Raw genomic sequence first — 57,671 nt, 5'->3', positions numbered from 1 at the left:
TAAATGACTCTCAATATTATAATAAATTCATTAAAAAATGTCATTTTGTCTCTAAACTAAGCACTAAACAGCCATTTTGTCGCTCAACTATTTTATGTTACGAATGGAACACTAATTGCATCTGCTCTAATAAAAAAAGAAAGATGAATCTAAATAATTATACAATAAAATCGCAGGAAGCAGTGCAACAAGCTCAGCAAATTGCACAAGGCTTAGGACATCAACAAATAGAGAATGCACATATCTTAAAAGGTATTTTTGAGGTTGATGAGAATGTAATACCATTTTTGCTTAATAAATTAGGCGTAAATGTTGATATTTTTAAACAAACATTAGATAATATAATCGCTAGTTTCCCTAAAGTTTCTGGAGGCGAATTAATGCTTTCAAGAGTTGCGGGAACAATGCTTTCTGATGCCGCAAATATTGCGAAGAAAATGTCAGATGAGTATATCTCTATTGAACATATTTTATTAGCCATATTAAAGTCTAAGGGTGATACTGCTCAATTATTTAAAGATAACGGAGTAACTGAAAAGGATTTAAAAGCAGCTATTGCCGAACTTCGTAAAGGTAGTAAAGTAACTAGTCAAGGAGCTGAAGATACTTATAACTCGCTAAGTAAATATGGTAAAAACCTAAATCAATTGGCTAGTGATGGTAAGTTAGACCCTGTAATTGGTCGTGATGAAGAAATTCGTAGAATTCTACAAATCTTATCACGTAGAACAAAGAATAATCCCATATTAATTGGTGAACCAGGTGTGGGTAAAACTGCTATTGCAGAAGGTTTAGCTCATAGAATTGTAAAAGGTGATGTACCTGAAAATTTAGCAGATAAAATTATTTATTCCTTAGATATGGGTGCCCTTATAGCGGGTGCAAAATATAAAGGTGAATTTGAAGAACGATTAAAATCAGTTGTTAAAGAAGTGATTGGTGCTGATGGACAAATTGTATTGTTCATAGATGAAATTCATACCCTAGTTGGTGCTGGTGGTGGACAAGGAGCAATGGATGCTGCTAACATTTTAAAACCTGCATTGGCAAGAGGTGAGTTACGTGCCATTGGAGCAACCACTTTAGATGAATACCAAAAACATTTTGAAAAAGACAAAGCATTAGAACGTCGTTTCCAAAAAGTAGTGGTTAATGAACCTGATACTGAAAGTGCCATTTCAATTTTGCGTGGTATTAAAGATAAATATGAAACGCATCATAAAGTACAAATTAAAGATGATGCTATTATTGCTGCAGTAGAACTTTCACAACGGTATATCACAGATCGATTTTTACCAGATAAAGCGATTGATTTAATGGATGAAGCTGCTGCTAAATTACGTATGGAAATCAATTCTAAACCTGAAGAGTTAGATGCATTAGATCGAAAAATAATGCAATTAGAAATTGAAATTGAAGCCATAAAGCGTGAAAAAGATGAGAAAAAACTGAAAAGCTTAAAAGAAGAAGTCGCTAATTTAAAAGAAGATCGTGAAGGTATCTATGCAAAATGGAAAAGCGAAAAAGAAGTTGTAGATCAAATTCAGGCTGCTAAAAAAGCAATTGATGATTACAAAACTGAAGCTGATAAAGCAGAGCGTAATGGAGACTATGGTAAAGTAGCAGAAATTCGTTATGGTAAAATAAAAGAAGAAGAAGAAAAGTTAGCGGAACTGCAAAAAGATGTATTGAGCAATCAAGACAACGCTTTAATAAAAGAGGAAGTAACGGCCGAAGATATTGCAGAAGTTGTTGCAAAATGGACAGGTATTCCAGTTCAGAAAATGCTGCAAAGCGAACGTGAAAAATTGCTACACTTAGAAGATGAATTACACCACCGTGTAATTGGTCAAAATGAGGCTATTGAAGCGGTAGCCGATGCGGTAAGACGTTCAAAAGCAGGATTACAAGATAGTAAAAGACCTGTGGGTAGTTTCTTATTTTTAGGAACTACAGGAGTTGGTAAAACGGAATTGGCAAAAGCGTTGGCAGAATATTTATTTAACGATGAAAGTGCCATGACTAGAATAGATATGAGTGAATATCAAGAGCGTCATGCCGTAAGCCGATTAGTTGGAGCACCTCCGGGATATGTTGGATATGAAGAAGGTGGACAATTGACTGAAGCTGTTAGACGTAAACCATATTCAGTTATTCTGTTGGATGAAATTGAAAAAGCACACCCTGACACTTTTAACATCCTGTTGCAGGTATTAGATGAAGGAAGACTTACAGATAATAAAGGTCGTGTAGCTGATTTTAAAAACTCTATAATAATTATGACCTCAAACATGGGTTCTGACATTATACAAGAGAATTTTAAAGAGTTCGACATGAATAAACGTGAACAGGTTACCGAAGCCACAAAAGTAGATGTATTAGGTCTTTTACGTAAAACAATTCGACCTGAATTTATCAATAGAATTGATGAAATAGTGATGTTTACGCCTTTAAACAAAGCAGAAGTTACTCAAATTGTAAAACTACAATTGAATGGTTTGATTAAAATGTTAGCTGATAAGGGAATTGCATTAAGCACTACAGATGAAGCTGTTGAAAGTCTTTCACGTCAAGGGTTTGACCCACAATTTGGAGCAAGACCTATAAAAAGAGTGATACAACGTAAAGTGTTGAACGAATTATCGAAAGAAATTCTAGCGGGTAAAGTTGTTGATAATAGCTCTATACTTCTCGATGCTTTTGATGACGAATTGGTTTTTAGAAATAAGTAATTTCGAAAAACTTTAAACCTTAATCTTAAAAAATCAGGTCATAACTGACCTGATTTTTTATATTCAATAACTAACAACCCCACAATGAACTGGATTTTAGCTACACTTTTCATACTAATTGTTATCTATTTGGTAAGTAATTACAACAGAAAAAAAAGATTAGCTAAACTCAAAAAATATTTTATTGACAATTGGGGCAAACCAAAATCAACGCGATTTCACTTTCGATCTATTGGTCAATATTACTATAATAATTTTCACAAAAAAGATGCCTATCATTTAATATCAGACCGGGTTAAATCAGATTTAGACATTGATGCTGTTTTTCAATTTATTGACCGTACCTCTTCAAAAATTGGTCAACAATATTTATACTACAAATTAAGAACCATTGGAACTCTTGAAAAGCTAAAAAAGTTTAGTGCTTTTAGTCAAGTTTTTAGTAATGATGATGATTTAAGACTCAAATGTCAATTACTGCTATCGAACTTAAATTCTAACGCATCTTATGAGTTAGAAAAATTAATAAATGATAAAACGATAGAAAAACCTAAAAATATAAAATGGATTTATGCCTTAACCATAACTGCTGTTGCATCAATTTTCTTGGTATTTGTTCATCCGTTATTTTTATTACTTTTAATTCCCATTTTTGCAATAAACACCGTTTCTCATTATAAAAATAAAGAAAATATCACCTATTATTTAGATGGTGTAACACAGCTGAATAAAGGATTGACAATAAGTAAAGAACTGATTAAGATTGAAAAAGTAAAATCACATTTTAAGAATGTTGATTTTTTTAAAAAGTTAGATTCCATCCGCTATAAAACCAAGTTTATAGGATTTGAGAAACATATAGGAGGAGAATTTGCTGCCTTTTTCTGGTTAGTGACAGAACTAGTAAAAATTCAATTTAATATAGAACAGATTGTATTTTTTAGCTTTATTGACACTATCTCTAAAGAGCAAAAAAGTATTGAACAACTCTACTTATTTATTGGAGAAATTGATGCCGCCATTTCCATTGCTTCCTTAAAGGCCGGGAAAGAACAAACATGTACTCCTAACTTTACGGATAAAAAACAAATTGAAACTCAGGAAATTTACCACCCTTTAATTGAAAAGTGTGTTGTAAATGATTTAAATTTAATTGATAAAAGCATGTTGTTGACTGGTTCGAATATGTCTGGTAAAACAACATTTATTAGAACCATTGCTGTCAATAGTATTTTAGCACAAACATTAAATTTGTGTTTTGCAAAAACCTTTACCGCACCATTTTTAAAAGTACACAGTTCCATTAGAATTACAGACGATTTACAGGAAAACACAAGCTATTATCTGCAAGAAGTACTCACTATAAAAGCATTATTAAAGGCTTCACAAGCTGAAGAACCTTGCCTTTTTGTTTTAGATGAGATTTTTAAAGGTACCAATACCGTTGAACGAATTTCGGGTGGAAAAGCCATTTTAGCCTATCTCAACAAAAAAAATCATATTGTTTTAGTTTCTACACACGATATTGAACTAACTGAATTATTGAAAAAAGAAAATTACGAATTGTTTCATTTTAGTGAGCAAATTGAAAATGAAGAACTCCTGTTTGACCATAAATTGAAAAGTGGAAAATTAAAAACGAGAAACGCCATTAAGGTTTTAGAACTATATGATTATCCTCCAGAAATAATTGCTGATGCTAGAAAAACGGAGACAGAAAGTTTTAATTAGTTTTTTATTTACGAATCAATAATAGCACATCTCTCAATAAAAGGTAATGTTAACACATCCTTAGTTTTATCAAAATATCAATAATAGTAGATTTACATCGAATTTAAAATCTAACCAATTATGAAGAAAGTAAATATTTTGATTGTGATAACTCACGTTACATTGACCACAACTGGACAAGAAAAACGATATTGATGATAAAAAAAAGATGCTGGTGAATTAGGAAGTAATCATAGTGTTACAGCTTTATATGAAATTATCCCGAAAGGCAAAACTAGTAAGTTTTTAAAAGAAATTGGCGATTTAAAATATTCAGATAACACTTCTAAAGATAAGTTTAAAGATGAATTGGTCACTATCAAATTTAGATACAAAAAACCAAAAGGTACCAAAAGTATTGAAATGGTGCATGTAGTAAAAGATAATACTATTGAGTTTGATAACGCAAGTAATGATTTAAGGTTTGCATCTGCAGTTGCCCTGTTTGGTTTGAAACTAAGAGCATCACAAATAGCGAAAAAAATAAGTCTCGAAGAAATTATCACTATTGCAGAAAATGCTAAAGGAAAAGACAAATTGGGTTATCGTTTAGAATTTGTTCGATTAGTGGATATGGTAGATCTTGAATAATCAAGATTAAGTAAAACAGTGGGTATTCTCTAAAAATAAATAGTAACAATAAAAATAATTTCACATGGCACATATGTAAAACTATAGTATTCCAAAGATAAAATCTTGTTTCTTTTGGTATTTACATCACCTTTAATTAGTTGATAAAGTACATCTTATAAGTTGTGATATAAACGCCATTAATAACTAGAAAATTAAAACTTATCTTTGGAATCAAATCAATTTTATTGTTATCATGAGAATTTTAAATAAATTACTTTTATTAATCTGTTTGTTTTCAGGTTTATCTGGTATTAGTCAAGTAAAAAACGAATCAACATTATCTTTAGATCAAATAATGAAAGGTGATGCTTTTGTTGGACACTTACCTGAACGCATCAGTTGGTCAGACGATAGTAAGTCAATTTATTTTAGCTGGAATCCTGAAGCTGACACCATCTCATCTCGGTTCAAAGTAGCTATTCATACGAAGGCTATTAAAAAATTAAGCACAGAAGAATTACATACCCAAACTAGTAATGGTATTTATACTCATGATAACCTTTGGAAAGTCTATGAAAAAAATGGAGACATTTATTTACTAAACACTAAAAATTTCGCGGTTACACAGGTTACGAATACCTTAGCATATGAAACCAACCCCCTATTTTCTGGCGATGAAAAAGATATTATTTTCCAAAGTAATGCTAACCTTTTTAAATGGAATATTTCAAAAGGAACCACAACTCAATTAACCAATTTTAATACTGGTAAAAAACCAAATGAAGATAAAAAGCTTTCCGAACAGGATCAATGGTTGAAAGACCAGCAATTACAAAATTTTCAAGTTTTAGGAGAGAGAGAAAACGTGCAAAAAGCCTCAAAATACAGAAGGGAATTAACTAAAGTTAAAAAGCCTAGATCAATTTATTTAGAAGGCAAAAGATTGAGAGGTTTAAAGATATCACCCAATTTAAATTATGTAGTATATAATTTATTTTCACCAGTAAAAAATAAAAACACGGTAGTCCCAAATTTTGTGACAGCATCTGGTTACACTACAGATATTACTACGAGATCTAAAGTTGGAGGAAAACAAGCAACTTCAGAAACTTGGATTTACAACATCCATAAAGACACTATTTATCAAGTAAAAACAGATAAAATTGAAGGTGTTTTTGACAAACCTGAATATTTAAAAGATTATGTTGTTAAAGACTCTGTTTTTAATCCTAAATTTAAAAACCCTCGTTATGTTACTATCAGTTCACCCATTTTTTCAGATGATAATAAAGCTATAGTCAACATTACATCGCAAGACTATAAGGATAGATGGATAATGAGCTTAGATGTTTCTACAGGAGACTTAAAACTAATTGACAGACAACATGACGACGCTTGGATTGGCGGTCCTGAAGTAGGATGGTTTTCAAGAGGAACTATAGAATGGCTAGACAATAATAGGATATGGTTTAAATCTGAAAAAACGGGATATGCTCATATTTATATTGCTAATGTAAACACTGGTAAAATTAGCCCAGTAACCTCTGGTAGTTACGAAGTTTTAGAAACCACATTAAGCAAAGACAAAAAATCATTTTATTTAGTGACTAACAAAGTAAGTCCGTTTGAACAGCATTTTTACCACTTATCAATTAAAACGAGAAAAATGACCCAAATTACATCGCTAAAAGGTGGTCATGAGGTAACCATCTCTCCAGATGAAAAACAATTGGCTATTCGTTATTCTAACAGTACAACACCTTGGGAGCTTTATGTAATGCCAAATAAAATGAATGGTAAAATTACACAATTAACAAATTCTGTGACTCAGGAATTTAAAGACTACAATTGGAAACAACCAGAAATTATACGTTTTAAAGGTAACGATGGTGCTGATGTACCCGCTACTCTATTAAAACCAACTGCCGAAAAAAATAATGGTGCAGCCGTAATATTTGTTCATGGTGCGGGTTACTTACAAAATGTACACCATTGGTGGTCTTCTTATTTTAGAGAATATATGTTTCATAATATGCTCGTAGATAATGGTTATACTGTACTAGCAATTGATTTTAGAGCAAGTTCAGGCTATGGTAGCGATTGGCGTACCGGTATTTACAGGCATATGGGTGGTAAAGATTTAGATGATCAAATTGATGGAGCCAAATACCTTATAGAAAACCAAGGTGTAAACAAAGATAAAATAGGTATTTATGGTGGGTCATACGGTGGTTTTATTACCTTAATGGCAATGTTTAAATACCCTGATACATTTAAAAGTGGAGCTGCAATACGTTCGGTAGCAGATTGGTCTAATTATAATCATGGTTATACCGCCCCTATTTTAAATACACCTGTAGAAGATCGTATCGCTTACAACAGAAGTTCGCCTATTAAATTTGCGGAAGGATTAAAAGGAAATTTACTTATTTTACATGGAATGGTAGATACAAACGTTCATTTTCAGGATGTTGTACAATTATCACAACGACTTATTGAACTTAAAAAAGAAAATTGGGAAATGGCGATATTTCCAGTTGAAAGTCATGGATTTGTAGAAGCTTCAAGCTGGAGAGATGAATACCGTAGAATTTTCAAACTATTTCAAGAAACATTAAATGATTAAAATAAAGCTGATCTAAAAAAAAGTACTATCCACAAGAAATGCTAATTACATAAAACACGAAATATTAATTTTCTTATTTCAATAATAAAAAAACTGTAAAAAAGTCATAAACACCTAGCAGTCAGAAGACAAAATGTCATTTTGTTTATTTTTTTGATGACAAAATATCATAAATTATCAATTGGTATTTAATTTGCTTTACACCTAACAAATAAAAAAAGTTTAACTTAAAAATGAATTATTATGTTAGTAAAAAGCAATGGTGTTCCTGTAATACCTACAGTATTTGACAATTTGTTTAGAGATTGGTCTTCAACTAATTTTTCAGAAACCAATACAAGTTTACCTGCGGTAAATATCAAAGAAGATGAAGATGGATTTACAGTAAATTTAGCAGCTCCAGGAATGGACAAAAAAGATTTCAATATTGATTTAAATAATGATGTATTGACGATTTCTTCAGAAAAAAATGAAGAAAACAAAGAGGAAAAAGATAATTATACACGAAGAGAGTACAGTTATCAATCTTTTAAAAGAAGTTTTAATTTACCAAAAAACATTGTAGATAATGATAAAATTAAAGCAACCTACACTAATGGAGAATTGAGTATTGTAATTCCTAAACGTGAAGAAGCAAAACCAAAACCAGCTCGATTGATTGAGGTAAAATAATGATTGATATGGGCGGATAGTATTCGCCCATTTTTTTATTATTAAATTACAATTATCCCTTTTATTTAATTTAAATTATATAAAAATGAAAAACTTAATAATAGCTACATTGTTGTTAACTTTTTCGTTAACAAGTTGTACCGGTCAAAAACAGACTGATAAAACAGAAACTCAGTTAGATAGTATTGAACCAATTGTAAACAGCAGTGTTCATAAAGAATATGATGAAGATGGAAATTTAATTAGTGTTGATTCTACATACTCCTATTTCTATTCAAATATAAAAGATGATTCTATTTTAGAACAAAATTTTTTCAACAAATTTAAAATAGGATTTGATGATAATTTTAATCATTTAGATAGTATAATGGCTAATGATTTCTTTAATGAAGATATGTTTAAAATGCACGATTTTTACAATCAAGATTTCTTTAGTAAACGATTTAGAATCAATGATAATAATGTAGATGAAATCTTCAAAAAAATGGATTCTATTAAGAATAGGTTCTATTTAAAAAAAGAAGATGATTTGAAAAAAGAAATCTAAAGAATATAAGCTGCCTACTTTGGCAGTTTTTTTTTGGTTATAAAATAGATCTTTAGAATTCGTTTTAGCTTCATTACTAATTATTACTTAATATATAAGAAAACTGTTATTAATACGTTTATGCTATAGCTAACCAACTTATATCTAACAATTAAGATCTAATTAACCAACCTAATGAAAAAGTATCTCATCGCCATTTTGCTGTTTTCAATAACAGTTACAGCATTTTCACAAAAAGAAAAAACTACCTATTATCTTATACGTCATGCTGAAAAAGTTAAGACGGATGCTACTGATAAAAATCCAGAGCTCAACAAAATAGGAAAAGAAAGAGCTAAATCATGGAAAAATATTTTTGATGAATTAAAAATTGATGCCATATATTCTACAGACTATAATCGCACGCTTCAAACGGTAGCTCCAATTGCTAAATCTAAAAAACTAACCGTTCAGAAATACCATCCTAATAATTTGGATGTTGAGCAGTTTTTAAAAGACACGAAAGGCAAAGCTATTCTAATTGTAGGCCACAGTAATACAATACCAGGCTTTGCTAATAAACTGATTGGTGACGGTGAATATTTAAATATAGATGAAACCGATAATGATAATTTATATTTGGTAACTATTGAAGGAGATACCATTGAGCATGTTATGGTTGATGTGGAGTAATAATTCAATTCGATACAAACTATTTAATTACTGAGAATTTATTAGTTTAAAACTTAGTCCGATAATCTCAAAGTATGTTTTATTAGCGTTACACGCAATAGTTATTATCTAGCAATAACCATTAATCGTCAATTGTTCTTATAAATATTAAAATTTAAATCTTTTTAATCTTCCAATTTTAGTTAATTTTGTAGTAATGCAACCAAAGATTAACATAAGGAACAAAAAGGCTCGTTTTGAGTATGAAATTTTAGACACGTATGTGGCTGGAATTCAACTTACGGGTACTGAAATAAAATCAATTAGAGCTAGTAAAGCTCGAATTACAGAGAGCTTTTGTGAGTTTAATGACAAAGGTGAACTTTTCGCCATTAATATGTTTATAGAAGAATATATTAATGGAAATATATACAATCATAAACCCAAAAGTGAACGCCGCTTACTCCTTAATAAGCGTGAATTAAAAAAACTTCAAAAAGAAGTACAGAATGTTGGACTTACCATCATTCCACTTAAATTATTTTTAACGGATAAAGGTTGGGCTAAGTTGGAAATAGGCTTAGCAAAGGGTAAAAAGCTCTATGACAAAAGAGAAACGTTAAAGGATAGAGACAGTAAAAGAAATTTAGATAGGATAAAAAAAATCTATAAATGACATTGAGCTCTTTTTTTCAACTTGTTCGGTGGAAGAACTTGGTAATGATAGCTCTTATTCAAATTCTATTTAAGTATGTTTATTTCCCTTCCTTTTCAGTTGATACAGCATTATCTAATTTTACTTTTGCAATATTAGTTTTTACTACGCTTATCATTGCAGCTGCAGGTTATATTATGAATGATATTTATGATGTTGAAGCCGACAAAATAAATAAACCGACCAAAGTTTTAGTAAGCCGAAAAATAAGTAAAAAACAAGCGAACTTTCTCTATAACATATTTAATAGCATAGGACTGCTTTGTGGATTATATGTTGCTCACACTGTTGACAAACTTTCTTTTGTAGCCATTTTTGTAATTACCATATTATTGTTAAAAGTATATAACTCAGACTTAAAAAAAAGACCTATAATTGGTAATGTAATTGTATCATTATTAGTTTCCATGAGTATTTTAATTGTTGGTGTTTTTGACATCATCCCTATGGTTACTGAAGAAAACGATATTAATCAATATTACGCTTTTAGAGTACTGATAGATTATGCTGTTTTTGCCTTTATATTTATGCTGTTACGTGAAATGGTAAAAGATGCAGAAGATGTAAATGGTGACAAATATATGAACATGAAAACACTACCTATTATTTTAGGTAGAAAAAGAGCCAATACTGTCATTTTTGCTCTCAGTTTTTTTCCTTTAATAATAATTACCTTCTATAGCTTTAATAGCTTTTCTAATGTACCATTTGTTTTGGCCTATATGCTAATTGTAGTACTTATGCCCCTACTCTATTTTATGACAAAAATATTATATGCTAAGTCTAAAAAAGACTATATTAGAGCAAGTAGACTATTAAAATTAATCATGCTATTAGGAATTTTTTCTATAGTAATACTCTCCTTAACCATTTATTATGCTGACCGATAAATTAAAAAATTACAATATCTTATTAGGATCTCAATCCTCGAGAAGAAAACAATTTCTTAGAGATTTAAGAATTCCTTTTACCACCGTTTCTATTGATGTTGATGAAGATTATCCTAAATATTTACATGGAAATGAAATTACCAGTTATTTGGCTGAATTAAAAGCCGATGCCTACGAAGCCACGTTGGAAGATAATGATATCCTTATAACAGCAGATACCTTAGTAAGAGTGTCGGGTAGAGTGTTAGGGAAGCCTAAGAATACAGAAGAGGCTAGAGAAATGTTGAATTTATTATCTGAAAAACAACATGAAGCGATCAGCTCTATTTGTTTAAAAACAAAAAGTAAAAAAACAATTATTAGTGATACTACAATTGTTCATTTTAAAAAATTGACTGATGAGGAAATTGATTTTTATATTGATAATTACAAACCCTTTGATAAGGCTGGAGGATATGGCATACAAGAGTGGATGGGATATATAGCAGTAGAAAAAATTGAAGGTAGCTTTTATAATGTAATGGGCTTTCCTGTTCATAAGTTTTACATAGAAATGATGAAATTATAATCCTAAAAAGCTGTAATTCGGATTCATATAGTTAATTATTTTATTTTATTTGAACGTTTAGAAACGCGTTACTCCCTTTTTTTATAGGGAATTTTAGGATTGTACAATAATTTTAACATTTAGGAGTTATCAACATTCTGCATATTGGCTCGAATTTTGCGTTTTAGTAGAAATACATTTAACTAAAATTAATTATTATGAGAAAATTAGTATTAACACTACTAACCCTTACCTTAACCTCAAGTTTAGTATTTGCACAGAAAATTGATTTCGGATTAAAAGGCGGACTCAATTACAACTTTGGTGGCGATCTCTCTGAAGTCGTTTCTGAAGTCGGTAGTAATGCCGAAAATTTAATTTCAGGAGCTGATAACAAAGCAGGATTCCATCTTGGCTTATGGTCACGCATTCATTTTTTAGGATTGTATTTACGTCCAGAGATTAATTATACACAGTTAAATAACTCGTATAGCAATCCCGATGAAAATGTGAATACCGATTTTAAAACCAAAAAAATAGACATTCCTATTTTATTGGGTACTAAAATTATTGGTCCTGTACACGTTTTTGCAGGTCCATCAATTCAGTATATTACAAAATCTGACTTTAGTCAAAGTGAATTTGAAAATATTACAACCGATGATTTCAGTATTGGATTACAAATTGGAACAGGATTGGAATTAGGCAGGTTTGGACTAGATGTTAGATGGGAAAAAGGATTTTCTAATGATTTAAAAGGTGATCTAGATAATGGTGTTTTAAACACTGGTATTGAAGTAGACAATAGACCTAATCAAATCATATTTGGACTTTCTTATCGATTTAATGATAATAGAAGGTAATTTACAGTAGCGGTAACACGCTTCAGTAAATCAATAATATGTAAAAAAAGCACCAAATTCAATGAATTTGGTGCTTTTTTGTTGTTGTCTTAATTGAATACGAACTTTAAAATACTGCCGACTATTACTGCCAACGGAATACTAATTTCTAACTATCAGAATCTAAATAATCTGGTATATTATCTCCATCCTCATCATTTGCATCTTCTGGGTTACCATCTCCATTAGGATCGGCATTCTCATCACTAGTTAATATACCATCACCATCGTCATCTGTGTCTCCATAATTAGGTATAGCATCTTCGTCTGTATCATCATCGTTATAATCCTTATTTCCATCAAGATCTTCATATAAATCATAAATACCATCACCATCAGTATCTGCTCTTTGCACCAATGCCAACTCTATATGAAACAATAAAGGTGCACTTGTTCCAATTGAACCAGATCCATATTCACCATAACCTAAGCCTGAAGGAAAGAAGATGACTCCTTTGCCCGTATTTTCAAATGCTAAAGGCTCACCATCCTCAGAAGTATTAATACCTCCTTTAAAAAATGGCAATCCATATCCCCATCCAGTAACAGTGTTAGTTAAATCAAACCAACTAAAATTGGTTGACTTGTCAAAATTTGTACTATCCAACTCAAAACCATTGTATTTTACTAACACACGATCTGTTTTACTAGGATACACTCCAGCCACTCCATCTTGACTGATAAGATAATATAACTTAAAATTAATATCATTATACGTTATATTTTCTGTTTGTACCATTGAAAATAAAGATGCTTCTCCATTAAGGATTGTATCTATAACACCAAAAGATTCATCTGCTGTAGGTGGAATATAATAATGCGTCTGTAAATAATCTACTAATTCCTCATCGTCCAATAAAGCCTGTGCTTCATTATCAAAAGGTTCTGCATCATCATCGTCCTTTTTACAAGAAACCAGTACTAATCCTAATATAAAAATGTAAAATATAGCGTTAAATTTCAATTTCATCTGTTATTTTTTTTTGAGCCTGCAATTTACATCTATTTTCTAAAATACATATAAGTAAACTACATTTAACAAAAAATTATAAAGCATGCTTATGAATGTGCTGTTAATATTAGAAAGTATAGCATTCTTACTTTAAATACTAATTGTTATTCCCTTGTCTTCCTGCTCCCATTCTCCCCCCTTGTTGTTCATCAAAATGAGCATCAAACCAAACTGGTTTTTCAATATCATTTTCATAAATATAAGTTGCTATTTTTTTTAAGTCCTCTTCTTTATAATTAAGATTTGTCATTACCCTAAATTGTTGTACTGCTCCAAACATTAATGCTTTTTGCTCAGTAGGCTCTTTAGAAAAATTAACTATTGCGTTAACGAAATCTTCTTTTTGAGGATTAGCCATTAAGTATCTTTTCTTTACGGCTATCATTGGTGGTGCAATAATCTCATCATGAGATTTACTGGTAATACTATGGCAGGCATAACACGTATTTTTAAACAACGTATAGGCTTCTTCTTGTTGTTCTGCGGTCTTCGTATTAGAAAGTGTAGCTTGTGTTGATGGTTTTTTATCATTATTACAGCTTACCAACGCAAATAATAATAAAGAGCATAAAATTAGATTTTTCATATTTTAAGAGTTTATCAAAACTAACTTTTCTCTAATCTTAAAAAAATGATATTCATCATATATTGGAAACTATTTACTGAATAAAATCCTTTTCAGAACATTCCATAATAGGTGACCAAAAAATTTAAAGGGTCTTATTAGAATGGTGTAAAACAAAAAAAAGTATTGCTTTTGTCATGAACATTCACAACAAAAACAATACTTAATTATACATGAGTAACCTTACGGTTAACATTGTTTTATCTATAATATAGAAATTACGCTTTAAAAGTAATCTTACGCATACGTAAGCTCTTTGGAGTAATTTCTAAATACTCATCATCTTTAATATACTCCATACATTCTTCTAAAGAAAAATCTACTTTCGGGAAAATTTTCATGGCCTCATCAGTACCTGATTTACGCATATTTGTCAATTGCTTTCCTTTTACCAAGTTTACAGCCATGTCTTCTGTTTTACTATTTTCTCCTATGACTTGACCCACATAGATCTCATCGTTAGGATCAATGAAAAACCTTCCTCTATCTTGTAAACGGTCTAAAGCATAAGCAGTAGCTTTACCTGCGGCAGCTGAAACAATAGCTCCTTTTGGCTCATCAGAAAATTCACCTTTAAAAGGTTCATATGAACTAAATCTGTGATTTACAATTGCTTGACCAGCAGTTGCTGTTAATATTTTATTACGTAATCCAATCAACCCTCTTGAAGGAATGTTGAATTCTAAATGTTGTAAATCTCCTTTAGGCTCCATTACCAACAAGTCCCCTTTTCTCAATGAAACTAAATGTACAGCTCTTGAAGAAACTTCTTCTGGTACATCAATTACTAATGTTTCAAAAGGCTCACATTTCTTACCGTCAATCTCTTTTAAAATTACTTGAGGACGACCTACTTGTAACTCGTAACCTTCACGACGCATAGTTTCTATCAAAACTGATAAATGCAATACACCACGTCCAAATACGATAAACTTATCTTCAGAATCAGTAGTTTCAACTTTAAGAGCTAAATTTTTCTCTAATTCTTTGAATAATCTATCACGTAAATGACGAGAAGTAACAAATTTACCTTCTTTACCAAAGAATGGAGAGTTGTTAATTGTAAACAACATACTCATTGTTGGTTGATCAATTTCTGTTCTTGGCAATGCTTCTGGATTTTCTAAATCTGCAATTGTATCACCAATTTCAAATCCGTCAAGACCAGTTATTGCACAAATATCTCCACAACGTACTTTTTCTACTTGGGCTTTACCCATTCCTTCAAACACGTGTAATTCTTTAATTCTAACTTTTTTAGTAGAGCCATCAGCTTTACATAACATGTAATCTTTAGCCACTTCTAAATCTCCACGAAAAATTCGTCCAATTGCAATTCTTCCAGTAAATGCAGAAAAATCTAACGAAGTAATTTGCATTTGAGGAGTTCCTTCATTATAAGGAGACTCAGGAATAGATTCCAAAACAGCATCTAATAAATCTACAATATCGGTCGTTGGTTTTTGCCAATCTGTACTCATCCAACCATTTTTAGCTGAACCATATATCGTTGTAAAATCTAATTGTTCTTCAGTTGCGTCTAAAGCAAACATAAGATCAAAAACTTTTTCATGTACAATATCAGGTGTACAATTTTCTTTATCTACTTTGTTTACGACTACAATTGGAGTTAAACCCAATTCCAACGCTTTACCTAATACAAAACGAGTCTGAGGCATAGGACCTTCAAATGCATCTACTAGTAATAAAACACCATCAGCCATTTTTAATACACGCTCTACCTCTCCACCAAAATCGGCGTGACCAGGGGTATCAATTACATTTATCTTTACTCCTTTATAAACGACAGATACGTTTTTGGACAAGATCGTAATACCACGTTCACGTTCTAAATCATTGTTGTCTAACAACAAGTCAGTACGCTCTTTACGTTCATCCAAGATATGGGCTTGGTCAATAATTTTATCAACTAGGGTAGTTTTACCGTGATCGACGTGAGCTATAATAGCTATGTTTCTAATAGATTGCATATATTTTTTTTTCGAGGTGCAAAAGTAGTGTTTAATTTGATTAATAATGATTTAAGAATGTATTTTTTCCATTTAGGTTTCATAAAAAAGCTAAATTGTCACAAATATTAGAGAATACAAGTTCCATTATTTGAAATAAAAACAATAATTGACAAAAGACGTTCCTTTTAATAGTACGATAATTATTATAAAAAAATAAAACTTATCTTTATCAATCTATAAACCAACCCTTTGATAAAATGTCAGTACCCGTAAAAGTTTTTATAGTAGAGGATGAAATGATTATTGCTGCCAATATTTCTCTTCAATTACAAAAATTAGGTTATGAGGTTGTAGGTATGGTACCTAGAGGTGAAGATGCTTTAGAACAAATAGAAGCAAATATACCCGACATTATATTAATGGATATTCAACTGAAAGGTAAACTAAGCGGAATTGATACGGCGAAACTTATTCAGGTTAAATATAAAATACCAATAATTTACCTAACGGCAAACACAGACGATTCCTATTTTAACGAGGCAAAAACCACAAAACCAGCTGCATTTATATCAAAACCTTTTAAGAATTTGGACTTACAACGTGCTATAGAATTGTCTATTGACACCATTACACTAGAAGCAGAAAAAATAGAGCAGAAAAACCCTTATGTATTAGAAGATTGCATTTTTGTGAGAGATCATGATAAAATGGTAAAAATTTCTATTAAAAACATTTATTATATTGAAGCTGATCGTAATTACTGTCGTATTTTTTGCAAAGACAAAGCGTTTTTAATTGTAAACACCTTAAAAGATATTAATGAAAAACTGCCCAAGGCACATTTTTTAAGAGTACATCGATCTTATATTGTAAATCTCTCTAAAATTGATGAAGTAGCTGGGAGCCATTTAATAGTATCTAAAAAAGTGGTTCCTATGAGTAAATCATTTAAAATTGATTTAATGAAAAGATTGCATACCATCTAAGCAATTTTGTCAAAACAGAACTGAATAGAAATGGAAGCACCATTTTCATTATGTTTTTCAATAAAACCTCCCAATTGACTTACCAATAGATTAATTAACTGAGTACCAAATCCTGTCCCCTTAGAAACTTCAGTACCAACAAACCCAATACCATTATCCTTAAAATTTAGGGTATATTCATTGTTGTTACTTTTTGATAAATTTATAGAGATTTCACCTACCTTATTATTTGGAAAGGCATATTTCATGGCGTTAGTTAATAATTCATTAGTGATTAAACCTAACGGAATAGCCATATCTATATCAACTTCTAGAGCTTCCATATCTACTTTTAATGAAATACGATTGTCATTTCCAAATGAGTCCAAAACATGTTGACTAAGATTTATAAAATAATCTTTCATTTCAACCTTTGACAAATTATTACGTTGATATAACTTTTGATGAATCAAACTCATTGTATGCACTCTATTCTGGCAATGTAACATAACATCTACCGTTTTTTTATCGGTAATTTGAGCAGATTGTAAGGCCAATAAACTTGAAACGATCTCCAAATTATTCTTAACACGATGATGAATTTCTTTTAATAAGAACTCTTTTTCTTTATTTTGTTGCTGCAGTAAAATCCTTTTCTTCCTAATGTTTTGATAGGCATAATAGATAAGCGTTAGCACTATAAAAAGCATTACTGAAATAACAATAATTAATGTTTCTCTTAACTTTTGTTTTTTTATCTCTGTTTCTTGTAACTTAATTGTATTCTCTTTTTGAGCAACTTCAAATTCCGTTTGTAATTGTGAAATTCTTTCATCAGCTTCAGCTGTAAACACTTTACTCTGCAATAGATCGTATTGTGCAAAGGCTGCATAGGCTTCTTGATAATCATGATTTCCTGCATGTGCCCTACCCAAACTATTATAAGCCTGGCTTAAATAATAATTATCACCAAAATCAACCGTTGCAATTCGTATCGAATTTTGCAGACTTTTTATAGCACTAAGATATTTACCTTCCAAATTCTGAGCATTACCCAAAGAAAGCCAAGATCGCATCAGCATAAAATTATTATCCAATAAATTGGCATATTTAATTGCATTCTCACCTGCCAATGCTGCTTGTTCAAATTTATTTAAATAAGCATTTAAATCAGTCAACGAAATATAAATATCACTTAAATTGTTATAAAAACCATAGCGTTCGCCAATTGCAATAGCATGATTATAATACTTAAGAGCTTCTTCCTGCCGCTTTAATGCTAAATAATTATTACCAACCAAATATAATGTAAAGTCATAATCTAAATCATTCATACCAACTTCTTCAAAAAGAGCAACCGATCTTAAACCGTACTCCAACCCTTTGTCAAATTTTGATTGTTTCCAGAATAAATTACTTAAATCACTATACGCCATAGCAATTGCACGTTTATCCTGTAGGTCTTCTCCCAATTTGAGTGCTTCTAAAGCATAGTCTGCAGCTTTGCCAATTAATCCTCTTCGTTCAAAAACATAACCTAATTCTGTATATAACTTGGGTAAATCTTGCTTTCTAACTTTCCTTTTAGCCTCTTGCAACACAAAAAAAGCACTGTCTAGCTTTTCCATACGAAGCAAAATTGCTCCTTGAGTTATCTGAAACTTTCCATGCCAAAGTGTATCTTTTTTTTGTTTGGTTATTTTTAAACCCCGAATTGCAAAACTCAAAGCTTTATTTAAATTTCGTGTATGCCAATAATAGGCCAAATCATTTAACACGGAAAATTTAATGGAATCTGTTTTTAATTTGGGTAAAGCAACTTCTAAAATGTCTAAGTAGGAATCTCCAAAATTATCAGTATCAATAAAAACCTTGTTATATGGATTCTCTTTATTCGAATCAAAAATTTGAGCACCACAAATACTACTATAAAAAATAGTAAAAAAGCCAAATAAAAATAGTTTCCGTAAATACCTTCTCATTAAATGCATTAAAAGCGGTAGTAATTCCGTTTTCGCTAATTTACCAATTTATAATTTGCAATAAAAAACTGTAGAAAAATAAAATTTATTCTTCGGACACTAAAAGTATCCATTCGTCCTAGTCCACTTGTTTTTCAACTTTAGAAATGTCTATTTAGATGTTGCATACTAAGAGAAATTATGAAATTTAGGATTGTAATATATATGTTTATTGGCTCCATCTTACTCTCGTGTAATCCAACGCAACAATCTAGTGGAGCTTTATCGAACACTACTATAAGAGCTACAATTTCAAATTATTTAATTAGCCAGAATAGTATTGGCAGGAATAAAGCGGATACGTTACTTACAGAAAATTTTATCAGAAATATGAATGGGATTGAAATGGTATCTAATATAAATGAACATAAGGCTAATATGCACATTTTTCATACCGGTTTTCCTGATATGAACTTTACTTTTCCAAGCCAGTTCATAAAAGATAATGAAGCCTTTATAGTATGGATATTTACAGGTACACATACTGGAATTTTTGGTGAAATTAATGCTACTGGCATGAAAATAAAAGTTAACGGAATTTCACATCTTTATTTAGATAAAGAAGGTAAAATTTATAGAGAAGATGTGTTTTATAATGAACTGGATTTGTTGCAACAATTGGGATTTACTCTAAATCCACCTATTACGGAATAAATAAAATTAACAATCACAATAAACCTTAAAACTAACGATTATGAAAAATTTTAAAAGAATGATGGTCTTAGCAATTGTGCTTATTCTAAATCCAATCGTCACAAATGCACAAGAAACAACCATAGAATTTGAAAATGCAGATTCGGCTGAAAATCTCGTACGGACTTATGTTAACGCATTACAAGCTGCAGATATAGCCAAAATGAGTGCTACATTAGATTCAGGTGCCATGATTTATGGGTTAGACGGTGGATTAGATTCTCTCACTGTTGCTGAACATACCATTTATTATAAAAAAAGTACTGATTCCTATAAACATGTAATCAGCGGTGACCTTTATTTACCTGTTAAAGTTACTGATAATTGGAATGAAGGTGAATGGGTACTAGCATGGGGTACAAACACAATTACAAATAAAGAGACTGAAAATACAATAGTTATACCATTTCATATTGCAAGTTTAGTTGCTAATGGTAAAATAATAATGATGCGTTATTTTTATGATACAGCAAACATTATGAAAAACACAGGATGGACATTAACACCTCCCAAAAAGTAACAATTAAATAATTAATATTAATCGCTAAGTAGTGTAAAATACTTAGTGATTACTATTTCATTAAAAAATTATTATACCTGAAAAAAGTGGGAATTATTGGTGGGTCTGATTTTATTGGTAGCTATGACACCAAAGCGTTTTTAAATCAAATATTTTAAGTGAATTAAACTATCAATTATGAAAAATAAAGAACCCAATTGGACCAAAAACGAATTGAAAATTTATATTCTGTTGCTATGTGCCAATGCAGATTCCAAAATAAAGAAAAAAGAATTGAAACTCATAAAATCGAGTGCAGATGAAGCAACCTTTAAACCAATATATAAGGAGTTTAAAAAGGATGATGAAGATACTCAATTTGATAAGATAGAATATGTTATTGGAAAACATGAATATACACATGAAGAACTCAATGATCTGAAAAGAGACGTCTTTAAAATTTTCAATTCAGATGATAAATTCGTAACCAACGAACGCTATCTAGAAAAAGTCCTTGATAATATTTTGTATTAAAAACCAATGAAATGAAAACAAAAAAATTAACAACATTGGTAATCGCACTAGTAGTTGCAATGTCATTTATAAGCTGCAACGAAAAAACCAATACTGACACAACCGGACACACTGAAACTAATAAGCACAAAGATGCTAAGGCTGAACATGAGACACCAGAATACTTCCTGTTACGTCCGGAAGTAGAAAAAGCCTATGGTTATTCCCATGCTGTAAAAATAGGTAATTCAATAAAAATCTCTGGAGCGGTTAGCATGGATGATGAAGGGAATCCGACAGCAGTTGGGGATTTTGAACAGCAAATGAAAAATTGCTATGCCGATTTAGAAAAAATATTAAAACACTATGGCTGTACGTTCGATGATGTTGTAAAAGAAGATGTCTTCACTACAGATATGGCAAAGTTTTTAGAGTTTGCTAGTTACAGAACTGAAATTTATAAAAAGCACTTTCCAACAGGTTCTTGGCTCGGTGTCAAAGAACTGGCGGTTCCTGAATTTATGATTGAAATAGAATTGGAAGTGCATAAACCAAAAAATAAATAATAAACCCTGAAAAATAAAAACCATGAAGGTAATATCAAAAATTCTTATTCTATCACTTCTAATATCATACACTGCAATTAGCCAAACACTACCCCAAGCCATTTCTAAAATCAACACAGAAGGCTTTCAGAAATCGGAAGTGATGAGCCTCATTACTGATTTGTCTGATGTTTACGCCCCTCGGCTTACAGGTACAAATCAATATTTTACGGCTGCAGAATGGGCAAAGAAAACCATGGAAAATTGGGATGTTGACAAGGTGTATTTCGAAAATTACTGTGATGATTGTATGGGTTGGGAAGTCAACTCATTTAATGTAGAAATGACTGAACCTGCTTATATGAAAATACAGGCCTATCCATATGCGTGGACAGAAAGTTCAAATGGCGTACAGATAGGCGATTTAGTTTCAATTGAAAATCACACCGATTTAGAAGCTATAAAAAAACAGTGGAGCGGAAAATTAAAAGGAAAAACCATATTAATGGGTTCGGCACCTGAGCAAAATATGCTATTTGATGCACTTTCAAAACGGTTTACAGACGATCAAATTGAGGAAGCTAAAAAATCGATTGTACCCGTACCAAGTAGTCCATTAGGGTCATCTGCTGGAGATATGGATCTAATTGAAGATTTAGAGGTTATTTTCGAAAGTTTTATGAGAAAGGATGATGCCTTTTTTGCATTCTTAAAAGCAGAAGGTGCTTTAAGTATTTTAGGTACTACACCTTTTTTTCCAGGTATTATTCATCCAAGCGGTACTTATAATTTTAAGAAAAGTCATGTAAAATCAATCCCCTATTTTGCTATTTCGCCAGAAAATTTCGGAAAATTAAAACGCTTAATAACTAGAGAAATCAATCCGAAAATCAAATTCCATTTAGATTCTGAACTCTATTTAAAACCAGAAAATAACGTGAATATTATTGCAGAAATCACAGGGTCCGATCCAAAATTAAAAGACGAAGTGGTGATGATTGGTGCCCATTTTGATTCTTGGCATTCGGCATCTGGAGCCACAGATAATGGAGCAGGTTCAGCAGTGATGATGGAAGTGATGCGAATAATTAAGTCGTCTGGACTAAAACCAAAACGAACGATTAGAATGGTACTATGGGGAGGAGAAGAACAAGGATATTTAGGTTCTATGGCCTATGCCGAAAAGCATTACGGAAAAGTAAAAGAAACTACCAGAAAAAAAGAGGTTGAAAAGATTTCTGCTTATATCAATATGGATAATGGTGCAGGACAAATGCGAGGAATTTATTTACAGGGAAACGAAGCGGTCAGACCCATTTTTGAAGATATGTTAGCTCCTTACACCTATTTAGATGTAAATAATCTAACCATTCAAAATACAAATTTTACAGATCATGATGTTTTTGACTATTACAAAATACCAGGATTTCAAATCATTCAAGATCCGTTAAACTACAGTACAGTAACGCATCACACTAATTTAGATGCTTTGGAATATGTTCCTGAACGTGACATGAAGATAAATGCCACAGTCATTGCAGCACTTGTGTATCAAATTTCAGAAAGAGATTCACGCTTACCAAGAGAAGAGTAATCTAAAATGAAATACGATTAACCATTAACAGAAAAATAGAAACTAAAATCAAAAATTATGAAAGAAAATCAAAACATGCAGGTCATTGACAAACTATATAAGGGATTTGCAACCGGTGCTATGCATACAGTTCTCGGCTGTATGGACGCTCAAATTGAATGGAACGAAGCGGAAAGTAATTCCTTGGCGGACGGCAATCCATATTTTGGTCCGGAGGCTATTTTAAATGGTGTTTTTGCTCGTCTTGGAGCAGATCATGAATATTTTAAGCTATCTGATATTGAACTTCATGAAATGAGTAACAACAAAGTGTTGGCTACTTTACGATATGATGTTAAAAACAAAGAAACAGGAAAATCTTATAATGCTCAAGTGGCACATTTCTGGTCTTTAAAAGACAATAAAATTGTCAAGTTTCAACAGTATGCTGATACCAAAAAATTGGCGGATGCTGAGGAAATATAATTCGACTAAATTGGGGTTATTCATTATACTGATTATATATCAATCCTAAGTGACATGTCGCCTTCTGTTTTAGAACATCAGGTTAGAACTTAGATTGAAAAAAAGAGTAAATAGCAAAAGCCTAATAACATTAATTGATTCATCGCAGAAGTATAATTTTAAAATAAAACAACATGAAAAAAATCATCAAAAAGAATGTATTTTTTTTGCTAAGCCTAGCTTTCTTTCTTATAACTACTATGAATGGATATGCCCAAGAAGCAAATCTACCTGATGGCACTATTATCGAAAAACTCGCCTACATAAAAGACATCAAAAATTTCAGTAGTGAAAGTGAACGGATAAAGGTGCTTTTTGAAGTCTATACCGAAAGTCAATTAGAAGCATCGCCCGGAATGGCTACTTTTTTTGGAAAACCTAATTTCAATCATTTATGGGATGACGTTTCACCAGAAGGGACAAAAAAAAACTTAGCGGTATTAAAGATTTTCAACGCATCAAAAGACTGGTTTAACCTAGATAAGTTAACGGAAGATGATAAGATTAATTTCAGCATTTTTAATCGCTCTGTTGGTGACCAATATGCTATGAATAGTCAGTTTCCAGAACAGTATTTAATTATAGACCAAATTCAGGGAGTTCATACGTATATCCCTGCAATAATTCAAATGATGCCAACCAATTCTTCAAAAGCATTAGAAAACATTATAGCTAGACTTAAGGGTATACCACAACTTCTACAAAATATTGAAATAACCTTATCTGAAGGTATTGAAAAGGGAATTGTGATGCCACGAAATACTGTGGTACAGGTACCCGAGCAATTAAAAAGCATGATTGCTAAAACTCCAATAAAAAGCCTTTTTTATACACCATTTGCAAACCTAGAAGGAAATGATCTTTTAAAAGAGAAGGTGAAAACGATTATTTCCAAAAGCGTAAACCCAGCTTTAGAAAGGTTCAGGAGTTTTATGACGGATACTTATTTGCCTAATACAAGAGAAAGTTACGGTTTAAGTGAATTACCAAATGGAACGGCTTGGTACAATCAGCAAATAAAGTTTCATACCACCACAAATAAGACGGCTCAGGAAATCCACGACCTAGGACTATCAGAAGTAGCGAGAATATTAGTCGAAATGGAAAAGGTGAAATCTGATATAGGCTTCAACGGAGATTTAAATGCATTTAATACCTTCCTCAAAGAAGACCCTCAGTTTTATTTTAACACGCCCGAAGAATTACTTTCGGCTTATCGTGACATTTGCAAAAAAATAGATCCTGTTTTACCTCAGCTTTTTGGTAAACTACCAAGGCTACCTTATGGTGTAAAAAAAGTTCCTGCCTATTCAGAGCAAGCTACCACAACTGCCTATTATAATCCAGGTTCTTTGCAGACAGGTGTGGCAGGTTATTTCTTTGCGAATACCTATAACTTAAAAACGAGACCAAAATGGGAGATGGAAGCGTTGACTATTCATGAAGCTGTGCCTGGCCATCACTTACAAATTTCACTTGCACAAGAGTTAGAGAACGTTCCAGAGTTTAGAACGATGCTTAATTTCACTGCATTTGTTGAAGGTTGGGGACTCTATTCTGAAAGTTTAGGTCCAGAACTTGGAATGTACAAAGATGCCTATTCTCAATACGGACAATTGACGTATGAAATGTGGCGTGCTATTCGTTTGGTGGTTGATACTGGTATTCATGCTTTTGGATGGACCAGACAAGAAGCCATTGACTATTTCGTAAAGAATTCAGGAAAAAATGAAAATGATATTACGGTTGAAATCGATAGGTATATCGCTTGGCCTGGACAAGCCTTAGCTTACAAAATTGGAGAGCTAAAAATAAAAGAGCTTAGAAAGAAATCTGAAGAAACCCTTAAAGATCAATTTGATATTAGGTTATTTCATGATGTAGTTCTCGGTAGTGGTTCAATTCCATTAGATGTGTTAGAAGATAATGTAAACCAATGGATAACCAATCAAAAAGGCAATTGATTGGTGGCATGCACGATACCATGGATCCAAAATTTATGGAATAGATAAGTACGGAAGTATAAACCGGAAGAAGCTTAACACAAATGCAGGGCATATTACACAGTATGATGAACTGGAAGTCATTCATGAAAAGTAATACGCCCAAAAGAGTTGTTTATTTTAAATTAAAAACCCAACCTAAAACCCATGAAACCAAAATCAACCCGAATTGAATCTATCGACATACTTAGAGGGATTATCATGGTAATTATGGCTCTAGATCATGTACGTGCATACTTTCATTATGGTTCCTTTTTTTCAGATCCAACCAACCTAGAAACGACAACACCCATACTTTTTTTTACTCGTTTTATTACACATTTCTGTGCACCTATATTTGTTTTTTTGGCTGGAAACTCCGCTTTTTTGTATGGTAGTAAAAAAACAAAACATGAACTTTTTAAATTTTTATTTTCAAGAGGAATTTGGTTAATTATTCTAGAGTTTACCATCAATAATTTAATTTGGACTTTTGATTTTAACTATAGTTTTATCATCGTCCAGGTAATATGGACTATTGGTATTTGTATGGTTTTTCTTTCGTTTTTAATATACTTACCAAAAAAAGTGATCTTTGCTATTGGTATTATTCTAGTTGCTGGTCATAATGCTTTAGATGGCATTGTGTTAGAAGGCGAGAGTTTTAAAGCTATACTATGGTATATTTTACACCAAGGAAAATTTTTCGTTTTCAGTCCCGACTCCATACTTTATATCCATTATCCTATAATTCCTTGGATTGGGCTGATGGCTCTGGGTTATTTATTCGGTACTTTTTATCAAAACGGGTTTAATGTTGCTGTTCGTAAAAAATGGCTTTTGTACCTTGGATTTGGTGCCATTATTCTGTTTTTTGTTTTAAGATTGTCAAATGTATATGGCGATTTAGTACCATGGACACAACAAGAAACTACTACGAAAACGATTATCTCATTTTTAAATGTCACCAAATATCCACCTTCTTTATCATATCTATGTATTACAATGGGACCTGCACTGCTGTTTTTGTATGCTGTTGAAACCACTAAAAACAAAGTAACCGATTTCTTTTTGGTCTTTGGTCGTGTACCCTTATTCTATTATTTCTTGCATATGTTAGTCATTCATACACTGGCTATCGTGAGTATTTTAATTTTTGGAGGTCATTGGCAAGATATGATCATTGATGCTGCGTCTTTTTTGAATAAAAATTTACTGACTTATGGTTATTCACTTTTTGCTGTATATATAATATGGATTGGAGTAATCCTTCTACTCTACCCTATTTGTAAAAAATATATGAACTATAAAGCCAATAACAAAGACAAATGGTGGCTTAGCTATCTTTAATCTAAAATATGATAAAATTCTTCCGTCAAATCCGAAAAAACCTTCTCGAAGAAGGTAAAACTTCCAAGTACTTCAAGTATGCCATTGGAGAAATCATCCTCGTGGTTATTGGAATTTTGATTGCTTTGCAGATAAATAATTGGAATAATGAATCTGGTAATAAGAGAGACGAGCAACGTATTGTTAAGAATCTAAATTTTGAATTTAAAAAGAATAGGGTAAATCTTCAAGAATATATTAAGCATCACAAAAAGATCCTTTCATGTGCAAAAGACATTATGAATTTAATTGGCGAACCTAAGGAAATTCTTGATAAATATAATCTGGATAGCCTACTAGCACAAACTTTAGATTATAGAACCTATAAACCAAGTCAAGCTGTGGTTTTAGACTTAATATCTTCTGGAAAACTAAATTTAATTTCTTCAGATTCTTTGCGGGCACAGCTATTTGAGTGGTCGAGTAAATTAGAAGAAAATCAAGAAAACTATCTCACATTGGATGAAATTGGTCAAGATCTTTTTTTACCTTATCTAAGCAAGAACGCTTCTATGAAAAACATAGACAATTATGGCTTATTACAGTGGAATAACAAAACAAAACTTAAGCATGATAACTATGGTATGTTTCAGGATATAGAATTTGAAAATGTGATGGATAATCAATCTTGGGCCATATTAAATTATATCAAGGCTCTTGAAGGCCTTGAAAATGCTATGGATAGAATCATAGAGGAAACCAATAAAACATTTAAATAGCAATGATATTATTTCAAAATGGTGGGGCAATACAAGTTGAAACAAACAAAAGCAAAGGTACTTTATTTACTATTAACTTAAGAATCAATGATTAGACAAACACTAATATCAATTAGTCTATTTTTCTGTATGCTATTTACAGCAAGTGGACAGGAAAACCCTGTAAATAAAAACAGATTGGCACTGGATACAATCGTCCATTTCACTAAGTCAGATTTAGATCCGCTTTTTGGCTTAATCATAAAAAATAGGGCTGGTTGGATATTTAAATCAGGAAATGACCAAGATTCGTCTCCCATAGACATTGATTTAAGGGGTTGGGAACGCTTAAGTCCTTCACAGATATCAAATGACATGGCAGATAGTTCTGGCAAATTTGAAGGCTGGTTTAGGTTACAATTTACCATTGATAGTGCTATTGCAAGTCTTCCACTCTACTTAGACAAAGAAGATCACGCAGCAGAGGGTATTTACTTAAACGGAAAATTATTGCGTCAATTTGGTGAAAAAGGGAACGACAGAGCGTCATTCAAAGAGCATATTCAAAATTTCGAAATTAGAACCCCAATATTTTTAGAACCTAATAGGGTACATACATTAGCCATACATTATGTAGATTATAGTAAGTATTGGGGCGTTGCTAAAATCGCAGAAATAGGTTCTACCAGAATTATTACCAATGACTATTTTGACTATATGAGTTTGTTGGGTAAGAAAGCTTTATTTGATCTATTTAGTTCTTTTATTTTCTCCATTCTTTTCTGGCTTCTCTATATTCTAATTAGAGAAGAAAAGGAGTTATTCATCATAGCCCTTTTTTCAACTATAATGTTCATATTTAATATTAGTACGGCATTCTATGGTGGGGATAGTTTATTCTTTACTCTACCATCTCACATCATGATTCTATTATCTTATGTCCATTTTTTTTTATATTTCTTCTTCCCTGTATTATGTCTTTTATTCGGCTATAGGATGTTATATGGAAAACTTCATAAATGGTTGATTCTATTTTGTTTAGTTGCACCTTTAACCATGTATTACAGTTTTCTATCGTACCTAATTACGGGAATTGGGATTGCCATTTTCTTACTCTTATACGCTTTAAAATCTAGAAAAAAAGTAATGTCTGTTAGGGTAGTCATGTTTAGTTTATTTTTATCTTATACTATAACTTTTATTGGACTTATGTTCAGATGGTTCTCTACTGGCGATCATCTTAGTTTAAGATTGTATTCTGTTAATAGTGACTTAATTGGTAAGGCTGTTTTATACCTGGGAATGTTAGCATTTGTTGCCTATCGCATGAGAGAGAAGAATGAAAATATGCGGCAAAATGCGATAGAACTGGTAAAGATTGAAGCTGAAAAAAGTTCGTTAATTGCTTCGCAAAATGAGAAATTAGAATTAAAAGTAAAAGAAAGAACATCAGAATTAAATCAATCTTTAAACGATCTTAAAGCAACCCAATCGCAGTTAATCCAGTCTGAGAAAATGGCAAGTTTAGGAGAATTGACTGCGGGTATTGCTCACGAAATTCAAAATCCATTAAACTTTGTTAATAATTTCTCTGAAGTCAGCACTGAGCTCATTGATGAAATGAATGAAGAATTAGATAATGGAGATATTGAAGAAGCGAAAGCCATTTCAATAGATATTAAACAAAACCTTGAAAAAATAAATCACCATGGTAAACGAGCCGATGGTATTGTAAAAGGCATGTTACAGCATAGTCGAAGTAGCGAAGGTGAAAAGGAACTTACTGATATCAATAAACTAGCAGATGAATATCTCAGATTGGCATACCATGGTCTGAGGGCCAAAGACAAAAGTTTTAATGCCGAATTGATAACCGATTTTGATAAAAGTATTGGTCTTGTAAATGTTATACCTCAAGACATTGGCCGTGTAATTCTGAATTTGATAACCAACGCTTTTTATGCTGTTGATGAAAAAAAGAAATCAGGAATTAAAAAATATGAACCAACAGTTTCAGTTTCAACAAAGCAACTTAAAAATCAGATTATCATTTCAGTAAAAGACAATGGAAATGGAATTCCGAAACATATACTCGACAAAATCTTTCAACCCTTTTTTACCACAAAGCCCACCGGTCAAGGTACAGGGTTAGGTTTGAGCATGAGCTATGATATTATTACAAAGGGTCACGGTGGTGAGCTAAAAGTACAAACAGAAGAAGGCAAAGGAACAACATTTTCAATAGTACTAACAAATACAACAACCTAACCAAATGAAAACAAATCAATCTATACAAAAGCGAAGCCTTGTTCTTCTAATCTTAGGTCTATTCTTGGTAACTTTTTTGTTTCCAACTAAATTATTAGCCCAACAAATTGATCCTGATTACATTTCTATTGGTGATGGCTTGGCGGTTCCCAACGTTAAAGATGTTTTCCAAGATAGCTTCGGCCTCATATGGATTGCCACCAGTAATGGTTTGCAAAAATATGACGGTTATACTTTTACTACCTTTAAAAATGTCCTTGGAAAAACCACTAGTTTAGCAAACAATAGCCTTTGGAGTATTGCCGAAGATGACGAACATAACCTTTGGATAGGCACCGATGCCGGTGTCTCCAAATTTAATAGAGATAAAAAAACCTTTACGAACTATGATTTTACAACACTATTTAACCTTCCACCAGGAATTAGTGCCGTTTTTAATATCTATATAGATTCTCAAAAAACAATTTGGGCGGCATCAAGATCAGCAGAACTGGTATTTTACGATAAAGAAAATGATACATGGAAACCAGCAGATTATAACATACCTAATTCATCTGAAGGCACTGTGACCAATAATGCCGTATTTGCAATAACCGATGATGCCAATGGTGGGCTTTGGTTCGGTTCCTTTACGCATGGATTGATGCATCGTGCTAAAAATGCAACGAAATTTGATCCTGTTTCTTTTGAGGATACCGAAACTGTTGATTTTACCAGTGATGTAAATGGTATTACAGCTTTATTCGTAGATAGTGAAAACATCATTTGGATAACCACTAGAAATGGAGTTTATAAGTATGATCCTATAAAAAACAAATTAAAAACATTACAAACGTATACTGAAAACCAGGCAGAGCTTTGGAATCTTTTGAATGATATTATACAAGATAATGAAGGTAATATTTGGATAGCCAATAACTATCGAGGAATTTTAAAATTTAAAGGAATTTCAGATGCATTTCAAGTGATTCCGGTAAACGGAGTGTATGAAGCCAAAGGCATCGGTATGAGTGTCACTTTTTCACACTTTATTATCGATAAAAGTGGTATTTTTTGGATGGGTAGCATAAACAAAGGTATTTTAACACATAATCCCGAAAGTAAACCTTTTATACACTATACTCACGATCAAAGTAATGAGCAAAGCATTAGTATGAATGGTCTATTTGGATTACTTTCTTCTAAAGTAAACCCGAACACGCTCTATGTTGGTACACGTGGGGAAGGCCTAAATATTTTTAACGAAAAAAACCAAACCTTTAAACAGGTAAAATATAAGGTTATAAATGATACATACGGTGGTGCCGTTCGCAGTATCGGTGAACTTTCTGATGGTACGGTTTATTTGGGGTCTTGGAGCGACGGTATTATTGAATTGGATAGAAATTGGAACGAGAAAAGGCGGTTTGTTTACAATGAAAAAGATGAAAATAGTATTTCAGACGACAAGATTCGGGTTTTAAAAACAGATGCCAAAAATAACTTTTGGGTCGGTACCAGTAATGGACTGAATTATTTTGACACTAAAAAAGGCACGTTTAAGCGGATTACCAGTTCCTACACACAAACCTATCCTGACGAACTTTTAGAAAATATTAATAACTGGAGTACTAGTGATAAAGCCATTGCTAAATTTTTAGAAGTAACAGATAATCAAAATCTTAGTCAATCCTTTGAAATAACTAAATCTGGCACTTACCTCATAGTATCTATAGGCGAAGGGGATATAGGTAGTATGGCTGATTTTGGTTCTTTAGAAAATACTGTTAAAGATACGTTATGGATTTCAAATAATTTTAATAATACTAAATATGCCGGTGGTGGCCTAAAAAACAGAATTGAAATACAGCAAATTGAATTAGAACCCGGTAATTACGAACTTAAGTATAGGTCCGACGATAGCCATAGCTTCGGGGTTTGGAATGAAGATGCACCAACTAAAACTAAACTCTATGGCACAATACTTATCCAATTAAACACCGCTGACAAAACGTTGGTTGAAACACTTTTAAAGAAAGATTCGGACAAATTAGTTATCACCGGTAGCAATATCCTTTCCATGAAACTTACAGATGACTTTCTTTGGGTGGGTACAGATGCTGGTGGACTTAATAAAATTAATTTAAAAGATAATACGGTCAAATCATACCTTGCTGATCCCAATATTGAAAATGCTATAAGTAGCAATGCAATATTTGATATTAATCTTGATAAAAAAGGGTTTGTCTGGATTGCTACAAACGCAGGCTTAAACAAATTAGATCCAAAAACTGAAACTTTTACACATTATAATGAATCCGATGGCTTACCCACAAATTTAATAGAATCAGTAGTCATTGGAAAAAATGGTGAAATGTGGTTATCTACCCAAAACGGATTGTCACAAATGGTAACAAGTAAAACATTGGGTAAAGTTACTTTTATAAACTATAGTTCAGAAGATGGTCTTGGCGGCGATTCATTCCTATCTCAAGTAGCAACTGTGACCCCTGAAGGTAGGTTTTACTTTGGTGGCGAACATGGCTTAAATGCCGTTAGTAAAATAAAAACCAATGATGTGCCTCCAAACTTAATTTTATCTAATCTTTTAATTTCTAACCAATCGGTTTATAATATGGGTGAAGCTTCTCCACTAAAAAAGGATTTACTCTCCACAGATACCATAACAATGGCACACAATCAGAATAATTTAAGTTTTGAATTTGCCGCCTTGCATTATGCCAATCCTAAAAAAAATCAATATGCACATATACTCAAAGGGTATGATAACGATTGGATTTATGACAATCGGAATTATGCATCATACACCAATCTTGATCCAGGTGATTATGAATTTATTATCCGTGCCTCCAATGCGTATGGTGTTTGGAATGAAGAAGGTAAATCAATATTTATAAGTATTAAGTCTCCTTGGTATAAAACCTGGTGGGCCTATGGCATATATGCGATTTTGATAGGATCACTAATTTTTACTGTACATCGATTTCAACGTAGAAAATTAATCTTGAAAGAACGTCAACGCTCACAAATTCGGGAAATGGAACTCCGAACTGAGGCTGCAGAATCAGATGCCAAAGCTTTACAGGCAGAGAATGATCGGAAAAGAAATGTGGAAATGCTGAGTGAAATTGGGAAAAAAATTACTTCCTCTCTAGATTTAGACGATATATTCCATAAATTATACGAACATGTCAATGAATTAGCGGATGCCTCCATTTTCGGAGTCGGAATTTATCACCCCGAAAAACATAAAATAGAATACCGATTGGCTATGGAGAAAGGAAAGGCTTACCCTGTCTACTTTAGAGATACTACCGACAAAAATCAATTTCCGGTATGGTGCATAGAAAACCAAAAGCCCATTTTTATAAATGATGTGCAACTGGAATATAAAAATTATATTGAACACTATAAAGAACCTGAAACGGTCTTTAATGACGGGACTAAGACAGAAGAGCCTACATCCATTATCTATTTACCTTTGATCTCTAAAAAACGAGTACTTGGAGTGATTACCATCCAAAGCTTTGAAAAAAATGCATATACGGACTATCATTTAAATTTATTACAAAATTTAGCTTCCTATACTGCCATAGCCCTGGACAACGCTGATGCTTATACCGCGTTAAAAGCAACGCAATCGCAATTGATTCAATCCGAAAAAATGGCAAGTTTAGGAGAGCTCACCGCTGGTATTGCTCATGAAATCCAAAATCCATTAAACTTTGTCAATAATTTTTCTGAAATAAGTAATGAGTTGATTGATGAAATGAATGAGGAGCTTGATAACGGAGACCTAGAAGAAGCGAAAAACATTGCCAAAGACATTAAACAAAACCTTGAAAAAATAAACCATCATGGTAAACGAGCCGATGCCATTGTAAAAGGGATGTTGCAACACAGTCGAAGCAACAGTGGACAAAAAGAACCTACAGATATTAATGCCTTGGCGGACGAATATTTACGCCTGGCCTATCATGGATTGCGTGCAAAAGACAAAAGTTTTAACGCTACACTGAAAACAGATTTTGATACCAGTTTGGAAAAAATAAAAGTCATTCCACAAGATATTGGTCGTCTGATTCTCAATTTAATAACCAATGCCTTTTATGCCGTAAATGATCGTAAAAAACAGAATATACAAGACTACGAACCCACCGTTTCTGTGAGTACAAAAAAGAAAGCTAATACCATTGAAATCTTAGTTGAAGACAATGGTAATGGTATTCCAAAAAAAATAATAGATAAAATTTTTCAACCTTTCTTTACTACAAAACCCACAGGACAAGGTACAGGGTTGGGTTTGAGCATGAGTTATGATATTATTAAAGCCCATGGCGGCGAGCTAAAAGTAGAAACGAAGGAAGGTATAGGTACAAAATTTTCTATTATATTTACAAATACAACAACCACATCCAAATGAAAATCAATCTATTAATGAAACGTTATATTTTTCTTACGTGCCTAGTCTTTGGCCTGTTTCTTATTTCTTGTCAAAAAAATAGCAAATCAGAAACGGAGACTAAAGTTGGCAACTACAAGGTTCCTGAAACGATTCCTTTAAAATTTACAGACCCAGAACCCTTTGAATGGGAAACCCTAACGAATGACGCCCTAACAACCCCCGTATCCTATTCTTTAAACATTGACGCCTTACCCAGTAAACCGTTTGAATTGAACCAATTTAAACCATTGAAAACTCCAATGAAAGAATATGATTTGGATTGGGACAATGTACCTTCTGAAAAACTAAAGCTAGATTCTGTACCTTTTACCGTAACAAAATCGACCATAAAAAAGCCTATCATCACTAAAATGAAGGCTCCTGTAATTATGGAAGGCACCAAAAACAACCTGTTACAACTTTCTGTAAATGAAGGCTTGATAACCAATGAAATAACTTCTATAATAGAAACAGAAGATGGAGAAATTTGGATGGGCTCCACCTCCAGCTTATCAACAGCGTCTACCTTAACACGCTACGATGGTGAAAATGCTTTTACCTATAATTACCCAAGAGTTGTTGATATGACTTTTGATCAATTAGGACGACTTTGGTTAGTCACTGTATATAATGACATTCATGTGTTAGATTTTGAAAAAGATATAGCCTATTTAATAAAACCTTCTATTGCAGAATTTGTAGGCGTAGACATAGCATGTGACCATAGTGGAACCATGTACATCGCTTCTTACACAAATGCTTTTTATACCATTGATGCAGCGATGAATAATTTGCAAAAATTGGAAAATGTAAGTAATTCTGCAATGACGATTTTAGAGGACCGTGAAAATAATTTATGGCTTGGATATTTGGACGGACTGGTGGTCTTAAACAAGGAACGAACCTCTTTTAAAAAATTACAAGGCACTACCGATTATAATTCTAATTTCTCGGTTTTTGATATTAAAGAAGATAAAACGGGTACTATTTGGGTATGTCAATTAAATCCTCAATCTCAGAATGTCAATACTCCTGAATCTGAAGTGTTACGAGTATCGTTAACAGACAAAAAAATTAACGTGCTCTCAGCAGAAAATGGATTTAACATACCAGGCCATAGAATAGAAGAAGATGACCAAGGCAATTATTGGATTGCTGGTGAGGATAAAATGTTTGTTTTACATCATGATTTAAAGCAGTCAAAAACAATAGCAATGAACAGCCTTATGTTTGCTAGCGGAAGTAGAATTGGTACCCTAAAAAGAAAAGATGGGTCTTTATGGATTGCCACAACAGATAAAGGTGTGATTATAACAAATGAATACACACTTAATACCCAATATTTGAGTACGGCTGATGGATTATTAAATAATGAAGTTTGGGAAATAGAAGAAAACTCTAGAGGAGAACTATGGCTGGGAAGTAGAGGTGGTATTTCGATTATTGACCCACAACTGAATACCATAAAAAAAATAACGAATGAGCAAATAAAAGGTATAGATATTAATTCGATTAATTATTTAAAAGAAATTTCTAAAGATATTTATTTTATACAAAATGGGTATGGTTTTATCATTTTTGACCGACAAAATAATAAAATTACCCAATATGCTGGTAATGAAAACTTAAACTTAAGAGTTTCTGGGTTTGCAGCATTAGACGAACATCAGTTTATGATATACAATGCAACTGGTTTGTATCAATACGATATAGAAAAAAATAGCTTAAAAAAATTGATCTCTAAAACAGACCCTAATATATTACAAACGTTGTTTGCTATTGCAATAGTTTATGATGGTTCAGAAGAAATACTTTGGGTTCCAACGCAAAATAAAGGTTTAGCAAAAGTGAATTTAAAGAACAATACCATTAGCTATTTAGGAACAAAAGAGGGACTCTGTTATAATAACGTGGGTGTAGTCAACTTTTCAAAAGAAGGCGAACTATGGGTAACAACACTGAACGGTATTGCTATATTAAATTTTGAAGAAAACACACTTACTAATTTACAAGAAGAGAATGGATTGATACCTGACGAAATGTATGATATCGTTGAAAAAGACGATAAGATGTATGCCGCAAGTGCAAATGGACTAATTCCCATTGAAAAATCGTCTGTTAAAACGTACGATAGTGGATTTTACAACTATAATGGAGGCTTTGGGTTTAAAGCCAATGATTATTTGTCAGGCTCTAGTACATTTCTTAAAAATGGACAGTTTTGGGCCGGTGTTGTTGATCTCGCAAATGTTTACAAACTTGTAATAATGAACAATGGCCCCAAACCAGATACTACCATAAGTACGGTTCATATTAATAATATGTTTGTATTGGATGAAAATTTAAAGTTTGACAGCAAAGCGGATAATGACTCTATTTCTAAAGCATCCTCATCCGATACCAACATGAAAAATATAAAATGGGATTCCATTAAAAAGCCCTATAGTATACCAGTTGGTCTTGTATTGCCTTTTGATCAAAATAGTTTAAGCTTTAGTTATTCCAGTGGCGATGTTTTTAATAGAAACCAACTTAGCTATCGCTTTATTTTGGATGGCGAAGATTTAGATTGGACCTACGCCGCAAACGCAACAAAAACAAAAAATTATTATAATTTAGAACCTGGTGAGTATACATTTAAAGTAGCTTCCAGAAGTTTTAATAAGCAATGGTCAACACCAGACGTAATGACATTCCGTATTAGTCCACCTTGGTGGCAAACCTGGTGGGCCTATCTTATTTTTGGGCTAATAGCAGTGGGTATTTTAAGAATTTATATTGCCTTTAGAGCAAAAAAATTAAAGAGAGAAAATAAATTTTTGGAAGAAAAAGTTAAAGAAAGAACCAATGAATTGGAAGCTTCCATTGAAGATTTGAAAGCAACACAATCACAATTGATCCAATCTGAAAAAATGGCAAGTTTGGGTGAACTTACCGCGGGTATAGCCCATGAAATTCAAAATCCATTAAACTTTGTCAATAATTTTTCTGAGATAAATGTAGAACTGATTGATGAGATGCAAGAAGAATTAAAAGCGGGTAACAACGAAGAAGTGATAGAGATTTCTAATGATATCAAAGAAAACCAGAAAAAAATTAATCATCATGGCAAGCGTGCAGATTCTATTGTAAAGGGAATGTTAAAGCACAGTCGCAATACCAGTGGAGAAAAAGAACCGACAAATATCAATGCGATTGCCGACGAGTATTTGCGATTGGCGTATCACGGACTCCGAGCTAAAGACAAATCTTTTAACGCTACCTTAAATACAGATTTTGACGAGTCTATTGGTTTAATTAATGTAGCAGGTCAAGATATGGGTAGAGTAATTTTGAATTTAATTACCAATGCATTACATGCCATCTCCCCAAACTCAAAAACACCTGAGATAACAGTGAAAGACCCAACGATTTGGATAAGCACCAAAAAAGTAGGAGATCAAGTTATCATAAAAATAAAAGATAATGGTTCAGGAATTCCTAAGGAAATAGTAGATAAAATTTTTCAACCCTTTTTTACTACCAAACCCTCAGGACAAGGAACGGGATTAGGACTCTCTATGAGCTACGATATTGTAAGATCACATGGTGGCGATCTGAAAGTTGAAAGCCAAGAAGGCGAAGGAACCACCTTTACCATTAGTATTCCAAAATAAATCAATTAACCCAATAAATATAAAATTCTTTAAGTTATGAAAATATTAGTAGTTGACGACGAGCACGATGTTAAGACCTTATTTCAACAACGTTTTAGAAAAGAAATTCGCAAAGGAGAACTCGAGTTCGTATTTGCCTTTTCTGGAGAAGAAGCCTTAACTGTATTGGAGAGTATGAAACAAGAAGCCGTTTTAATTCTTTCAGATATTAACATGCCTGGTATGAGCGGATTGGAATTGTTAAAAAAAATTAAAAAGGAATATCTAGCACCACCTCCAGTAGTAATGATGATAACCGCGTATGGTGATGAAGAAAATTTTAACACTGCCAAGAGTTTAGGAGCAGACGACTTTTTAACCAAACCTGTTGATTTTAAATTATTAAAAGATAAACTAATACATAATATCTAATGGCAAAAATACTAGTAGTAGACGATGAGCCGGATTTAGAAACGCTGATTAAACAGAAATTCCGTAAACAAATTCGGCAAAAAGAGTATGAATTTCTATTTGCAATCAATGGTAAAGACGCTCTTGAAAAATTGATTGCCGATCCTGATACTGATATCGTTTTGAGCGACATTAACATGCCCGAAATGGATGGTTTAACCTTGTTGACTAAATTGAGTGAATCGAGTCCACTCATTAAATCGGTTATTGTTTCTGCTTATGGCGATATGGATAACATACGTGTTGCCATGAACCGTGGTGCTTTTGATTTTATTACAAAGCCTATTAATTTTGAGGATCTTACGTTGACTATGGAAAAAACCATAAAACACGCAAAACACATTAAAGAAACCCTCCAAGCGATAAAGGAAAACAACATTTTAAAAATGTATGTTGATGAAAATGTGCTCAATTTTATGGGAAGCCGTGAGTATGAAAATACGATTATGGCTAATGAAACTATTGAAGCTACCGTCGTTTTTATAGACATTTGCGGGTTTACAAAAATTAGTGAAAATGCTCCTGCAGACACTGTAGTTAAAATGATTAATTCTTATTTCGATGAGATGGTAAAAGAAATAATGAACCAAGAAGGGTATATCGATAAATTCATTGGCGATGCCATTATGGCGGTCTTTAGAGGAGAGTTTCATTTAGACAGAGCCATTGATGCAGCATTAGCGGTACGAAATAAAATAAATAATCTCCCCGAAATGGGCGATACATTTAAATTTAAACCAAAAGTGTCTATCGGTATAAAAAGTGGGGAGATGATTTCTGGGAATATAGGCTCCGTAAGTTTAAAAAGATTAGATTATACCGTTATTGGAGATACTGTTAATACCGCCGCACGATTGCAAGATGCTGCCAAGGAAAATCAAATAATTATTTGTGAAACCTGCCATGAGCACATTAAAGAATCATTTGTTTGCAAATCATTAGGCAGTATAACTGTGAAAAACAAATCGGAGGCAATAACTATTTATGAAGTATTGGAATAAAACAAATGTTCAGTTTAAGAGTTAGGGCATAAAAAATTAAGTAGTCCAAACGCGAGGTATCGCAATTGAAATATAAACAATTTAGGAATATGGAAATACCGGAAGCACAGCAAAACCCACCCCAAATTAAAAACAAACACACAGATGATTTAGTAGATCATTATTGGGGAAGCATCAATTATATTTTTAATTTAATTAAGGCCTCCGAAATTAAGGCAGGTTTAATTCTTTCATTCTATGGAATTTTATTCAATTTTATATATAAAAGCTTTGCAAGTGTTTCAGGTACAGATACGTACCACACCTTTTTATATATTCTCTTAGGCCTTTGGCTTATATGTACTATTATTTCGGTGTACTTCTGTATTCGATGCTTTATGCCGAGGATTGAAACGAAGTTTGATAAAAATATTTTCTTTTTTGGTGATGTAATTACCAAATTTGGTGACATTAAACAGTTCTCGAAATTGTTTCATGAAATTAGCAAGGATGAAGATCGATTGTTTGATCAATTAGGACAACAAGTCTATATCAATTCAAAAATTGCTGCCTTAAAATTTAAAAATGTAAATAGAGCGTTGCGATTTTTAGCCTTAGGATTGGTATTTCTATTCATTATTATTACATACTACGCAATCGTATTTTCATAATTCTTCCTAAAATCATAAATTCTAATCGTGATTTTGTGTTCTGAATTTAACTACTTTTGCAGTGATGGTAAAAGAAATACAGCTCCGGGTAAAGTTAAAAGAAGAAAAAATTGCAGACATTCTAAAAATTAAGGCTGCTCAGCAATTATCAACTGCAGTTAAGCATATTGAAAGTGTCAAAATTTTAAGAAAATCTATTGATGCTCGTAAGCCCACAATTATCACCAATTATAAGGTTGCAGTGTATATCAATGAACCTGCACCTGAGCCTACAATTAAAGCGTTTCATTATAAAGATGTTGCTAATGCAAAACCCATTCACATTATTGGATTCGGTCCCGCTGGTATGTTTGCCGCCTTACGTTGTATTGAATTAGGTTATAAACCTATTGTTTTAGAACGTGGTAAAAAAGTACAAGAACGAAGACGTGATTTAAAAGCCATTAACCAAGACCATTTTGTAGATGAAGATTCAAATTACTGTTTTGGTGAAGGTGGTGCTGGCACCTATTCGGATGGCAAATTATACACCCGAAGTTTAAAACGTGGAAATGTAAGACGGATATTTGAACAGTTTGTATTTCATGGAGCAACGGAGCAAATTCTAATTGATGCACATCCACATATAGGTACCAACAAACTACCTAAAATAGTAGAAAATATTAGAGAGGTTATTTTAAAACATGGTGGAGAAATTCATTTTGAAAGTCGCGTTGTTGATTTTGTCATTAAAAACAACAGCCTAAAAGCCATTCGCCTACAGAATAATATTGAAATGGATACCCAAGCAGTTATTTTAGCTACTGGGCATTCTGCGAGAGACATTTACTATTTATTACATAAAAAAGATATTGCCATAGAAGCTAAATCATTTGCTATGGGGGTTCGTGTAGAGCATCCTCAACATATTATTGATTCTATTCAATACCATTGTGAAGGTAAAAGAGATGAACTTTTACCAGCCGCACCTTATAGTTTAGTACATCAGGTAAAAGACCGTGGTGTCTATTCTTTTTGCATGTGTCCAGGTGGTTTTATTGTACCTGCAGCAACCGCCATGGGCGAAGTTGTAGTTAACGGTATGTCACCTTCAAAACGAAATAATGAGTTTGCAAACTCAGGAATTGTTGTAGAAATTGATGTAGAGAAAGACATTTCTAATTTCAATCAATTTGGAGATTTAAAAGGGTTGGAATTCCAAAAGAGTTTAGAGAAATTAGCATTTAATGCAGGTGGAAAAACACAAACGGCACCCGCACAACGATTGACTGATTTTGTAACTGGTAAATTATCTACAGATTTGAATTCAACATCTTATCAACCGGGATTAAAATCAGCTACGTTACATTCACTATTACCCAAAATTATAGGTAGTAGATTGCGAACGGGATTTAAAGTTTTTGGTGAAAAAATGAAAGGCTTTTATACCGAAGAAGCTAATGTTGTAGGTGTAGAATCGAGAACGTCTTCTCCTGTTAAAATTCCTAGAAACGAAAATTTAGAGCATCCACAAATAGAGGGTTTATTTCCTTGTGGCGAAGGTGGTGGTTATGCGGGAGGAATCGTTTCTGCAGCGATGGATGGCGAACGTTGTGTAGAAGCGGCTATAGCATCCTTTCAAGAACGCAAGTAAGGTGTTTCTTCCATTTTCACGACACTTTTTAAGTAAGTTCGTTTTTTCGATCCATTTCTTTTGGTACTCTTCCATTAAAAAATTGAGTAATAGCACAGTGATATGTTTTAGATCGTTTTAATAAATTGAATCAAATAAACGATGAAAATACTAATGGCAAGCCCGATACTAACTTTTGCAAAATCTTTAGCAATGAGTTTATAAGAAGTTTTTAATTTTCCTTTATTAAGTAGGTAATTTATTGCTATTTCACGCCCGGCAAGAATACCAATAAAAGTCCATGTTGTACTCATTGGAATCGAATTATAGTTTTCATATACAAAGAGAATTATTCCATAACACAGGTCTATTATAGTAGCAGAACGGATGTTTCAATTTTCTGGGACTATGCATGTAAATGAAACGTAGCTTATCCCCTATTCCCTATTTTGAATATGCCCCTGAAGAAAAGTCAATTTCATCTCCTATTTATATTAATGAACTTATTCCATAAAATTACCTAACAAATCGAAATGCTGTACTGAATTTCCTTGCTTCACATAAATAAGCCCACCATTTAGCCAAATTTCAGAATATTTTATAGGAACTATTTCATCTCCATTCAGGTTTACAACACCCCATTTTTCATTATTTTTTACTTTGAAATTACCATAATCTAATACTCCTGTTTCAATATATTTTGTACCAAATAACAATTTACCATCAACCGTGATATATCCTTTTCGGTTTTTGTCAAAACTATATTTAGCCAAACCGGTTTCACTATCAAAGGTACTAATGTATTTAAATAAGGGTGGAATTATTGTCTCTCCCAAACTATTTATAATTCCGTATTTACCTCCATATTTCATGGTTATAAATAAGTCTTTTATATTACTATATTCAATATATTGCCAATGCGTATTATTTTCAATTGCTTTTCCTTTGGTACTGACAAAATACCCTTCCCCAGTTAAAAGCAAGACATGGTGCAACTCTGGAGTAATTTCTTCATAATTATAAAAAGTATCGTAGGTTTTCCCTTTAATATTTAAGGTTTGCAATTTCCCTTTACAATTAAACACCTGACTTTGTCTCTTGTTATTTTCTAAAAAATTTGTTCCTATAAACAAATTGTCATTTGGGCCATAAAACACCCTCGTATAATCAGCGGGGCTAATTTTTTCAAAATCACTATTTAAGACACATTCTGTTCTATTCCTTTTTCCAATAAAAACTTCTGTGTCACACCTTTTAGCCTTAGTTATGATAGCATAAGGCACTTTAGATTTTATAATTTCAGCATTTTGCAAATCAATTATATCAGAACTAATTAATTTATTATCTAATTTAACTGCTAAAGCATAGTGTTCATTTATTTTTTGAACGTTATCATAATCAAATGCAATAATGGTTTTATTTTCAATAGTTAATATGCCTGTTTTTTTATTACTATCAGTTGCTAAGAGTTTACTGTCATTAAGAAATTGCAATCTGCTATATATAGGTTTTATTATCCATTCTCCATTTTTATCAATAAGACCATAGAATGATTTTCGTTCCTTTTTTATTGATGCAATTGCCAAATTATTATCTCTAAATTTTCTAATGTCAGCAAAGGGTAGGTTATTCACTAAATCTCCATTAAATTTGATTAAGTATTTTAAGCGATTACTATACTTACGTATAAGTGCAAGTTGATGCTTATCACTTACAACTTCTACAACGTATTTTCCACAAAATAAATTTCTTTTTGTTTTACTATTAATTATAGTCCTATAACTTTTCCAATAAATAGAATCTATAAATTCTATTTCATTGGGTGTCGTATTAATGAATGTGGTGTCTTTTGCATTTTCACTCATATAAAATCCGATTTTCTTTGATTTTAGTACCCAATAATAAAATTGTTCATTCTTAAACACATCTTTAATATGATAATATGAAGGTGAAATAATGACTTCCTCATTTTTTGATATTACACCAAAGCCTTCTTTTGTTTGAACAATTAGCGTATTTTTAACTGTGGGTTTAATGTAATAATAATCTCCCCTTAAAAGTTTTTCGCCGTCATTTAAATAATAATTGCAAAACTGGTTTTCATAACCTACAAAACCATTTTCTCCACTTTGAACTATTGTATGAAATTCTGCGGGAATTAAAATTGTTCCTTTAGCATTCTTTATCCCATATTTGCCATCTTTTTTGAAAGACTGATTGCCATTTTCAAATTTAACAATTGGTGCTTTTTTTTCATATTTTGATGAAACCTTATCATTCCTTTTAAATAACGGAGTGTACGCTTTCATTAATAAATCTAAATCCTTTTCATTCACCTCATTTTTCTTATTACTAACATTTTCACCCATCATTATGGATTCTACTACATCCTCCTGATTATTATCTAAAAGGCTACACCCCTCAGCAGCCATATTAAATAGCTCAAAGATTGTTTTTACTTGGTCCGTTTGTTGACTAAAGGAATTTAAAGTGTTTAAGACAAGAAGTGTAACTAGTAATAAATGGTTTGTTTTAATTTTCATATTATATTTTAATCTTTCTAAATAAGAGTAGTCGTTTTGCTGTGTTGATTCAATTGTTACTTATAAACCAGCCCAATTTATCATTAAAAAAGTCGATCAAATTTAAATGTTGCAATATAATAAAGCATTCCTGTGGTAGCCAACAAATGAATTGCAAAGCCAATATAATTGATCACTTTTACATATTTTTTTTTGTAATAACCCATAATGGAGTAAAGAGCGAATATTAAAATACAGGCTTCCATACCAATTACAAACAATTCTCTAACTTCAAAATTATGTTGCTTTATATACATGCTATTTAATACCCAAAAAATAAATATACCGATCACTAATACAGCATTTAAATATGGTATTATTAAAGTTGTTTTTCGCAGTTTATACCCGATAATAATCGCTGCCAAATGGCTTATCAAGATTATAAACATTGCTATAATTACATATATATCATTCATAGGTATGCCTCGGTATGTTCATTTTTCGGGACGGGTCAAGATTATATGTAACGTATGTGTATTTGTTTAGTTGCATGATTAAGCAACTAAACAAATATAAACCATCCTGACATATCAATAAAATTCCTAAGTCTCTGAATACAAGATAAGAAGTGTCTTAATTCGTAAATAATTTCTTAATCAAAAAAGTTACAAGCCTGCTATATTTACAGCATATCTCTTAAATTCACAATTCCATACGCCAATTCTGATCCATTTTCTTTTAATTTATAGGCCGCTGCTAATACTCCATAACTGCTAATTTTTTCAACAGTCATTTTTTTATCTATTTGGTATTTTAGTTTTCTTGAAATTTTAGAAATATCTTTCCAGTTCCAATCAGTTACTTTTCCATTTATATGATTAGATGTTTCAATTCTCAATGCTCCTTTTTCATTAAAATGTCCAATTGATGAACGGTGAAGTCTATTTTTTTTTAATCCACCAAAATGTAAGTTTATCATTCCCCACCCTCTAGCTGCATATCTAAAGGTATGACCATTACATTTTTCAGGATTTAAATTAATTTTTTCAACTAAAACTTTAGGACTAAAAATTGGATGCCACAGTCTAAAACTTGTCGCATACTCCGTACCATTTTTTAAATCATTATGATTGATAATTTCTTCAACACTTTTATATTCAATAATTGATTCGTCATATTTGGAATATGAGTCAAATATTTTCAATTCTAACTCATTAATAATATAATTTAGAACATCAATTTTATCTTCTATTTCTGCATAAAATTCGTAGTTCATTTCTTCGCTTGCTTATACTGTATTTGTTAATAGTTCGCTTTACTCCTGTGTTGCAATGTTTAAGCACCTAATTTAATAAATAAAAACCAAGCCATTTTATTTATCCTTTATTCAATTGTTTTAAAAAACGATGTTCTTTGATGGTACCGTATATTATAATGGCGATAACACCAAGAAGAGAAATAACACCTGAAATTATAATGTAGGTATAGAATCCTTTGGAAAAGTATTCCTTAAAATAAGGCAATAGCAGATAAAATCCAATAATGTAAACTGCAATACAAACGGGTGTTATCACATAATTTATTAGTAATCGAATTTTGTAAAACCTTTTCAGATAGGCGTAGTACGGTTTTTGAGCCATTGAAATAAGTTGTTTTTCTTTACGATATACAGTATAAAACTCCAAGACAATTCGAAATGTAAGACTAGAAATCATCAGTAAAAGTCCTAGATTAAAGGTATTCCATTGACTGAATGCGAAATAAAAAGCATAGACCAATAAAACCACCACAGTTACAGACATCACAGTGATACTGATATATTGACTATTGCGTTGTTTCTTTGCTTTTGTAATTATGTCTTTAGCAGTATAGGTTGAGATATCATTACCTTGACTTCCCCATAACTTATCTAAATTATCATTTTCCATTTTTAATACATTTTAAAAGTGATTTTCGAATACGACTTAAACGTGTTCTTAATGTTCCGTGTGCTAAACCCACGGTATCTGCAATAGTTGCTTGTGGTATGTTTTCTAGTTCTAATAATATCAAAGCTTTATTTTGCTCGTTTAGTTGATCAATACAATGATACATTTTTTTGATATTCTTTTCTGTTGCAACAGTAGCATCATCAGTATCATCAGCACTACTTGTTGTTAAAACATCTTCATTTATAGTCAAGTTTTTTTTAGATTTACGTAAATCTCCTAAACATACATTTACAGCTATTCTATAAATCCACGTGTCAATTGAGGACTTCCCCTTAAATGAATTGCTATGTTTCCAAACTTTAATAAAAGTTTCTTGAAGCCATTCTTTTGCTAGCTCATCATTACCAGATGCATAACCTAAACACAATCTACGGACTTTAGAAGCGTGTGAATTATAAATACTGGTAAACTCTTGTTCTCTATTCATTCTTTGATGATAAAATCATTTGTATTTGATTTAAAAACCATTTCGGTTTGTCTAACATAATAAAATGGGCACTGTCCTCCGCTACAATAAAATCATATTTTTTTAAATTTTCGTATTGACTTTTATAAGTTTGTGTAACCATCTCTTTTCCAAAAGGTTTTGATGCTGCAATTATGGTTACAGGAATCGATATCTTTTTTAAATCTTCTCTAAGGTCTAATTTCAGATAATCGGTATATCCATAAACATATGTTTTTCGGTCTGCTTCGAGTATCCAATTTTTAATTCTTACTTGTGCGGACTCTTTGGTGCTCATTCCTTTTGACATCGCTACTGCCATTTGTTCAAATTCTTTATCACTCAGGGCTAATTGCCGATCATTATAGGGGTTTTCATAGACCAAGTTTTCAGGTTTGTAATCAGGAATCATTAGTGCTCCTGAAGCTGGTAGACCATCAATTATTACGATTTTTGATAGTTTCAAATCATCATTACTCGCAAGCCAAGCGGCAATTGTACCTCCTAAACTGTGACCAATTATAGTTGCATTATGTAAATTATTTTTTACAATATAGCTTTTAATGGCCTCGTTTACTTTTGGTAACCAAGGAAATTCAATAGGTTCATTTCCTCCAAAACCTGCTAACGTAACAATGTGGCATTCGTAATTCTTTTCTAGCTCTTTTACTAATGGATTCCAAATATCTCCAGGAACTGTAAAACCAGGAATGAATACTATAGGTTTCCCTTTCCCTATAACTTCTATATGGATAGGTTGATTTTCATTGGTTGCGTAAATTGAGAAGGTAAATACAACGGAGACTAATAATACAATAACATTTTTCATTGTTTCTAAGTTTTGATTTCTCTTTAGATGCGGAACTCAAAAAATGTTACATTTTATTTTTAAAAGTGAACTAAAATATATTCCATTAGTTCTTGAAGAAGAGATGGTCGCACTGTTACCAAACGTATTTAGTATTCATTTCAGACAATAAATAATTTTCTGTTTATTTTTTAATTAAGATTTTTTAGTCGGTTTGAATGCTCTAATTAGCCCTATACATCCAACAAAAAAGCAAACCATTCCAAAGAGGATTAAAAATGTACTTGTTGGATGCCCCTTTGTTGTGGTATACCCTATTCCAATCATAAACCAACTCGAAATCAGTACAAATATTGCTCTTATTATTTTAAATGTTTTGCTCATTTCTAAAATGTCTTATTCAAAAAAATGGTTAATAAAAGTCTAAAGATACCAATAATTTTTCGTGAATTGCACCACAGTGCTCTTACGCTAAATACCACTACTTTTTGAGCTATAATTAGAAAGCATAATAGAACGGATTAAAGTTACAATTGACTTTAATCCGTATAAGAAACAGCGGTAATAATAAAAATTACCCCTTTATTTTACTTTTAAATTTATCAAATTCAGATTTTTGCTTTTTGGGCCAGCTATTATTTGAAGTATCTACATCAGCAGTCTCTAAATCTGGATCTATGGCGATATTTATGATTTCTTTAGTAGAATAAATGGCCTTAGTAACTTCTTTATCATTGTATCTCCAAATTTGAGCTGGATACGTTTTTCTATCTTTTGAACCATCTGCATAGGTATACTCAACAATAATTGGCATTACTAAACCACCTGGCTTATCAAATGTAATTTCGTAGAAAAATTTCGAATTGGCTTTTTGGGCAGACGCAAATTTTAATGCTTTTGTAGTATCTTCAACAAAATTAATTTCATCTTCTTTACCTGCTTCGGCATAGAACTTTTTTACATTTTTAATACCAATATCAGTGACGTCAGTGGTATAGAACCAACCTCTCCAGAACCAATCTAAGTCAATTGCAGAAGCATCTTCCATTGATCTAAAGAAATCTGCAGGTGTTGGGTGTTTAAACATCCATCGTTGAGAGTAGGTTCTAAAAGCATGATCAAATAATTCTTTACCCATTATGGTTTCGCGTAAAATCCACAACGCAGTTGCAGGTTTTGCATAGGCATTGCTACCAAAACTATATACATTATCCCCTTTTGACATGATCGGAGCAATTCTAGATTGATCACCATCCATATAATCAACAATATTTTTTGGCAACCCTCTTCCTAAAGGATATCCTTCCTCATAATCCATCATGGCCAACATTTGAACAAATGAATTTAAACCTTCATCCATCCAAGTCCATTGACGCTCATCAGAATTTACAATCATCGGAAAAAAGTTATGTCCAACTTCGTGAATAGTCACGCCTATCATTCTGTATTTTGTTCTGTCTGAGTAGGTTCCATCTGCTTTAGGTCTTCCGGGATTGAAACATATTTGCGGATATTCCATTCCCATTTGTCCATCTACAGAAATAGCTTTGTGATACGGGTAATCAAAGGTATATCTAGAATATGTTTTTAGGGTTTGAGCGGTAGCTCTTGTAGAGTGATCTCCATATAATGGATTTGCTTCTTTAGAATAATAGGAATATGCCATAACCGTTTTTCCATTAATATCAACAGCCATACCATCCCAAATAAATTTTCTAGAGGTAGCAAAAGCATAATCTCTCACATTTTCTGCAAAAAACTTCCATGTTTTTGTTTTCTTAGAAAAGCCTTTTTCAGTTTTTATAGCTTCGTCTTGTGTTTGAATTACTACCGGATTATCAAAAGATTTTTTTGCTTCAGCTAATCTTTTTAGTTGTGTTTTTGTTAAAATATCTTTTTCATTCATCAATACACCGGTTGCTCCAAGCATATGGTCAGAAGGCGTGGTAATATTTACCGTATAATCTCCAAACTCTAAGGCAAATTCACTTCTTCCCCAAAATTGATCATTTTGCCAACCTTCTACATTATCATACACACATAATCTCGGAAAGAATTGTGCAATAACATAATTGTTATTACCATCAGCAGGGAAATGCTCATAACCAGACCTACCGCCTTGAGTTCTGTGATTGTTTATAGTGTACCACCAAGAAACTTTAAATTGAAATGTTTCTCCAGCAGCTAAAGGTTTTGTTAAGTTTATCCGCATCATGGTTTGATTTATGGTATGTGACAAACTACTATCATCTATATTGGTGACACTTGTAATATTGAATCCACCATCAAAAGGTTTGTTGACATAGGCTTTGTCAAACCTAGCTTTTGTTGTGCCTTCCGGAATTCTACTGGGTTGAATATCTGGGGTTTTAGAATCTGCAGCACGCATATTTTGATCTAATTGTAACCATAAATAGGTAAGATCATCTGCTGAATTATTATGGTACGTAATTGTTTCGCTTCCCGTAATTTTTTGTTTCGTATCATCTAAAACAATATCGATAACATAATCTACTTTTTGCTGTGTATAGTCTTTACCAGGAGCACCAGAGGCTGTACGTTGCGTATTAGGTGTTGCTAGTACATCTTTAAGCTGTCTAAATTTATTTTGATTTGAATGCCCATCCTGCGTTGCTCTAGAAGGAGTTTGTGCAACTACAACAGTTGAAATAAACAAAATAGATAGCGTAAAAGTAATTAATTTCTTCATGTTTTAATTTTTGGAGTTTTAAACGAGCACTAATTTATAAAAAAATCAGCAATTGACAATAAAGTTTGAAAATTCAATAATTTTTTGGCAATAATCTTTAATATAACAATAAGATTAATTGTTTTTTATTGCATTTTGAATAGTGCAACTTCAGATGTATGTTTTGTCCTTCAATCTTTTTTAAAGCCCATTATTAACTAAAATAAAACTGTTGGTTTTAGTAGTGAATTACTTTCCAGGTATATGTTGGAGGCTTATCAAAAGTACAGAGACCGAGCAAGCAATTAATTATATATGGCGTTGTGGTGTCATTTTTTTGAATCTCGCAAATTAAATTCAGGTTGTATTATCATTTTATCTCCAGTTTAAGTGTTTACATCAATCTCGATAGGCTTAGAAACCTTACTAATTTATTAATTTCAGTATTTCTAAATCCGATTATTTTTTTGAATTGAGTTGTAATTCACACACTTGTATCATTGGTAAGTCGTTTGTCCCGAATATTCGATATGAAGTACAAAATACGTATATCGTTTGTTGTGTATTTAAGCAGCTATTTTAGCAATTAAATGAATATGAAATACCCTTGAGCTTCGTTTGTCAAATGTTGTTAAAACAGGTTTGTAATCGCTCAAACAAAATAGCATATGACAAAAACTAACGTAGTACTTTTTTTTATAAAGTATTGAAATTTTTGTTATTTTTTACAACAGTACTTTGTTTTGCGTTGGTATTTCTTAAAATTGCTTTTCAAAAGTCTTTCCGTTAAATTTATATATGTTTCCGTCTACCATTCCAAACCACAATTCGCCTTTATTATCTTCAAAAATCGATAGAGCGTAATCATTTAGAAGTCCAGCTTCTTTTGTGTAATTGGTCATCGTTATATTATCATATTTCCAAATTCCCGCATCTCTGTCTCCAAACCAAATATTACCTTGACTATCTTCTGTAATTGTGAAAATGTGTTCGAGAGTGCCTGGCATTGATTTATCACCTTTTCTTCCACTTGTCGGATGAATTAAGTTATTTTTTTTAGAAAAATTGATAATTGAATCACCTTCCTTCAGTAATACGCCAATTCCATTATTCCCCATCCAAAGTCTGCCTTTTGAGTCTTCTAAAATACTTCTAATATGCAGAGGTTCAATATTTCTATCAAAGCCTAATGTTTCATCATTAATAATTACAAATTCGTTTCCATTATAACCAAAAACGCCTGCATAAGTACCAAACCAAATCATATTGTTTTTTCCTTTCGAAATGCTGGTTACAGCAAATAAATTATCATTATGATTAAGTACTTTATGGGGAGGAAAGTCTAAATAATCGATTTTTTGACCATCATATCTAAATACCCCTTCTTTCATTCCAGCACCAAACCATAAGTCGTTATCCGTTTTCGCCCATTTATTCCGGGAAGTATCATTGAATGATTCTGGATTTAAATTTTTAGAAATACCATTTTCTGTACTTGTATGGTTCTTTATCAATTTTCCATCATAACTACTCACTCCGTTTTGAGTGTTAAACCAAATAATGCCTTCTTTATCTTCTCGTATTCTGTGAATTTGGTTATCAGTCAATCCTTCATTGATTGTGAAGTAAGTGAATGAATTACCGTCATAAACGGCCACTCCTTCTTGAGTACTTCCAAGCCAATAATTTCCTCTGCTATCTTGAAAGATAGAACGTATTCCTGAAGTGAATTTTAAGGTGTAAGTTTTTGAAGTCACAACCAATTCAGGCTTATGAGTTTCTTTTTCTGTTGATTTCTTTTCTAGGCAAGAAAAGTTTAGAGTCAATATAAGAAGTAGATATATCAATTTTAATTTTTTATCCATTTCGGGTTTTTCTAATATGACACACAACGTGTTTCTTTAGTTTGTAATATCTCTTTAGACAGAAAAAAAGAAGAACTATAATGTGTTTTACAATAACAATCCAGAACTATAGCCAGTCCCCTCTTCTATCAAATTGCGTGCGATAAGTTGTATATTTAAACACCTAATGTAGCAATTAAATCTGAAAAGAAAACAATCCTTTGTGCCCTTGGTATTAAACTATTAAAACAGGCTATTGTTATTACTCAATCAAGATTAATATATGATGATGCCTATGGCAGTACCTTAGCGAAAAATGAATGAAATGTTATTTGTTTTTTACATTAGCACTTTGTTGCCCTCGGTATATTATTTCCATTTAGCTATTAATTCCGTCAAACCTTTTTCGATTCCACTGTAATAATCTCCATTTCTAAATTCGGGAATAATAGTTTGGTCAATTATTTGTTTACAAATTTCGTCTGTCAGAATGTTTTCAGTTCCAATTCCTGTTGAAATTCTTATTTTTCTTAAGCTCTTACTAAAAACAATAGATAGTCCGATGTCTTTTTCTTTTAATCCAATTCCGTTATAATTTGATAAGTCAATGGCAAACTTGTCAAAATCCGTATATTTTCCAATGGATTCTATTGATACAATGGCTATTTGATTAGCTGTTTTTTTCTCAAACTCTCTAATTTTTAAAGTCAATTTTTCAAGTTGCTCAACAGTAAAAACAGATTCAAAGTCATTTACTTGTCTTTTCAGTTTCGGCAAATCTATTGCTCCTAAATCGAATTGAGTAAATTCAACTTTCGTTGGTTCTGAATTCGGTTCAGTTTTTTCTATTTGTGTTGTTTTACAACTACATATCGTTAAAAATACTATAAATATTAATTTAAAAATTGATTTTTTCATATTATAGGCAACGGTTTTGCATAACTTAAGTTAGCATTTATAAATATAGTTATAAACTTAAGTATAGAAAGAACAAAACACCAAATAATAGTATACTGAGCCTAGAATAATAGTGAAGAAATTCAATAAAGAAAAGATTCGTTTTTACCTCAGATCTTTGTTGGTGCAGTATTTATTTTCTAACAATGATATATTTTCTCAAATCTGAACTGAGAATATCGCTTAATTCCTCTTTGTTTCTTTCGTCAGTTTCTGCAAAAACAAAACCAAAAAGTGGATATGTGTTTATATCTAAGGCTCTTATCAAAATAGGGTTTTCAAAATCATCTGCAAGTGCTTTATAATCAAAACTTGCAATATCATCAGGCTTAATACCTGAATTGTTATCTAAAACGATTATGCTAAATATTTTGTTTTCTTGGCCTTGGTATACAGTATCCCAATTTGGGCAAGTATTTTCAAAATAGTATTTGTAGGAATTAAGCCCTATTGCAATTCCTGATAAATCACCCGTAGTACACCAACCTCCAAAACGAAGTGGATTGATTTCAATAGGAATTATTTTGCCGTTCTTATCTATTCTTACTTCTGCATGAGCCGGGAAATTTTTTAAATTAAGTTTATTGCCAATTGTACTTAAAAACTGCTCCAATTCAGATTTATATTGATTAACAATTGCTTTAGAAGTCGAATAAACTCGGTCGCTTGTATCCGTTCCCGATGAAAAAATGTGGTGCAAAATATTTAATATAACTACCTCCCCCTTATCATTATGATAGTAATCTATAGCGTATTCTTCACCTTGAATAAAATCCTCAATAATAAAGTGGGAAGTATCGAGTACATTTTTCGGAAAAATACTTTTAAGATTGTGGGGTGTTATTTCCTCTTTTGCCTTAATCCAATCGTTTTCATCTTTTATAATATAGACACCAACACTTAAAAACCCGATGGATGGCTTTATGACAAACGGAAATGACAATTCCTGGGTAGCAATATTCGGAATGTTTTCTAACTTGATTTTTCGGAATTTAAATTCTGGAAATATGGCTTTAATCTGCTCTCTGAATTTAACCTTGTCTTTAAGGATATTGATTTGTTTTGACAATTCACTTTCCTCAAAGTGGTTTTCTATCCAACTGAGAACATTCTCTGAATTGGAATACATACGCTGAGAAGGATTGTTTTTTATATTTGCTATAGCATCTTCTTCGCTAATCCAATTTAAGGAATCGTCAGCCACTAATTCTTTAGCCGCTTTTGTTGCAACAACTTGATAGTGATTATCTTTTATCGTATCGATAAGAAAATCTGAAATATATGGTTTGTCAATTAGGTACATTTTTAATAGCTACATATGGTTTTATCCAAATTACCGCCAACGTGTTTCTTTAGTTTGTAATATATCTTTAGATAGAAAAAAGAAGAACTATAATATGTTTTACAATAACAATCCAGAACTATCACCAGTCCCCTCTTCTATCAAATTGCGTGTGATAAGTTGTATATTTAAACACCTAATTTAGCAAATAAATTCGAAAAGAGAACAATCCTTTGTGCCATTTTTAATATTCACTTATAACAGGCTTTTGCTTTCTCTAAATCAAGATTAATATATGAGCATGCCTATCGAAGTACTTAAATGAAAAATTAATAACTCTTCACTTTCTCTTACCTCAGCAGTTTGTTGTTCAATGTGTTACTCCCTGAAAATGCATAAAATTATTCTTATTTTATAGTATAGTTTGTTACACTTTTTCACTTTAATCGTTTTGATAATATACCAACCCATTAAACTTTAAAAATGAATCAACTTGTTGTAGAAACCAAAAACCTCAATTTTTCTTATTCCAAAAACAAGAAAGATATTGAAGATTTAGAGCTTAAAGTTCCCAAGGGAAGTATTTATGGTTTTTTAGGTCCAAATGGCTCAGGGAAAAGTACCACCATTCGTCTAATTCTTGGCCTTTTAAAGAAAAACTCTGGAACTGTTTCTCTTTTTGGTGAACTTTTTAGTGGACAATCAAGACTTAAAGTATTAAATAAGGTAGGTGCCTTGATAGAAAATCCGTCTTTATATGAGCATTTAAATGCGATTGATAATTTGAAAATTGCTGCTAACTACAGACAAAATATACCGTCAAATAGAATTTATGAAGTATTAGAAATTGTAAACCTAACTAAAGCTAAAAACAAAAGGATAAAAGAATATTCGCTAGGGATGAAACAACGTTTAGGATTAGCCATTTCTTTATTAAGTAATCCTGAACTAATCATTTTAGACGAGCCAACAAATGGATTAGACCCAAAAGGAATTATAGAAATGCGTACCCTTATCAAAGACTTAAACAAAAGGTTGGGGACAACAATTTTTATTTCAAGTCACTTGTTAAGTGAAATTGAAAAAACATGTACACACGTTGGTATTATTAGAAATGGTAAGATGTTATATCAAGATACTGTGGCAAGCTTAAAAGAATCTAAAGGAACAAATATCAAATTTGAAATAGAAGTGGATACCCCTATTAAAGGCTTGTCTGTACTTAAGAATTTAAAAATGGAAAACATTTCGTTACTTGATGATTTACTACAAATTGAAGTGAAAAATAAAAATGAAATAACAGATGTGATAGATGTTTTAAGAGCTGAAAGAATTAAGATTTATCAAGTATCCATTAAGAACAATTTAGAAGAGCTCTTTTTATCATTAACCGAAAATTAATAGTATGTCAACAATATTATATTATACCGCAAGCTTAAAAAATGAACTTATTAAGTTAAAACGAACATTTGCTTTTTGGCTAACAATTATTAGTGCAGTTCTTTTTCCTATATTATTTATTGTAGCTTACATTTTTGAGCGTGAAACCTTAGTGCCATTAGCAGGAATAAATCCTTGGGAAAAATTTATGGTGACTCAAATTGAAAATTCTACGCCCTTTTTTATACCTATGTTTATTGTCTTAATTACGAGTTTGATTATGCAAATAGAGCATAAATCATTAGGCATAAAGCATTTATTTGCATTGCCTGTGCCCAAATCGAGTATATATTTCGGAAAATTAAGCATTGTCATTTTGGCTATAATAGTTACTTATGTATACTACTATATCGCAATTATCTTATCAGGTGTTTTGTTAGGTTTTGTTTATCCAGATTTAGGTTTTTTAAATTTTCCGCCAGAACATTTGCGTTACCTGAAAATGTTAATGACATCTTTTTTGGCTTCTTTTGGTATTATAGGAATTCAATTTTGGTTAAGTTTCAGATTTAAGAACTTTGTTATTCCTTTAGGTTTTGGAATGTTTTTAGCTATTATAGGTATCATTGTTTCACAAGCTCCACAACTATCCATTTATTTTCCTTATTCGTTTAGTGTTTTATCCGTTTCTCTAGGTGATAAAATGCCTTTAATTTTTGGTATTTCCTCTGTTACTATATTTAGTATCGTGTGCTTTTTAATAATAAGTATTTTTGGTTATTTTAACATAAAGAAATTAAATATAAAATAAGCACATAGTACATTATGTTAATGATTATTCAAATTGTTACGGATTTCCCCAATGATGAAACCTATTTTCCGTTTTATTAAAATAAAGAGCATTAAAATAAAAGCTCAAAACACCAAATAATAGTATTTTGAGCCTAGAATAATAGTGCACAAATTTAATTAAGAAATTATTTGTTTTTAGCTCAGTTCTATGTTATGTTACGTTTTTATTCTTTCAATTTTCAGTTTTGTTAATTTTTCCGATTCTACAATGTAAGATATTTCCTTGATTGAGCCTATTTCAATTTTCAAAGGTTTGTTATTTACGTTTTCAACATAAATTCTAAATTCATTCTGATTTTGAAAAGTTGAAGCTTTACTGAATATATTGAGTTCTTTTAAGTTCCTTTCGTTCTCATTGTAGTAGTCAACAAGTCTCCAATCAAATTTATATTTTTGTCTATCTAATTCTAATTTCACTCTTTTTAGAAATTCACTCACATTAGTAATAATTAAGGCAGTGTCTCCAAAGGATTTCATAGATTTTTCAAATTCAATTTCCTGTGTTTCTTTCTTATTATTAAATATTGAAAAAAGACTGAAAATATTTCCTTTATAATTGAAGAACTGACGAATTTGTGCTTTAGTCAAATTAAGGTGGATTTCATCTTTTCCTCCTGGATTAATAGTTAGAATCGATTCATCTTGCTCATAAATATTTTTTATTTCAGAAGCACCTTCTAAAAAATCTCCTCTAGCACCTTGTTCAGATTCTAATTTTTTAAAAAAGTCTACAGTGTTAAGATATAATAGACCTTTATTTTGAAGTCCTTCAATATGTTCTTTTTGTCCAAATTTCACAAATAATATTGGAGTTTTCATAGCTGTTCTTTTCTTTCTCTAAATGTGACATAACGTGTTTCTTTAGTTTGTTGCGTGTTTCAAGCAACTAATTTAGTAAATAATTACCGTCCCGAGGCTTCGGGAGAAAAACCGCGAGTCCCGAGACTTCGGGATTCGCAAGTAGGCAAGAAGCCAGCAATAAATTATATACGGCTTAAGTTTGTAATTCATTAAATTAGATACTTAATCAGAAAGAATAAAAGAGAGAATTAAGGTTAATATATACGGTGAAGCTACAGACTTCGACAATCCCGAAGTTTCGGGAATAATCCTCTCTCTTTTCTACTTTAAATCACGTTCAGTTCTGTGAGACTTAGATCTCGTTTTCAAGTTGTTGTGAGT

At 31.9% G+C, this 57,671-nt stretch carries 45 protein-coding genes and 1 pseudogene; 30 read left to right on the top strand and 16 right to left on the bottom strand.

All coding sequences use genetic code 11. The features are described 5' to 3' along the window. Nucleotides 1-143: 143 nt before the first annotated feature. From clpB to JBL43_RS15100, 11 genes and pseudogenes are all read left to right on the top strand, one after another. Nucleotides 144-2,732, top strand: coding sequence for an ATP-dependent chaperone ClpB (gene clpB, locus JBL43_RS15150; RefSeq protein ID WP_198842251.1), 2,589 nt, complete (start codon nucleotides 144-146; stop codon nucleotides 2,730-2,732). Nucleotides 2,733-2,816: 84 nt separating this feature from the next. Then, nucleotides 2,817-4,463 carry a MutS-related protein gene (locus JBL43_RS15145; protein WP_198842250.1) on the top strand — a complete coding sequence of 549 codons (1,647 nt, stop codon included), beginning with the start codon at nucleotides 2,817-2,819 and terminating at the stop codon, nucleotides 4,461-4,463. Nucleotides 4,464-4,676: 213 nt separating this feature from the next. Then, nucleotides 4,677-5,093 (top strand): annotated as a pseudogene (locus JBL43_RS15140) (YfbK domain-containing protein); the annotation flags it as partial. Nucleotides 5,094-5,328: 235 nt separating this feature from the next. Further along, the gene (locus JBL43_RS15135) at nucleotides 5,329-7,701 is read left to right on the top strand and encodes a S9 family peptidase (RefSeq protein WP_198842249.1); all 2,373 of its coding nucleotides are present in this window, start codon (nucleotides 5,329-5,331) and stop codon (nucleotides 7,699-7,701) included. Nucleotides 7,702-7,944: 243 nt separating this feature from the next. After that, on the top strand, nucleotides 7,945-8,373 hold the full coding sequence (locus JBL43_RS15130) for an Hsp20/alpha crystallin family protein (protein WP_198842248.1): 429 nt from the start codon (nucleotides 7,945-7,947) through the stop codon (nucleotides 8,371-8,373). 85 nt (nucleotides 8,374-8,458) lie between these two features. Next, the gene (locus JBL43_RS15125; protein ID WP_198842247.1) at nucleotides 8,459-8,920 is read left to right on the top strand and encodes a hypothetical protein; all 462 of its coding nucleotides are present in this window, start codon (nucleotides 8,459-8,461) and stop codon (nucleotides 8,918-8,920) included. Between the two features lie 174 nt (nucleotides 8,921-9,094). After that, the gene (locus tag JBL43_RS15120) at nucleotides 9,095-9,592 is read left to right on the top strand and encodes a SixA phosphatase family protein (RefSeq protein WP_198842246.1); all 498 of its coding nucleotides are present in this window, start codon (nucleotides 9,095-9,097) and stop codon (nucleotides 9,590-9,592) included. A gap of 196 nt (nucleotides 9,593-9,788) precedes the next feature. After that, on the top strand, nucleotides 9,789-10,247 hold the full coding sequence (gene smpB / locus JBL43_RS15115; protein ID WP_138949367.1) for an SsrA-binding protein SmpB: 459 nt from the start codon (nucleotides 9,789-9,791) through the stop codon (nucleotides 10,245-10,247). After that, nucleotides 10,244-11,176 carry a geranylgeranylglycerol-phosphate geranylgeranyltransferase gene (locus JBL43_RS15110; RefSeq protein ID WP_262896271.1) on the top strand — a complete coding sequence of 311 codons (933 nt, stop codon included), beginning with the start codon at nucleotides 10,244-10,246 and terminating at the stop codon, nucleotides 11,174-11,176. The genes smpB and JBL43_RS15110 overlap by 4 nt, the downstream gene beginning before the upstream one ends. Then, nucleotides 11,163-11,744: a Maf family nucleotide pyrophosphatase gene (locus JBL43_RS15105; RefSeq protein ID WP_198842244.1), complete on the top strand. Its 582-nt coding sequence runs from the start codon at nucleotides 11,163-11,165 to the stop codon at nucleotides 11,742-11,744. The genes JBL43_RS15110 and JBL43_RS15105 overlap by 14 nt, the downstream gene beginning before the upstream one ends. Before the next feature lie 197 nt (nucleotides 11,745-11,941). Then, a complete protein-coding gene (locus JBL43_RS15100) occupies nucleotides 11,942-12,586 on the top strand; it encodes an outer membrane beta-barrel protein (RefSeq protein ID WP_198842243.1) in 645 nt (214 codons plus the stop codon). A gap of 148 nt (nucleotides 12,587-12,734) precedes the next feature. Here the strand turns inward: JBL43_RS15100 and JBL43_RS15095 are convergent, their stop codons facing one another. From JBL43_RS15095 to typA, 3 genes are all read right to left on the bottom strand, one after another. After that, nucleotides 12,735-13,595, bottom strand: a complete 861-nt coding sequence (locus JBL43_RS15095; protein ID WP_198842242.1) for an FKBP-type peptidyl-prolyl cis-trans isomerase — start codon at nucleotides 13,593-13,595, stop codon at nucleotides 12,735-12,737. A gap of 139 nt (nucleotides 13,596-13,734) precedes the next feature. Continuing rightward, the gene (locus JBL43_RS15090) at nucleotides 13,735-14,223 is read right to left on the bottom strand and encodes a c-type cytochrome (protein ID WP_198842241.1); all 489 of its coding nucleotides are present in this window, start codon (nucleotides 14,221-14,223) and stop codon (nucleotides 13,735-13,737) included. Nucleotides 14,224-14,480: 257 nt separating this feature from the next. Continuing rightward, nucleotides 14,481-16,253 carry a translational GTPase TypA gene (typA, locus tag JBL43_RS15085; RefSeq protein ID WP_198842240.1) on the bottom strand — a complete coding sequence of 591 codons (1,773 nt, stop codon included), beginning with the start codon at nucleotides 16,251-16,253 and terminating at the stop codon, nucleotides 14,481-14,483. A 239-nt stretch (nucleotides 16,254-16,492) separates the two neighbouring features. On the opposite strand from typA, the gene JBL43_RS15080 reads away from it, so the two are divergent. Further along, a complete protein-coding gene (locus tag JBL43_RS15080) occupies nucleotides 16,493-17,221 on the top strand; it encodes a LytR/AlgR family response regulator transcription factor (protein WP_198842239.1) in 729 nt (242 codons plus the stop codon). On the opposite strand, the gene JBL43_RS15075 is transcribed toward JBL43_RS15080, so the two are convergent. Then, nucleotides 17,218-19,182 (bottom strand): sensor histidine kinase, encoded by a 1,965-nt coding sequence (locus JBL43_RS15075; RefSeq protein WP_198842238.1) that lies wholly within the window; start codon nucleotides 19,180-19,182, stop codon nucleotides 17,218-17,220. The genes JBL43_RS15080 and JBL43_RS15075 overlap by 4 nt on opposite strands. A gap of 180 nt (nucleotides 19,183-19,362) precedes the next feature. On the opposite strand from JBL43_RS15075, the gene JBL43_RS15070 reads away from it, so the two are divergent. The 16 genes from JBL43_RS15070 to JBL43_RS14995 all read left to right on the top strand — a co-directional run bounded on the left by JBL43_RS15070 (nucleotide 19,363) and on the right by JBL43_RS14995 (nucleotide 41,740). Further along, a complete protein-coding gene (locus JBL43_RS15070; protein WP_198842237.1) occupies nucleotides 19,363-19,875 on the top strand; it encodes an ester cyclase in 513 nt (170 codons plus the stop codon). Nucleotides 19,876-19,915: 40 nt separating this feature from the next. Continuing rightward, nucleotides 19,916-20,434, top strand: coding sequence for a hypothetical protein (locus JBL43_RS15065; protein ID WP_198842236.1), 519 nt, complete (start codon nucleotides 19,916-19,918; stop codon nucleotides 20,432-20,434). Nucleotides 20,435-20,611: 177 nt separating this feature from the next. Further along, nucleotides 20,612-20,947, top strand: a complete 336-nt coding sequence (locus JBL43_RS15060) for a hypothetical protein (RefSeq protein ID WP_198842235.1) — start codon at nucleotides 20,612-20,614, stop codon at nucleotides 20,945-20,947. 35 nt (nucleotides 20,948-20,982) lie between these two features. Next, on the top strand, nucleotides 20,983-21,492 hold the full coding sequence (locus JBL43_RS15055; protein WP_438839435.1) for a RidA family protein: 510 nt from the start codon (nucleotides 20,983-20,985) through the stop codon (nucleotides 21,490-21,492). 22 nt (nucleotides 21,493-21,514) lie between these two features. Continuing rightward, a complete protein-coding gene (locus JBL43_RS15050) occupies nucleotides 21,515-23,065 on the top strand; it encodes a M20/M25/M40 family metallo-hydrolase (RefSeq protein ID WP_198842233.1) in 1,551 nt (516 codons plus the stop codon). Between the two features lie 57 nt (nucleotides 23,066-23,122). Continuing rightward, complete coding sequence (locus JBL43_RS15045) at nucleotides 23,123-23,530, top strand: nuclear transport factor 2 family protein (protein WP_198842232.1); 408 nt, start codon at nucleotides 23,123-23,125, stop codon at nucleotides 23,528-23,530. Between the two features lie 173 nt (nucleotides 23,531-23,703). Further along, the gene (locus tag JBL43_RS15040) at nucleotides 23,704-25,533 is read left to right on the top strand and encodes a DUF885 domain-containing protein (RefSeq protein ID WP_198842231.1); all 1,830 of its coding nucleotides are present in this window, start codon (nucleotides 23,704-23,706) and stop codon (nucleotides 25,531-25,533) included. A gap of 186 nt (nucleotides 25,534-25,719) precedes the next feature. After that, nucleotides 25,720-26,901, top strand: coding sequence for an acetyltransferase domain-containing protein (locus JBL43_RS15035; protein ID WP_198842230.1), 1,182 nt, complete (start codon nucleotides 25,720-25,722; stop codon nucleotides 26,899-26,901). An 8-nt stretch (nucleotides 26,902-26,909) separates the two neighbouring features. After that, nucleotides 26,910-27,659, top strand: a complete 750-nt coding sequence (locus JBL43_RS15030) for a DUF6090 family protein (protein WP_198842229.1) — start codon at nucleotides 26,910-26,912, stop codon at nucleotides 27,657-27,659. Nucleotides 27,660-27,746: 87 nt separating this feature from the next. Beyond that, nucleotides 27,747-29,906 carry an ATP-binding protein gene (locus JBL43_RS20265; RefSeq protein WP_233098804.1) on the top strand — a complete coding sequence of 720 codons (2,160 nt, stop codon included), beginning with the start codon at nucleotides 27,747-27,749 and terminating at the stop codon, nucleotides 29,904-29,906. A gap of 4 nt (nucleotides 29,907-29,910) precedes the next feature. Beyond that, the gene (locus JBL43_RS15020) at nucleotides 29,911-34,329 is read left to right on the top strand and encodes a two-component regulator propeller domain-containing protein (protein ID WP_198842228.1); all 4,419 of its coding nucleotides are present in this window, start codon (nucleotides 29,911-29,913) and stop codon (nucleotides 34,327-34,329) included. Nucleotides 34,330-34,343: 14 nt separating this feature from the next. After that, nucleotides 34,344-38,006: a sensor histidine kinase gene (locus tag JBL43_RS15015; RefSeq protein ID WP_198842227.1), complete on the top strand. Its 3,663-nt coding sequence runs from the start codon at nucleotides 34,344-34,346 to the stop codon at nucleotides 38,004-38,006. 36 nt (nucleotides 38,007-38,042) lie between these two features. Beyond that, nucleotides 38,043-38,417, top strand: coding sequence for a response regulator (locus tag JBL43_RS15010; RefSeq protein ID WP_198842226.1), 375 nt, complete (start codon nucleotides 38,043-38,045; stop codon nucleotides 38,415-38,417). Next, entirely contained in the window at nucleotides 38,417-39,457 is a 1,041-nt protein-coding gene (locus JBL43_RS15005; RefSeq protein ID WP_198842225.1) for an adenylate/guanylate cyclase domain-containing response regulator, read from the top strand. Before JBL43_RS15010 ends, JBL43_RS15005 begins: the two co-directional genes overlap by 1 nt. Before the next feature lie 89 nt (nucleotides 39,458-39,546). Next, a complete protein-coding gene (locus tag JBL43_RS15000) occupies nucleotides 39,547-40,107 on the top strand; it encodes a Pycsar system effector family protein (protein WP_198842224.1) in 561 nt (186 codons plus the stop codon). A 64-nt stretch (nucleotides 40,108-40,171) separates the two neighbouring features. Further along, nucleotides 40,172-41,740 (top strand): NAD(P)/FAD-dependent oxidoreductase, encoded by a 1,569-nt coding sequence (locus JBL43_RS14995; protein ID WP_198842223.1) that lies wholly within the window; start codon nucleotides 40,172-40,174, stop codon nucleotides 41,738-41,740. A 107-nt stretch (nucleotides 41,741-41,847) separates the two neighbouring features. Here JBL43_RS14995 and JBL43_RS14990 read toward each other — a convergent pair whose 3' ends face one another. The 11 genes from JBL43_RS14990 to JBL43_RS14940 all read right to left on the bottom strand — a co-directional run bounded on the left by JBL43_RS14990 (nucleotide 41,848) and on the right by JBL43_RS14940 (nucleotide 54,278). After that, on the bottom strand, nucleotides 41,848-42,033 hold the full coding sequence (locus tag JBL43_RS14990; protein ID WP_198842222.1) for a hypothetical protein: 186 nt from the start codon (nucleotides 42,031-42,033) through the stop codon (nucleotides 41,848-41,850). Between the two features lie 189 nt (nucleotides 42,034-42,222). Then, nucleotides 42,223-44,262 carry a WG repeat-containing protein gene (locus tag JBL43_RS14985; protein ID WP_198842221.1) on the bottom strand — a complete coding sequence of 680 codons (2,040 nt, stop codon included), beginning with the start codon at nucleotides 44,260-44,262 and terminating at the stop codon, nucleotides 42,223-42,225. A gap of 83 nt (nucleotides 44,263-44,345) precedes the next feature. Then, nucleotides 44,346-44,558 carry a hypothetical protein gene (locus JBL43_RS14980; protein WP_198842220.1) on the bottom strand — a complete coding sequence of 71 codons (213 nt, stop codon included), beginning with the start codon at nucleotides 44,556-44,558 and terminating at the stop codon, nucleotides 44,346-44,348. A gap of 365 nt (nucleotides 44,559-44,923) precedes the next feature. Further along, complete coding sequence (locus tag JBL43_RS14975; protein WP_198842219.1) at nucleotides 44,924-45,517, bottom strand: hypothetical protein; 594 nt, start codon at nucleotides 45,515-45,517, stop codon at nucleotides 44,924-44,926. Nucleotides 45,518-45,617: 100 nt separating this feature from the next. Beyond that, entirely contained in the window at nucleotides 45,618-46,169 is a 552-nt protein-coding gene (locus tag JBL43_RS14970; protein WP_198842218.1) for a hypothetical protein, read from the bottom strand. Continuing rightward, entirely contained in the window at nucleotides 46,159-46,659 is a 501-nt protein-coding gene (locus JBL43_RS14965; RefSeq protein WP_198842217.1) for an RNA polymerase sigma factor, read from the bottom strand. Before JBL43_RS14965 ends, JBL43_RS14970 begins: the two co-directional genes overlap by 11 nt. Continuing rightward, the gene (locus JBL43_RS14960; RefSeq protein WP_233098803.1) at nucleotides 46,652-47,506 is read right to left on the bottom strand and encodes an alpha/beta fold hydrolase; all 855 of its coding nucleotides are present in this window, start codon (nucleotides 47,504-47,506) and stop codon (nucleotides 46,652-46,654) included. The genes JBL43_RS14965 and JBL43_RS14960 overlap by 8 nt, the downstream gene beginning before the upstream one ends. Before the next feature lie 553 nt (nucleotides 47,507-48,059). Continuing rightward, nucleotides 48,060-50,195, bottom strand: a complete 2,136-nt coding sequence (locus JBL43_RS14955; protein ID WP_198842216.1) for a M1 family metallopeptidase — start codon at nucleotides 50,193-50,195, stop codon at nucleotides 48,060-48,062. A 737-nt stretch (nucleotides 50,196-50,932) separates the two neighbouring features. Next, nucleotides 50,933-52,039 (bottom strand): ligand-binding sensor domain-containing protein, encoded by a 1,107-nt coding sequence (locus JBL43_RS14950; RefSeq protein ID WP_233098802.1) that lies wholly within the window; start codon nucleotides 52,037-52,039, stop codon nucleotides 50,933-50,935. A gap of 348 nt (nucleotides 52,040-52,387) precedes the next feature. Then, entirely contained in the window at nucleotides 52,388-52,936 is a 549-nt protein-coding gene (locus tag JBL43_RS14945) for a TPM domain-containing protein (RefSeq protein WP_198842215.1), read from the bottom strand. 172 nt (nucleotides 52,937-53,108) lie between these two features. Beyond that, nucleotides 53,109-54,278: an ATP-grasp domain-containing protein gene (locus tag JBL43_RS14940; protein WP_198842214.1), complete on the bottom strand. Its 1,170-nt coding sequence runs from the start codon at nucleotides 54,276-54,278 to the stop codon at nucleotides 53,109-53,111. A gap of 462 nt (nucleotides 54,279-54,740) precedes the next feature. On the opposite strand from JBL43_RS14940, the gene JBL43_RS14935 reads away from it, so the two are divergent. Continuing rightward, the gene (locus JBL43_RS14935; protein ID WP_198842213.1) at nucleotides 54,741-55,658 is read left to right on the top strand and encodes an ABC transporter ATP-binding protein; all 918 of its coding nucleotides are present in this window, start codon (nucleotides 54,741-54,743) and stop codon (nucleotides 55,656-55,658) included. Nucleotides 55,659-55,662: 4 nt separating this feature from the next. Further along, the gene (locus JBL43_RS14930; RefSeq protein ID WP_198842212.1) at nucleotides 55,663-56,448 is read left to right on the top strand and encodes an ABC transporter permease; all 786 of its coding nucleotides are present in this window, start codon (nucleotides 55,663-55,665) and stop codon (nucleotides 56,446-56,448) included. Between the two features lie 197 nt (nucleotides 56,449-56,645). Here JBL43_RS14930 and JBL43_RS14925 read toward each other — a convergent pair whose 3' ends face one another. Beyond that, entirely contained in the window at nucleotides 56,646-57,308 is a 663-nt protein-coding gene (locus tag JBL43_RS14925; RefSeq protein ID WP_198842211.1) for an RNA-binding protein, read from the bottom strand. Nucleotides 57,309-57,671 lie beyond the last annotated feature (363 nt).

The sequence above is a fragment of the Aureibaculum flavum genome, assembly GCF_016406085.1.
Taxonomy (GTDB): domain Bacteria; phylum Bacteroidota; class Bacteroidia; order Flavobacteriales; family Flavobacteriaceae; genus Aureibaculum; species Aureibaculum flavum.
This window is presented reverse-complemented; position numbering and strand designations above follow the sequence as displayed.

Excerpts from the sequence above, each read along its gene's own strand:
- clpB (WP_198842251.1), top strand. The coding sequence starts at position 144 with ATGAATCTAAATAATTATACAATAAAATCGCAGGAAGCAGTGCAACAA.
- JBL43_RS15145 (WP_198842250.1), top strand. The coding sequence starts at position 2,817 with ATGAACTGGATTTTAGCTACACTTTTCATACTAATTGTTATCTATTTG.
- JBL43_RS15135 (WP_198842249.1), top strand. The coding sequence starts at position 5,329 with ATGAGAATTTTAAATAAATTACTTTTATTAATCTGTTTGTTTTCAGGT.
- JBL43_RS15130 (WP_198842248.1), top strand. The coding sequence starts at position 7,945 with ATGTTAGTAAAAAGCAATGGTGTTCCTGTAATACCTACAGTATTTGAC.
- JBL43_RS15125 (WP_198842247.1), top strand. The coding sequence starts at position 8,459 with ATGAAAAACTTAATAATAGCTACATTGTTGTTAACTTTTTCGTTAACA.
- JBL43_RS15120 (WP_198842246.1), top strand. The coding sequence starts at position 9,095 with ATGAAAAAGTATCTCATCGCCATTTTGCTGTTTTCAATAACAGTTACA.
- smpB (WP_138949367.1), top strand. The coding sequence starts at position 9,789 with ATGCAACCAAAGATTAACATAAGGAACAAAAAGGCTCGTTTTGAGTAT.
- JBL43_RS15110 (WP_262896271.1), top strand. The coding sequence starts at position 10,244 with ATGACATTGAGCTCTTTTTTTCAACTTGTTCGGTGGAAGAACTTGGTA.
- JBL43_RS15105 (WP_198842244.1), top strand. The coding sequence starts at position 11,163 with ATGCTGACCGATAAATTAAAAAATTACAATATCTTATTAGGATCTCAA.
- JBL43_RS15100 (WP_198842243.1), top strand. The coding sequence starts at position 11,942 with ATGAGAAAATTAGTATTAACACTACTAACCCTTACCTTAACCTCAAGT.
- JBL43_RS15095 (WP_198842242.1), bottom strand. The coding sequence starts at position 13,595 with ATGAAATTGAAATTTAACGCTATATTTTACATTTTTATATTAGGATTA.
- JBL43_RS15090 (WP_198842241.1), bottom strand. The coding sequence starts at position 14,223 with ATGAAAAATCTAATTTTATGCTCTTTATTATTATTTGCGTTGGTAAGC.
- typA (WP_198842240.1), bottom strand. The coding sequence starts at position 16,253 with ATGCAATCTATTAGAAACATAGCTATTATAGCTCACGTCGATCACGGT.
- JBL43_RS15080 (WP_198842239.1), top strand. The coding sequence starts at position 16,493 with ATGTCAGTACCCGTAAAAGTTTTTATAGTAGAGGATGAAATGATTATT.
- JBL43_RS15075 (WP_198842238.1), bottom strand. The coding sequence starts at position 19,182 with ATGAGAAGGTATTTACGGAAACTATTTTTATTTGGCTTTTTTACTATT.
- JBL43_RS15070 (WP_198842237.1), top strand. The coding sequence starts at position 19,363 with ATGAAATTTAGGATTGTAATATATATGTTTATTGGCTCCATCTTACTC.
- JBL43_RS15065 (WP_198842236.1), top strand. The coding sequence starts at position 19,916 with ATGAAAAATTTTAAAAGAATGATGGTCTTAGCAATTGTGCTTATTCTA.
- JBL43_RS15060 (WP_198842235.1), top strand. The coding sequence starts at position 20,612 with ATGAAAAATAAAGAACCCAATTGGACCAAAAACGAATTGAAAATTTAT.
- JBL43_RS15050 (WP_198842233.1), top strand. The coding sequence starts at position 21,515 with ATGAAGGTAATATCAAAAATTCTTATTCTATCACTTCTAATATCATAC.
- JBL43_RS15045 (WP_198842232.1), top strand. The coding sequence starts at position 23,123 with ATGAAAGAAAATCAAAACATGCAGGTCATTGACAAACTATATAAGGGA.
- JBL43_RS15040 (WP_198842231.1), top strand. The coding sequence starts at position 23,704 with ATGAAAAAAATCATCAAAAAGAATGTATTTTTTTTGCTAAGCCTAGCT.
- JBL43_RS15035 (WP_198842230.1), top strand. The coding sequence starts at position 25,720 with ATGAAACCAAAATCAACCCGAATTGAATCTATCGACATACTTAGAGGG.
- JBL43_RS15030 (WP_198842229.1), top strand. The coding sequence starts at position 26,910 with ATGATAAAATTCTTCCGTCAAATCCGAAAAAACCTTCTCGAAGAAGGT.
- JBL43_RS20265 (WP_233098804.1), top strand. The coding sequence starts at position 27,747 with ATGATTAGACAAACACTAATATCAATTAGTCTATTTTTCTGTATGCTA.
- JBL43_RS15020 (WP_198842228.1), top strand. The coding sequence starts at position 29,911 with ATGAAAACAAATCAATCTATACAAAAGCGAAGCCTTGTTCTTCTAATC.
- JBL43_RS15015 (WP_198842227.1), top strand. The coding sequence starts at position 34,344 with ATGAAACGTTATATTTTTCTTACGTGCCTAGTCTTTGGCCTGTTTCTT.
- JBL43_RS15010 (WP_198842226.1), top strand. The coding sequence starts at position 38,043 with ATGAAAATATTAGTAGTTGACGACGAGCACGATGTTAAGACCTTATTT.
- JBL43_RS15005 (WP_198842225.1), top strand. The coding sequence starts at position 38,417 with ATGGCAAAAATACTAGTAGTAGACGATGAGCCGGATTTAGAAACGCTG.
- JBL43_RS15000 (WP_198842224.1), top strand. The coding sequence starts at position 39,547 with ATGGAAATACCGGAAGCACAGCAAAACCCACCCCAAATTAAAAACAAA.
- JBL43_RS14995 (WP_198842223.1), top strand. The coding sequence starts at position 40,172 with ATGGTAAAAGAAATACAGCTCCGGGTAAAGTTAAAAGAAGAAAAAATT.
- JBL43_RS14990 (WP_198842222.1), bottom strand. The coding sequence starts at position 42,033 with ATGAGTACAACATGGACTTTTATTGGTATTCTTGCCGGGCGTGAAATA.
- JBL43_RS14985 (WP_198842221.1), bottom strand. The coding sequence starts at position 44,262 with ATGAAAATTAAAACAAACCATTTATTACTAGTTACACTTCTTGTCTTA.
- JBL43_RS14980 (WP_198842220.1), bottom strand. The coding sequence starts at position 44,558 with ATGTATATAAAGCAACATAATTTTGAAGTTAGAGAATTGTTTGTAATT.
- JBL43_RS14975 (WP_198842219.1), bottom strand. The coding sequence starts at position 45,517 with ATGAACTACGAATTTTATGCAGAAATAGAAGATAAAATTGATGTTCTA.
- JBL43_RS14970 (WP_198842218.1), bottom strand. The coding sequence starts at position 46,169 with ATGGAAAATGATAATTTAGATAAGTTATGGGGAAGTCAAGGTAATGAT.
- JBL43_RS14965 (WP_198842217.1), bottom strand. The coding sequence starts at position 46,659 with ATGAATAGAGAACAAGAGTTTACCAGTATTTATAATTCACACGCTTCT.
- JBL43_RS14960 (WP_233098803.1), bottom strand. The coding sequence starts at position 47,506 with ATGAAAAATGTTATTGTATTATTAGTCTCCGTTGTATTTACCTTCTCA.
- JBL43_RS14955 (WP_198842216.1), bottom strand. The coding sequence starts at position 50,195 with ATGAAGAAATTAATTACTTTTACGCTATCTATTTTGTTTATTTCAACT.
- JBL43_RS14950 (WP_233098802.1), bottom strand. The coding sequence starts at position 52,039 with ATGGATAAAAAATTAAAATTGATATATCTACTTCTTATATTGACTCTA.
- JBL43_RS14945 (WP_198842215.1), bottom strand. The coding sequence starts at position 52,936 with ATGAAAAAATCAATTTTTAAATTAATATTTATAGTATTTTTAACGATA.
- JBL43_RS14940 (WP_198842214.1), bottom strand. The coding sequence starts at position 54,278 with ATGTACCTAATTGACAAACCATATATTTCAGATTTTCTTATCGATACG.
- JBL43_RS14935 (WP_198842213.1), top strand. The coding sequence starts at position 54,741 with ATGAATCAACTTGTTGTAGAAACCAAAAACCTCAATTTTTCTTATTCC.
- JBL43_RS14930 (WP_198842212.1), top strand. The coding sequence starts at position 55,663 with ATGTCAACAATATTATATTATACCGCAAGCTTAAAAAATGAACTTATT.
- JBL43_RS14925 (WP_198842211.1), bottom strand. The coding sequence starts at position 57,308 with ATGAAAACTCCAATATTATTTGTGAAATTTGGACAAAAAGAACATATT.